The 57,671-nt window shown below is 61.7% G+C and carries 45 protein-coding genes and 3 pseudogenes (1 of these 48 only partly in view); 25 read left to right on the top strand and 23 right to left on the bottom strand.

Features of this window, described 5'->3' with window-relative positions:
- Positions 1-11,108 (bottom strand): annotated as a pseudogene (locus PSH78_RS08845) (non-ribosomal peptide synthetase); it reaches 1,880 nt to the left of the window's first position.
- Positions 11,109-11,389: 281 nt separating this feature from the next.
- Here PSH78_RS08845 and PSH78_RS08840 point away from each other — a divergent pair.
- Positions 11,390-11,938 (top strand): RNA polymerase factor sigma-70, encoded by a 549-nt coding sequence (locus PSH78_RS08840; protein WP_025212663.1) that lies wholly within the window; start codon positions 11,390-11,392, stop codon positions 11,936-11,938.
- 104 nt (positions 11,939-12,042) lie between these two features.
- On the opposite strand, the gene PSH78_RS08835 is transcribed toward PSH78_RS08840, so the two are convergent.
- Both PSH78_RS08835 and PSH78_RS08830 read right to left on the bottom strand, forming a co-directional pair.
- Entirely contained in the window at positions 12,043-13,056 is a 1,014-nt protein-coding gene (locus PSH78_RS08835) for a GNAT family N-acetyltransferase (protein WP_305499829.1), read from the bottom strand.
- Positions 13,057-13,124: 68 nt separating this feature from the next.
- Positions 13,125-13,901, bottom strand: a complete 777-nt coding sequence (locus PSH78_RS08830; RefSeq protein WP_305499827.1) for an ABC transporter substrate-binding protein — start codon at positions 13,899-13,901, stop codon at positions 13,125-13,127.
- A 320-nt stretch (positions 13,902-14,221) separates the two neighbouring features.
- Between PSH78_RS08830 and PSH78_RS08825 the strand changes: the two genes are divergently transcribed.
- Positions 14,222-14,764 carry an exonuclease domain-containing protein gene (locus PSH78_RS08825; RefSeq protein WP_305499825.1) on the top strand — a complete coding sequence of 181 codons (543 nt, stop codon included), beginning with the start codon at positions 14,222-14,224 and terminating at the stop codon, positions 14,762-14,764.
- Between the two features lie 87 nt (positions 14,765-14,851).
- Positions 14,852-15,136 carry a pyrimidine/purine nucleoside phosphorylase gene (locus tag PSH78_RS08820; RefSeq protein WP_003183665.1) on the top strand — a complete coding sequence of 95 codons (285 nt, stop codon included), beginning with the start codon at positions 14,852-14,854 and terminating at the stop codon, positions 15,134-15,136.
- Between the two features lie 101 nt (positions 15,137-15,237).
- Here the strand turns inward: PSH78_RS08820 and PSH78_RS08815 are convergent, their stop codons facing one another.
- Together PSH78_RS08815 and PSH78_RS08810 are read right to left on the bottom strand one after the other, a co-directional pair.
- The gene (locus PSH78_RS08815; protein WP_305499823.1) at positions 15,238-16,047 is read right to left on the bottom strand and encodes an MOSC domain-containing protein; all 810 of its coding nucleotides are present in this window, start codon (positions 16,045-16,047) and stop codon (positions 15,238-15,240) included.
- Between the two features lie 72 nt (positions 16,048-16,119).
- Entirely contained in the window at positions 16,120-17,043 is a 924-nt protein-coding gene (locus PSH78_RS08810) for a chemotaxis protein CheV (protein WP_214999118.1), read from the bottom strand.
- A 461-nt stretch (positions 17,044-17,504) separates the two neighbouring features.
- Between PSH78_RS08810 and PSH78_RS08805 the strand changes: the two genes are divergently transcribed.
- The 3 genes from PSH78_RS08805 to PSH78_RS08795 all read left to right on the top strand — a co-directional run bounded on the left by PSH78_RS08805 (position 17,505) and on the right by PSH78_RS08795 (position 19,758).
- Positions 17,505-17,975: a hypothetical protein gene (locus tag PSH78_RS08805; RefSeq protein WP_305499818.1), complete on the top strand. Its 471-nt coding sequence runs from the start codon at positions 17,505-17,507 to the stop codon at positions 17,973-17,975.
- A gap of 233 nt (positions 17,976-18,208) precedes the next feature.
- Complete coding sequence (locus tag PSH78_RS08800) at positions 18,209-19,102, top strand: sensor histidine kinase (RefSeq protein ID WP_305501210.1); 894 nt, start codon at positions 18,209-18,211, stop codon at positions 19,100-19,102.
- Entirely contained in the window at positions 19,099-19,758 is a 660-nt protein-coding gene (locus tag PSH78_RS08795; protein ID WP_305499816.1) for a response regulator transcription factor, read from the top strand. Before PSH78_RS08800 ends, PSH78_RS08795 begins: the two co-directional genes overlap by 4 nt.
- Here the strand turns inward: PSH78_RS08795 and yegS are convergent.
- Positions 19,742-20,659: a lipid kinase YegS gene (yegS, locus tag PSH78_RS08790; RefSeq protein WP_305499814.1), complete on the bottom strand. Its 918-nt coding sequence runs from the start codon at positions 20,657-20,659 to the stop codon at positions 19,742-19,744. The genes PSH78_RS08795 and yegS overlap by 17 nt on opposite strands.
- A 30-nt stretch (positions 20,660-20,689) precedes the next feature.
- Between yegS and PSH78_RS08785 the strand changes: the two genes are divergently transcribed.
- On the top strand, positions 20,690-20,884 hold the full coding sequence (locus PSH78_RS08785) for a hypothetical protein (protein ID WP_305499813.1): 195 nt from the start codon (positions 20,690-20,692) through the stop codon (positions 20,882-20,884).
- A gap of 111 nt (positions 20,885-20,995) precedes the next feature.
- A complete protein-coding gene (locus PSH78_RS08780; protein ID WP_305499812.1) occupies positions 20,996-21,304 on the top strand; it encodes a hypothetical protein in 309 nt (102 codons plus the stop codon).
- A gap of 51 nt (positions 21,305-21,355) precedes the next feature.
- Here the strand turns inward: PSH78_RS08780 and glp are convergent, their stop codons facing one another.
- Together glp and moaB are read right to left on the bottom strand one after the other, a co-directional pair.
- Entirely contained in the window at positions 21,356-22,543 is a 1,188-nt protein-coding gene (gene glp / locus PSH78_RS08775) for a gephyrin-like molybdotransferase Glp (protein WP_305501209.1), read from the bottom strand.
- Positions 22,544-22,565: 22 nt separating this feature from the next.
- Complete coding sequence (gene moaB, locus PSH78_RS08770; protein WP_305499810.1) at positions 22,566-23,105, bottom strand: molybdenum cofactor biosynthesis protein B; 540 nt, start codon at positions 23,103-23,105, stop codon at positions 22,566-22,568.
- A 78-nt stretch (positions 23,106-23,183) separates the two neighbouring features.
- On the opposite strand from moaB, the gene mobA reads away from it, so the two are divergent.
- Positions 23,184-23,786, top strand: a complete 603-nt coding sequence (gene mobA / locus PSH78_RS08765) for a molybdenum cofactor guanylyltransferase MobA (protein WP_305499808.1) — start codon at positions 23,184-23,186, stop codon at positions 23,784-23,786.
- A gap of 75 nt (positions 23,787-23,861) precedes the next feature.
- A complete protein-coding gene (locus tag PSH78_RS08760) occupies positions 23,862-24,083 on the top strand; it encodes a YgdI/YgdR family lipoprotein (protein WP_025212647.1) in 222 nt (73 codons plus the stop codon).
- 77 nt (positions 24,084-24,160) lie between these two features.
- Here the strand turns inward: PSH78_RS08760 and PSH78_RS08755 are convergent, their stop codons facing one another.
- The 3 genes from PSH78_RS08755 to PSH78_RS08745 all read right to left on the bottom strand — a co-directional run bounded on the left by PSH78_RS08755 (position 24,161) and on the right by PSH78_RS08745 (position 25,774).
- Positions 24,161-25,051, bottom strand: a complete 891-nt coding sequence (locus tag PSH78_RS08755; protein WP_305499805.1) for a pseudouridine synthase — start codon at positions 25,049-25,051, stop codon at positions 24,161-24,163.
- 71 nt (positions 25,052-25,122) lie between these two features.
- Entirely contained in the window at positions 25,123-25,443 is a 321-nt protein-coding gene (locus PSH78_RS08750; RefSeq protein ID WP_305499804.1) for a transcriptional regulator, read from the bottom strand.
- 91 nt (positions 25,444-25,534) lie between these two features.
- On the bottom strand, positions 25,535-25,774 hold the full coding sequence (locus tag PSH78_RS08745) for a glutaredoxin family protein (RefSeq protein WP_305499803.1): 240 nt from the start codon (positions 25,772-25,774) through the stop codon (positions 25,535-25,537).
- A 190-nt stretch (positions 25,775-25,964) separates the two neighbouring features.
- Here PSH78_RS08745 and PSH78_RS08740 point away from each other — a divergent pair, with 190 nt between their 5' ends.
- The gene (locus tag PSH78_RS08740; RefSeq protein ID WP_305499802.1) at positions 25,965-27,677 is read left to right on the top strand and encodes a monovalent cation:proton antiporter-2 (CPA2) family protein; all 1,713 of its coding nucleotides are present in this window, start codon (positions 25,965-25,967) and stop codon (positions 27,675-27,677) included.
- A gap of 8 nt (positions 27,678-27,685) precedes the next feature.
- On the opposite strand, the gene PSH78_RS08735 is transcribed toward PSH78_RS08740, so the two are convergent.
- Positions 27,686-28,894 (bottom strand): ammonium transporter, encoded by a 1,209-nt coding sequence (locus PSH78_RS08735; RefSeq protein ID WP_305499801.1) that lies wholly within the window; start codon positions 28,892-28,894, stop codon positions 27,686-27,688.
- Between the two features lie 327 nt (positions 28,895-29,221).
- On the opposite strand from PSH78_RS08735, the gene PSH78_RS08730 reads away from it, so the two are divergent.
- The 7 genes from PSH78_RS08730 (at position 29,222) to PSH78_RS08700 (ending at position 39,373) form a co-directional block, all read left to right on the top strand.
- Positions 29,222-29,536 carry a YqjD family protein gene (locus PSH78_RS08730; RefSeq protein ID WP_305499800.1) on the top strand — a complete coding sequence of 105 codons (315 nt, stop codon included), beginning with the start codon at positions 29,222-29,224 and terminating at the stop codon, positions 29,534-29,536.
- Between the two features lie 2 nt (positions 29,537-29,538).
- On the top strand, positions 29,539-29,928 hold the full coding sequence (locus tag PSH78_RS08725; protein WP_305499799.1) for a phage holin family protein: 390 nt from the start codon (positions 29,539-29,541) through the stop codon (positions 29,926-29,928).
- Positions 29,925-30,269 (top strand): hypothetical protein, encoded by a 345-nt coding sequence (locus PSH78_RS08720; RefSeq protein WP_305499798.1) that lies wholly within the window; start codon positions 29,925-29,927, stop codon positions 30,267-30,269. The genes PSH78_RS08725 and PSH78_RS08720 overlap by 4 nt, the downstream gene beginning before the upstream one ends.
- 164 nt (positions 30,270-30,433) lie before the next feature.
- On the top strand, positions 30,434-31,762 hold the full coding sequence (locus tag PSH78_RS08715; protein ID WP_305499797.1) for a deoxyguanosinetriphosphate triphosphohydrolase: 1,329 nt from the start codon (positions 30,434-30,436) through the stop codon (positions 31,760-31,762).
- 327 nt (positions 31,763-32,089) lie between these two features.
- Entirely contained in the window at positions 32,090-32,716 is a 627-nt protein-coding gene (locus tag PSH78_RS08710) for a response regulator transcription factor (protein ID WP_305499795.1), read from the top strand.
- Between the two features lie 74 nt (positions 32,717-32,790).
- Positions 32,791-36,348, top strand: coding sequence for a transporter substrate-binding domain-containing protein (locus PSH78_RS08705; RefSeq protein ID WP_370871117.1), 3,558 nt, complete (start codon positions 32,791-32,793; stop codon positions 36,346-36,348).
- A 76-nt stretch (positions 36,349-36,424) separates the two neighbouring features.
- Positions 36,425-39,373: an HD domain-containing phosphohydrolase gene (locus PSH78_RS08700; protein WP_305499792.1), complete on the top strand. Its 2,949-nt coding sequence runs from the start codon at positions 36,425-36,427 to the stop codon at positions 39,371-39,373.
- On the opposite strand, the gene PSH78_RS08695 is transcribed toward PSH78_RS08700, so the two are convergent.
- Together PSH78_RS08695 and PSH78_RS08690 are read right to left on the bottom strand one after the other, a co-directional pair.
- Positions 39,374-39,856: a GAF domain-containing protein gene (locus PSH78_RS08695; RefSeq protein ID WP_305499790.1), complete on the bottom strand. Its 483-nt coding sequence runs from the start codon at positions 39,854-39,856 to the stop codon at positions 39,374-39,376.
- Positions 39,853-40,743: an ATP-binding protein gene (locus tag PSH78_RS08690; protein ID WP_305499788.1), complete on the bottom strand. Its 891-nt coding sequence runs from the start codon at positions 40,741-40,743 to the stop codon at positions 39,853-39,855. The genes PSH78_RS08695 and PSH78_RS08690 overlap by 4 nt, the downstream gene beginning before the upstream one ends.
- A 163-nt stretch (positions 40,744-40,906) precedes the next feature.
- On the opposite strand from PSH78_RS08690, the gene PSH78_RS08685 reads away from it, so the two are divergent.
- The gene (locus PSH78_RS08685; RefSeq protein WP_305499786.1) at positions 40,907-43,228 is read left to right on the top strand and encodes a response regulator; all 2,322 of its coding nucleotides are present in this window, start codon (positions 40,907-40,909) and stop codon (positions 43,226-43,228) included.
- On the opposite strand, the gene PSH78_RS08680 is transcribed toward PSH78_RS08685, so the two are convergent.
- The 3 genes from PSH78_RS08680 to msrB form a co-directional block, all read right to left on the bottom strand.
- Positions 43,212-43,673 (bottom strand): MarR family winged helix-turn-helix transcriptional regulator, encoded by a 462-nt coding sequence (locus PSH78_RS08680; RefSeq protein WP_305499784.1) that lies wholly within the window; start codon positions 43,671-43,673, stop codon positions 43,212-43,214. The two genes, PSH78_RS08685 and PSH78_RS08680, sit on opposite strands and share 17 nt — an antisense overlap.
- The gene (locus PSH78_RS08675; protein ID WP_305499783.1) at positions 43,670-44,155 is read right to left on the bottom strand and encodes a glutathione peroxidase; all 486 of its coding nucleotides are present in this window, start codon (positions 44,153-44,155) and stop codon (positions 43,670-43,672) included. The genes PSH78_RS08680 and PSH78_RS08675 overlap by 4 nt, the downstream gene beginning before the upstream one ends.
- Positions 44,156-44,291: 136 nt before the next feature.
- Positions 44,292-44,687: a peptide-methionine (R)-S-oxide reductase MsrB gene (gene msrB, locus PSH78_RS08670; RefSeq protein ID WP_305499781.1), complete on the bottom strand. Its 396-nt coding sequence runs from the start codon at positions 44,685-44,687 to the stop codon at positions 44,292-44,294.
- Between the two features lie 220 nt (positions 44,688-44,907).
- Here msrB and PSH78_RS08665 point away from each other — a divergent pair, with 220 nt between their 5' ends.
- A complete protein-coding gene (locus PSH78_RS08665; RefSeq protein WP_018603142.1) occupies positions 44,908-46,119 on the top strand; it encodes a pyridoxal phosphate-dependent aminotransferase in 1,212 nt (403 codons plus the stop codon).
- Positions 46,120-46,417: 298 nt separating this feature from the next.
- The gene (htpX, locus tag PSH78_RS08660; protein ID WP_186705346.1) at positions 46,418-47,305 is read left to right on the top strand and encodes a protease HtpX; all 888 of its coding nucleotides are present in this window, start codon (positions 46,418-46,420) and stop codon (positions 47,303-47,305) included.
- Positions 47,306-47,498: 193 nt separating this feature from the next.
- Here the strand turns inward: htpX and PSH78_RS08655 are convergent, their stop codons facing one another.
- Positions 47,499-48,152 carry a thiopurine S-methyltransferase gene (locus PSH78_RS08655; RefSeq protein WP_305499780.1) on the bottom strand — a complete coding sequence of 218 codons (654 nt, stop codon included), beginning with the start codon at positions 48,150-48,152 and terminating at the stop codon, positions 47,499-47,501.
- 105 nt (positions 48,153-48,257) lie between these two features.
- Here PSH78_RS08655 and PSH78_RS08650 point away from each other — a divergent pair, with 105 nt between their 5' ends.
- Positions 48,258-49,025 carry a class III extradiol ring-cleavage dioxygenase gene (locus tag PSH78_RS08650; protein ID WP_305499778.1) on the top strand — a complete coding sequence of 256 codons (768 nt, stop codon included), beginning with the start codon at positions 48,258-48,260 and terminating at the stop codon, positions 49,023-49,025.
- A gap of 201 nt (positions 49,026-49,226) precedes the next feature.
- Here the strand turns inward: PSH78_RS08650 and PSH78_RS08645 are convergent, their stop codons facing one another.
- Both PSH78_RS08645 and PSH78_RS08640 read right to left on the bottom strand, forming a co-directional pair.
- The gene (locus PSH78_RS08645; protein WP_305499776.1) at positions 49,227-50,900 is read right to left on the bottom strand and encodes a DEAD/DEAH box helicase; all 1,674 of its coding nucleotides are present in this window, start codon (positions 50,898-50,900) and stop codon (positions 49,227-49,229) included.
- A gap of 492 nt (positions 50,901-51,392) precedes the next feature.
- Positions 51,393-52,148, bottom strand: a complete 756-nt coding sequence (locus PSH78_RS08640; RefSeq protein WP_305499774.1) for a spermidine synthase — start codon at positions 52,146-52,148, stop codon at positions 51,393-51,395.
- 141 nt (positions 52,149-52,289) lie between these two features.
- Between PSH78_RS08640 and PSH78_RS08635 the strand changes: the two genes are divergently transcribed.
- Positions 52,290-53,636, top strand: a complete 1,347-nt coding sequence (locus tag PSH78_RS08635; protein ID WP_305499772.1) for a class II 3-deoxy-7-phosphoheptulonate synthase — start codon at positions 52,290-52,292, stop codon at positions 53,634-53,636.
- A 134-nt stretch (positions 53,637-53,770) separates the two neighbouring features.
- Here the strand turns inward: PSH78_RS08635 and PSH78_RS08630 are convergent, their stop codons facing one another.
- A complete protein-coding gene (locus PSH78_RS08630) occupies positions 53,771-55,000 on the bottom strand; it encodes a winged helix-turn-helix domain-containing protein (RefSeq protein WP_305499770.1) in 1,230 nt (409 codons plus the stop codon).
- A 64-nt stretch (positions 55,001-55,064) separates the two neighbouring features.
- Entirely contained in the window at positions 55,065-55,286 is a 222-nt protein-coding gene (locus PSH78_RS08625) for a DUF1127 domain-containing protein (RefSeq protein ID WP_305499769.1), read from the bottom strand.
- A 97-nt stretch (positions 55,287-55,383) separates the two neighbouring features.
- Between PSH78_RS08625 and PSH78_RS08620 the strand changes: the two are divergent.
- A pseudogene (locus tag PSH78_RS08620) lies at positions 55,384-56,239 on the top strand (LysR substrate-binding domain-containing protein).
- On the opposite strand, the pseudogene PSH78_RS08615 reads toward PSH78_RS08620, so the two are convergent.
- Positions 56,229-56,979: pseudogene (locus PSH78_RS08615) on the bottom strand (sulfite exporter TauE/SafE family protein). The pseudogenes PSH78_RS08620 and PSH78_RS08615 sit on opposite strands and share 11 nt — an antisense overlap.
- 147 nt (positions 56,980-57,126) lie before the next feature.
- Here PSH78_RS08615 and PSH78_RS08610 point away from each other — a divergent pair.
- On the top strand, positions 57,127-57,588 hold the full coding sequence (locus PSH78_RS08610; RefSeq protein ID WP_305499767.1) for a MarR family winged helix-turn-helix transcriptional regulator: 462 nt from the start codon (positions 57,127-57,129) through the stop codon (positions 57,586-57,588).
- Positions 57,589-57,671: the final 83 nt, after the last annotated feature.

Here is a 57,671-nt window from a genome sequence, read left to right as displayed (position 1 = left end):
AGCCTTGGATCAGGAAGTCCTGTTCCGCGCTGCCAATCAGCGGCAGCTCGGCCACGTCACCGTGGAAACCTTCCATCAAGGCCAGCAGCAATCGCTTGAACTCGCCCAGCAGCCCCTGGACGGTGGACTCATCGAAATAGCGCTGGTCGTAAGACAGGTGCAGCCCCAGGTCATCGCCCGGATAACAGACCGCCGTCAGCGGGAAGTTGGTGTGGGTGCGGCCCGAGTCCGAGGTGGCGTTGAGACTCTGGGCACGATCCAGCACCGAGACTTCCACCGGTGCGTTCTCGAACACGAAGAGGCTGTCGAACAGCGGCTGGCCCTTGGGCAGTTCGCTGACTTCCTGGATGCTCACCAGCGGCAGGTATTCGTATTCGCGCAATTGCATGTTGCTGTCCAGCAAGCCGTTGAGCCACTGACGCACGCTGCAACGCTGGTCATCGCCCGGGATCTGCACCCGCAGAGCGACGCTGTTGATGAACAAGCCCACGGTGCGTTGCATCTGCGGCAACTCCACCGGGCGCCCGGCCACGGTGACGCCGAAGAGTACGTCCCGATCGCCGCTGACCCGGCGCAATACCAGGGCCCACGCGGCCTGGGCGAACGTGTTCACGGTCAGTTGATGGGCCTGGGCCAGTTCTCGCAGCCGTGCGCCGTCCCGAGCGTCGAGCCGGGTGTAGCAGTCACCGACGACCATGCCGCCACTGTCACCGGCGTGTTCGCGCAGGAACGGGCGATCGGCGGGGATCGGCGTGGTCCGCTCGAAGCCCTGCAGGTTCTGCTTCCACCATTGCCGCGCCTCGGCCAGCCCCTGGCGTTGCAACCAGCCGATGTAGTCGCGATAACGCGGCGGCACCGCCAGCCGGGGCTCGCGATGTTCACCGAGGGCGGTGTATATCTCGAAGAAATCATCCATCAGCAGCGAACGGCACCATGCATCGATCAGGATGTGGTGGTTGCTCATCATGAACCAGTAGCGCGCCGCGCCGACCCGGATCAATCGCAGGTGAAACGGTGCCTCGTTGAGCAGATCGAAACCGGCCTCGCGCTCGCGCTTGAGCAGCGCCTGGAGCTTGGGCTCCTGATCGTTCTCAGGCACGTGCAGCCAGTCGAGGTATTCCACCGGCGTGCGCCCGGGCTTGTGGATGATCTGCAGCATGTCTTCGCCGACGTTCCAGCAGAACGAAGCGCGCAAGGCTTCGTGGCGGGCAATCACCGCCTGCCAGGCCTGGGCGAAACGCTGCGGGTCCAGCTCGCTGTTGATGCGGTAGCGGTCCTGCATGTAGTACAGGCCCGTGCCCGGTTCGAGCAGGGTGTGCAGCAACATGCCTTCCTGCATCGGCGTCAGCGGGTAGACATCCTCGATCTGCCCGGCCGGCACCGGCAGGTTGTCCAACTGCGCCTGGGTCAGTTTTGCCAGCGGGAAATCCGACGGCGTCAGGCCGCCCGCCTCGTCCGCCAGGCAATGTTCGATCAGCCGCTGCAACTCGCCGAGATAGGCCTCGGCCAACGCGACGATGCTTTCACGGTCATGCCGCTCGGCGCTGAAGGTCCAGCGCAACAGCAGTTCGCCGCCGCTGACCTGGCCGTCGACACTCAACTCGTTCGGCAGTGGCGCATCAGGGTCGTGAATGGCGCCAAGTGGCGCATCCAGCGGTTGGAACAACGCGTCCTGGCCGAGCGTATGGTCAAGCTGACCGAGGTAATTAAAAGTGATCGGCGCTTGCGGCAAACCGGCCATCGCCTGGCGTGTGCCGGCGTCCGCCAGATAACGCAGCACGCCGTAGCCGAGGCCCTTGTGGGGCACCGCGCGCAGTTGCTCCTTGATGGCTTTGATCGACGCGCCGACATCATCGGCCGCCGGGCTCAGGCGCAGCGGATAGACACTGGTGAACCAGCCCACGGTGCGCGTCAGGTCGACGTCATCAAACAGCGCCTCGCGGCCATGGCCCTCGAGCTGGATCAGCGCCGATTGCTGATTGCCTTGGCGGCACAGCACGCGGGCAAGCGCCGTGAGCAGCAGGTCGTTGACCTGGGTGCGATAGGCGCTCGGTGCCTGCTGCAACAGTTGCCGGGTGCGCTCGGCGTCCAGGCGCACGCTGACGCTTGCGGCGTGTCGCTCCTGCCGCCCGCCGTCAGGGTTCGCGCAAGGCAGCGTAACGTCCGGCCCGCTCAGTTGGTCGCGCCACCAGTTCAATTCCTCGCGCAGGGATTCGCTGCCGGCGTAGGCCTGCAACCGCGCAGCCCAGTCACGCAACGGGCTGGTCTTGGCCGGTAACCGCAGCGTCTGCCCGCCGGCAGATTGGCGGTAAGCCGTCTGCAGATCGTCCATCAACACCCGCCATGAAACCCCGTCCACCACCAGGTGATGGACGGCGATCAGCAGGCGCTGCCGACCGTCCGGCAAGTCCGCCAGCACGGCGCGCAGCAACGGTCCGCTCGCCAGCTGGAAGCCAAGCTGCGCCTGGGCAAACAGCGCTTCGCAGGCTTGCGCGGATTCCACCGAAAGATGCTGCAGCAACGTCCCATCGAACAAGGGCTGGTGCTCGGCGCGCCAATGCCCGGTGGTATTGGCGAAGCCAAGGCGCAAGGCATCATGCTGCTGGAAAACAGCCTGCAACGCCTGCTCCAGGAGCTGTGGTTCGAGACGCGTGGTCGGCTCCAGCAGCAACGCCTGGTTCCAGTGATGACGGTTGGGTATCTCGCTGGCGAAGAACCAGTGCTGGATCGGCGTAAGCCCCGACTCACCGCTCAACAGTCCCTGCTCGACACTCACCTGCTCGCTGCGGGTGGCGATGGCGGCCAGGGCCTGCACGGTCTGGTGCTGGAACAGATCTCGCGGCGTGAAATGAATGCCCTGCTGCCGGGCACGGCTGACGACCTGGATCGACAGGATCGAATCGCCGCCCAGCTCGAAGAAGTTGTCGTTGAGGCCAACCTGTCTGACGTTCAGCACGTCGCACCAGATCGCTGCCAGCGCTTGCTCCAGGGCATTGCTCGGCGCCACGTACTGCTGGCGATTGAGCTCCGGATCGGGCATCGGCAAGGCGCGGCGATCGAGTTTACCGTTGGCGGTCAGCGGCATGCTCGCCAGCAGGATCAGGTGAGTCGGCACCATGTACTCCGGCAGTTGCGTCTTGAGGTGCTGCTTCAGCACGTCGCGCAGGGCTGCTTGCGCCGTGGCGTCCTGCTCGGCGATGTCGCTGGCAAGATAAGCGGCCAACTGCTTGCCGCCCGGCATGTCGAGGGCCAGTACCACCGCTTCGCGCACGGCATCGTGCTCCAGCAGGCGGTTTTCGATTTCCCCCAATTCGATGCGGAAACCGCGAATCTTCACTTGATGATCGATTCGTCCCAGGTACTCCACTTGGCCGTCGGCACGCTGGCACACCAGGTCGCCGGTGCGGTACAGCCGACCGCCATCGGCGGCAAACGGATCGGCGACGAAGCGCTCGGCGGTCATGCCCGGACGCTGGTGATAACCCTGGGCCAGGCCGGCGCCACCGACATACAACTCACCCGTCGCGCCTGGCGGCACCAACGCCAGGTCTGCGTCGAGAATGTAGGCCCGTCGGGCGCCGATCACGCTGCCGATCGGTACGCTGCCCGCGCCCTCCTCCAGTTGTTCCGGCGCCAGGCTCGCCAGCGGCATCACCACCGTCTCGGTCGGACCATAGGCGTTGAAAAACAGGCTCGGGCTGAACGCGGCGCGGATGCGTTGCAGGTGTTCGCCGGTCAAGGCTTCGCCACCGGTGATACACATGCGTACCGGCAACGTTTGCCCTTGGGTTGCCAGCCATTGCGCCAACTGGCTGCCATAACTCGGCGTAAAGCCGAGAATATTGATGCGGTGCTGACGGATCAGCCCGCAGATTTCCTGAGCATCCCACTGGCCCTGGGCGCGCAGCACCACGTGAGCGCCGCTGAGCAACGGCACCAGCAGGCGCTCGGTGGCCGCGTCAAAATTGATCGAATAGAAATGCAGCTCGCAGTCGTCCGGGCGCATGCCGAAACGGCGAATCACCGCCTGGCAATGCATGGCGATTTCACCGTGGGACACGACCACGCCCTTGGGCTTGCCGGTGGAGCCGGAGGTGTAGATCAGGTACGCCTGGTGCTGCGGCAGATTGATCAGCGACGGCGGCTGGTCCGGATACTGCGCCAACGCCTCGCTGTCGTCCTCCAGGCACCAGCGCTGCACGCCCGGCGGCAATGGGCCGAGGGCCTGGAACAGGGTCCGGTCGCTGAGCAGCAGACCGACACCACTGTCTTCGATCATGTAGTGCAAGCGGTCCAGCGGGTATTCCGGATCCAGCGGCACGTAGGCGCCACCGGCCTTGAGGATCGCCAGCAGGCCGATGACCATTTCCAGCGAGCGCTCCAGCGCCAGGCCCACCCGCACCTGCGGCCCGACGCCCCGCTCGCGCAGCATCCAGGCCAGACGATTGGCGCGGCGTTCGAGTTCGGCATAGCTCAGGGTCTGCCCGGCGAACGTCAGCGCGGCTGCGTCGGGACGCGCCCGGGCCTGTTCTTCGAACAGCACGTGGAGGCATTGATCGAGGCGCTGCTCACCGGGCTCGACACCCAGACTGTCGAGCATTTGCTGCTGCTCGGCGGCCTCCAGTAACGGCAGCTCGCTCAAGCGCCGAGCCGGATCGACCAGCAACGCCTCCAACAGGTTGCGCCAATGCCCGGCCATGCGGGCGATGCGCGGCTCATCGAACAGATCGGTGCTATAGGTCAGGCAGCAACCCAGGCGCTGGTCGAGGTCGGTGACTTCCAGGTTGAGGTCGAACTTGGTGGCGCGGGCGTCGTTGACCAGGTAGTCGACGCTCATGCCGGCCAACGTGCGGCTCTGTTGGAATTCCCAGCGCTGGACGTTGCACATCACCTGGAACAGCGGGTTGTATGCGGCACTACGCGGTGGTTGCAGGGCTTCGACCAGATGATCGAAGGGCAAGTCCTGGTGGGACTGGCCTTCGATCACGGTGTGGCGCACCTGCTCGAACAGTTCGCCCACCGACATTTGCCCGTCGAGCTGGCAACGCAGCACCTGGGTGTTGAGGAACGCGCCGATCAGCCCTTCGCTTTCCGGGCGGATGCGGTTGGCCACTGGCGCGCCGATGCGCAGGTCGGTCTGGCCGCTGTAGCGATAGAGCAGCACGGCCAGGGCGGCGGTCATGGTCATGAACAGGGTCAGGCCACGTTCGGCATTGAAGGCACGGACCCGCGCGGCCAACTCATCGCTGAGGTCGAAACGGAACAGTTCGCCACGATGACTTTGCACCGGCGGACGCGGGCGGTCGGCCGGCAGTTCCAGCAAGGGATGTTCGCGGCCCAGTTGGGCGGTCCAGTAGTCCAGCTGACGCTGGCGCTCGCCGGATTCCAGCCATTGGCGCTGCCAGACGCTGTAGTCGAGGTATTGCACCGGCAACGGCTCCAGCGGCGACTCGCGATCATCGACGAAGGCTTCATACAGCGCGCTCAGCTCACGGGCGAAAATGTCCATCGCCCAGCCTTCGGTGACGATATGGTGCAAGGTCAGCACAAAGTAATGCTCATGCTCGGCGGTCTTGACCAGGCAGGCCCGCAGCAGCGGCCCGGTTTCCAGGTCGAAGGGTTCGTGGGCCTCGCTGTCGGCCAGTTGCCGGACCCGTTGCTGGCGCATGTCGGCGTCGAGCATCGAGAAATCCTTCCAGCCCATGCGCAGCCCCGTCTCGCCGTGCACCTGTTGGCGAGGCACGCCATCGATGCTCGGGAACGTTGTGCGCAGGGTTTCGTGGCGCAGGATCAGGGCCTGCAACGCCGCTTCAAAGCGCCCGACATCCAGCACCCCGCGCAACCGCGCCATGCCGCCGACGTTGTAGGCCGGGCTGTCCGGCTCCATTTGCCAGAGGAACCACATCCGCTGTTGGGAATAGGACAGCGGCACCGGTTGGCTGCGGTCGACTTTCTCGATCGGCGGCTGACGGTTGGTCTGGCCGCTTACCTGAATCAACCGCACCTGCTCAGCGAAGGCGCCCAGCTCACTGGCCTCGAACAACGCACGCAGCGGTAGCTCGACATCGCAGGCCTGGCGGGTGCGGGAAATGATCTGGGTCGCCAGCAACGAATGGCCGCCCAAGGCGAAAAAGTCGTCGCGCAAGCCAACGCGCTCCAGACCCAGCACGTCGCGCCAGATGCCGGCGACCCGCTGTTCAAGGGCGCTGACCGGCTCGACGTGCTCACGCACTTGCCACTGCGGCTCGGGCAAGGCGCGACGGTCGAGCTTGCCGCTCGGGCTCAGGGGCATGACGTCCAGGCGCAGCAATTGCGCGGGCACCATGTAATCGGGCAATTCGGCGACGAGGGCCTTTTTCAGGCGAGCAGCCTGGACGGTTTCATCTTCATCGACATCGACCGCGGTGTAGTAGCCGATCAATTGCGCACCGGCCGCCGTGTCACGCACCAGCACCGCCGCTTGGGCGACGCCCTGCTGGGCGAGCAGTCGCGCTTCGATTTCCTGCGGCTCGACCCGGAAACCACGCAGCTTGACCTGCTGGTCGAGGCGGCCGAGGTATTCGATGACGCCGTCGGCGTCCCAACGCGCCCGGTCGCCGGTGCGGTACAGGCGCGCCCCGGCCGAACCCAGCGGGTCGGCGACAAACCGCTCGGCCGTCAGCCCCGGCCGTCCCAGGTAACCCCGGGCCAGGCCGAGGCCACCGATGCACAACTCACCCGGCACACCGACCGGCACTGGATTGAGCTCACTGTCAAGGATGCGGCAGAGCACATTGGCCAGCGGACGACCGATCGGCGAGCGCTCGCCGTCGGCTTCGCTGCAGTGCCAGTGCGTAACGTTGATAGCGGTTTCGGTCGGGCCGTAGCGGTTGTGCAGTTGCGCCGCTGGGAGCTGCGCCAGCACCCGGTTGCGCAACTCGGCCGGCAACGCTTCGCCGCCGGAAAAGATCTGCCGCAAGCTCGTGCAACGGGCGCTCAACGGCTCCTCGAGGAACAGGCTGAGCAGCGGCGGTACAAAATGCAGCGTGGTCACGCCAAACCGCTCGACCAACTGCGCGATGCGGTGCGGGTCGCGGTGCTCGCCGGGGCCGGCCAATACCAGTTGGCAGCCGTTGATCAGCGGCCAGAAGCATTCCCACACCGACACGTCGAAACTGATCGGCGCCTTTTGCATGAGCACGTCGCTTTCATCCAGCCCATAGGCGGCCTGCATCCATTGCAGGCGCTCGGCCAGGGCGGCATGGGTGTTGCCGACGCCCTTCGGCTGACCGGTCGAACCGGAGGTGTAGATCACGTACGCCAGATGCTCGCCATGCAAATGCAGCCCAGGCGGATTGCTCGGCCACTGCTCCAGATGCAGGGCGTCCATGGCGATGACGCTGACGCCTGCGCAGGCCGGCAAGCGGTCCAGCAAGGCGGTTTGGGTCAGCAGCAGATCGACGCCGCTGTCACCTAACATGTAGGCCAGGCGCTCGGCCGGATAATCGACATCCAGCGGCACATAGGCGCCACCGGCCTTGATGATCGCCAACACGCCGATCAGCAACTGCGGCGAGCGCTCGGCGGCAATCGCCACGCAGACGTCCGGGCCGACGCCTTTGTCCCGCAGGTAATGGGCCAGGCGATTGGCCTGGGTGTGCAGCTCGGCATAGTCCAGCGCACCACCGTCCCACTGCAACGCGGTACGTTGCGGGGTGCGGCGGGCCTGTTCGTTGAGCAGTTCCGGCAGCCACTGGCTGGCCGGCTCGCAAGGCGCCGAGCCCCATGGCAGCTGTTGCGCGGATTCAGCGCCGCTCAACAGCTGCACGTCGCCGATCGCCCTGTTGCGGGTTGCTGCAAACCGACCGAAGCAGGCTGCAAAAATGTTCGGCCAAGCGGGCGATAGTCGTCGCCTCGAACAGCTCGTCAGCGTAATCGAACGACAGCGTCAGCCGCCCGTTGCGGTCCTCTTCGCTATGCAACTGCAAGTCGAACTTGGCTTCGCGGCTGTGCCACGGCAACTCATCGGCCAACAACCCCGGCAGGCGCCGCAACGCGCCGAGGTCGCGCTGCTGATGGTTGAACATGACCTGGAACAGACCTTGTTCCCGCGCCTGTGGGTACGCTTCCAACAGTTGTTCGAAAGGCAGGTCCTGATGCGCCTGGGCGCCCAGCGTGGCTTCCCGGGCCTGGGCCAGCAGCGCGGCGAATGGCTGGCGCGAATCGATTTGCGCGCGCAGCACCTGGGTGTTGATGAAGAAGCCGATCAGGCCTTGGGTTTCCCGGCGCGGGCGGTTGGCGTTGGGCACGCCGATGCGGATATCGGACTGGCCGGTGTAGCGTTGCAGCAACGCCTGGAATGCCGCAAGCAAGAACATGAACGGCGTGGCGTCATGGGCCTGGGCCGTCTGGCGCAGGGCGTCACCGAGGTCCTTGTCCAGACGCAGACTGTGGCGCGCAGCGCTGCGCTGATGCAGGGCGCTACGCGAATGATCGGTGCTCAGCGCCAGGGTCGGATGCTCATCGCCCAGTTGCTGTTTCCAATAAGCCAGCTGGCGCTCAGCTTCACCTTGCCCGAGCCATTGGCGCTGCCAACTGCCGTAGTCGGCGTAGTGCAACGGCAACGGCGCCAACTCGGCGACCTGCCCCTGGGACGCTGCGGCGTAGAGGCGTGAGAACTCCTCGATCAGGACGTTCATCGACCAGCCATCGGCGATGATGTGGTGCATCGTCACCAACAGTTGATGGTCGTCCTGATCCAGGCGCAACAAGGTGACCCACAGCAGCGGGCCCTTTTCCAGATCGAACTGCGTGGCGGCTTCGTCTTCGCGGATCTGCCGCGCCCGCGCTTCCCGCTGGTCAGCGGGCACGTCGCAAAGATCGATCACCTGGAGATTGAACTCGCCGGCCGGATCGACTTGCTGCAAGGCCACCCCATCGCGCTCCAGGAACCGCGTGCGCAGGGATTCATGGCGCTCGATCAGTTGCTCGAAGCTCGCGCGCAAGGCGTTTTCGTCCAGCTCGCCGCGCAGGCGGATGGCGCCGGGAATGTTGTAGGCGCGGCTTGCCGGATCCAGCTGCCAGGTCAGCCACAAGCGGTTTTGCGCCAACGATTGCACCAGCGGCTCGTGGCGTGGCAACCGGCTGATGGCGCCCTGGGCCTGGCCGCCGTCCTGCTGCAGGTTACCCACCGCCGCGGCAAAAGCGCCGAGCGTTGGGGCTTCGAAAAGCAGGCGCAGGTTGAGCTCCAGGCCGAGGGTTTCGCTCAGCCGCGCAACGACTTGGGTGGCGGCGATGGAATTGCCGCCCAGCAGGAAGAAATGATCGTCGCCCTGGACCTGGTCGACCTGTAACTGTTCGCACCAGATCTGGCCAATCAGCGTTTGCAGCTTCGATGAAGCGCCCGCCGCATGGGTTTGCTCCACCTCGACCGAGGGAAACAGCGCATAACTGTCGAGGCTGCCGTCAGCCAGTCGTGCCCGGCAGGCCGAACGCTGCAGCTTGCCGCTCGAAGTCTTTGGCAACGCTCCCGGATTGAGCAGCACCACCACGCTCGGGGCTTGCTGGCAAGCATCGGCCACGGCCTGGCGAATCGCTTTGATCAAGGCCTCGGCCGGGAGGATTTTCTGCACACTGCGGCTGATTTCCGCGGCAATCCCGATCCCCTCTTCGCCGCCGTTGTCGACCGCGAATGCAGCGACCCGCCCCTTGCGCACCACCTCGACTTCGCGTTCTACGGCTTGCTCGATGTCCTGTGGATAAAGGTTATGCCCGCGCACGATGAGCAAATCCTTCAGGCGCCCCGTGATGAACAGCTCGCCTTCGCGCACAAAGCCAAGGTCGCCGGTGCGCAGCCAGGTGCGGCCGCCATGCTGCACAAATGTTTTGGCGCTGGCCTCGGGGTTGCGCCAGTAACCATGGGCGATGCTCGGCCCGGCGGCCCAGACTTCGCCGACCTGATTGGCGGCCAGCGGCTGTAGCGTGGCGGGCTCGACGATCAGTACCGCGTGGTCCGGCTGGCTCACGCCGCAACTCATCACTGCGTTGCCCTGCCCCGGCTCAGCGCGGTTTTGCGCCAATGCCGCGTCATCCATTCGCATCGCGGGGATACCTCGGCCACGCGGCGTGCCGGCGACGAACAGGGTGGCTTCGGCCAAGCCATAGGAAGCCATGAAACTGTCCGGCGTGAAGCCGCACGAGGCAAACTTTTCGGCGAAGCGCTCCAGGCTGTCGAGGCGAATCGGTTCGGAGCCGGAATAGGCCACGCGCCAATGGCTCAAGTCGAGGCGCTCCAGGGCCGACTCACTGACCCGCTCGCTGCACAGCCGGTAGGCGAAATCCGGGCCGCCACTGATGGTGCCGCCGTACTCGCTGATCGCTTCCAGCCAACGCAACGGTCGGGCGAGGAAATACGCCGGCGACATCAGCACGCAGGGCACCCCGCTGAAGATCGGTTGCAGCAAACCGCCGATCAGGCCCATGTCGTGATACAGCGGCAGCCAGCTGACAATGACGTCGTCGGGATTCACGTCTATGCCGAAGCCATGCCGGATCAGCGCTTCGTTGGCCACCAGGTTGCCGTGGCTCACCTGCACGCCCTTGGGCAACGCAGTGGAGCCGGAGGTGTATTGCAGGAAGGCGATGTCATCGTCTTGCAGGTTCGGCGCCCGCCATTGACCGGCGTGGGCCGGATCGAGGGTATCGACGCAGAGTACCGGCGGCGCCGATTCGATGGCCTGCAGCGTGTCGCGCACCTCACTGCTGGTCAGCAACAGCCGCGGCTGGGCGTCGGCGATGATCGACAGCAGACGCTCCTGATGGTGGCGGCGGGTGGACTCGGGTGGGTAGGCCGGAACGGCGATCACGCCGGCGTACAGGCAACCGAAAAACGCCGCGACGTAATCCGGGCCGCTGGGGAATAGCAGTACGGCTCGATCACCCAGTTCCGCCTCGGCCTGCAAAGCGGCGGCGATGGTCCGGGCGCGCAAGTCCAGGTCGCGATAACTCAACACGACGCCCTGCTGCGGGGTGTCGGCAAGAAAGCGCAAGGCCACCCGGTCCGGCGTCAACGCGGCGCGGCGCTGGAGGGCATGGGCCAGGGTGCTGGGGAGTTCGAACGCGTCGGTCATGTGGGGTTCCTGCCTGGATTCGGCTTGCAAGTGGTCACCCTTGGGAACGGATTACACCGGCAAATAATTAGTCGCAGGCCTGCCTCCCCCTCGCCCGAATGATCATCGAACGGCGACGCGCCGCGGCAACGGGTCGCACTTTCCAGGCTGGACTTCCGCTTATCAATAATTCTTCTTCTCAATTGACAACGATTATCATTAAGCCTAATTTGGCGCTCGACATGTAGGACGGATCCGATGCACGGGTCGTCCCGCTAACTATTTGCAGTAAGGTGAATTCCATGACGGAACAAGTATCCACAAGCAGGTGCGACTCACCGCTACTCCAGGCCTTCGTCGACAACCGGATGATCCTGGTCAAGATCGCAGCGCGTATCACCGGTTGCCGCTCCCGCGCGGAAGACGTGGTCCAGGATGCGTTTTTCCGGTTGCAATCGGCGCCCCAGATCACCTCGTCCTTCAAGGCTCAACTCAGCTACCTGTTCCAGATCGTGCGCAACCTGGCGATCGACCACTACCGCAAACAGGCGTTGGAACAGAAATATTCGGGGCCGGAAGAAGAAGGGTTGAACGTGGTGATCCAGGGTGCTTCGCCAGAAACGTCGCATATCAACTTTTCCACCCTCGAGCACATTGCCGACGCGCTGACCGAGCTGCCCAGCCGAACCCGTTACGCCTTCGAGATGTACCGCCTGCACGGCGTACCGCAGAAAGACATCGCCAAGGAACTGGGCGTCTCGCCGACACTGGTGAACTTCATGATCCGCGACGCCCTGGTGCATTGCCGCAAGGTGTCAGGGGTGCGTGGGGATACGTTCGCCCGGCGGTGAAATCCGCAATGGGTCTGCTGTCCCCATCGCGAGCAGGCTCGCTCCCACAATTCTTATCATGAATTCTGTGGGAGCGAGCTTGCTCGCGATGGGGCCTTGAAGCCCTACACCAACGAGCACCGGTCAAAAAACCGCTCGCGCCCCAGGATCATCAGCGCCGCGCGCTTGTGCGGGAAATCGAATTCCTTTTCACAGTGAAAACACTGGTTATGCAGATGCCCGATCATCCTCGCATTGTCGGCCCGAGGCTCGGCCACCACGCGCTGGGTACGCGGATCGTCGAGAAACAGGTAATGCACCAGTGCCGATAGCCAGCTTGCGACCTTGTGCGGACCTCGATGCTGCTCTTCGCCCACCAGCATGTGAATGCCGCGGTCATAGGCGTGAGCGTCATAAAACGGTGCGATTCGATCCTCCTTGGCCCAATAGGCTTCGAAGTAGGCGAATGGCTGCTCATCGAAACAACCGATCAAGGTCAAGACCCGAGGGTCATGCTCAAGCCTGGTCAAGTACTCGCGGTGCTGTTCCAGGCTGCCCTCCTCCTGCCAGAAGCTCGCCACCCTGGGGCTGTTCTGCCAGCGGTTGAATCGCGTCAGGTCTTGCTCGATTTCAAGCGTGCGCAAAGACACCCAGGCCCCCAGCCGCGCGTCGAAACGGCGATACACCTCGCCGCGCGGCTTGATCCGGCGACGTGGATGGCGCTTGCCGTCGGTGATAATCATCTGTTGCGGATAACTGCCGCTGAACGACTCTCCCAGCCAGGGCTGCGGCAGTTGCCAGAACAGCGTGCGTTCGCAGATGTATTCGTCGCTGTGCTCCCCGCCCGTCAGCAAGCCGCTGAGCAGGGCCTCACCGGGACGCTCATTGAGGTGCCAGACCAGGCGCTGACATTCGGGATCCCTGGCAAGCAGCCAATAGCAGGCCGCCCAGAGTGCCGGGCCAACCGGCCGGTCGTTGCTTTCCTGCAAATGCACGTGCAACTGGGGGCCGCGCTCCAGGCGCAGGCGGATCAGCGGCGCGCCTTCGAGCATCAGGCTCAGGTGGCGTTCGGTTTCATCGGCACCCAGGCTGCGCCCGCCGGGCAAGGGCAATATCGTCGGCTGATTGAGGTTGGACATGGGGGCTCACGTTTTCGTCGGTGGTCAACGTGTGACGTGAGCCAGGCAGATAAATTTAAGGTCCGCTTTCAATGAGCGTGGGTCGGCACCAGCTCGATCCGGTAGGGCTGGAAGATTTTCAGCAACTGGCCGTCGTCCCGCAACTTCTGCAACATCTGGGCGAACGCTTGGGGGGAAATGGGCGCCTGGGGCCGGATCAGTGCGTAATGATGGTAAATCTGGTCGATGCGTTCGGATACCAGCAACTGCGAGGCCACTTGCGGATTGCGCAACACGTAATCGCTGAGGTAGGAACGGGTCACCAAGGCAATGTCCGCGCGGGTGCGCAGTACCATTTGCAGGTTGCTGTCGTGGGAATAGGTCAACGTGGCGTTGTATTGGCCGATGAGGAACTTGGGGTCGGCGTTGAATTCGGCAAAGGCATAGTGATAACCGCTGAACAGGGCCAGGCGCTTGCCCCTGAGATCGGCGAAATAGCTCTGCTGGCGATCCGGCTGCCGTTGGGCGACGAATATCTCCGCATCCTCCAGGCCCATGTCTACCGGAGTATGGGGCACATCCTGCCAACCCCAGTCGGGATTTTCGAAAATCGCCATGTCGACCCGGCCCTGCTTGAAATCGTTGAACCGACGCGGAATCGAAGTAGGTACCAGCACGAATTCATAATCGGCCTGTGACCGGTTCAAGGCTTCCACCAATTGCGGTAACAGACCGGTGTCGGCGCCGTTTTCGGGACGAACGGTATAGGGCGGGAAATGCGCCGCGCCGATCCGGACCACTTGTGCAGCTTCAACTGACACGGTCAAGAACATGGCCAGGACGGCCAGCAAGGTACGTGAGGTCATCCCCATCGGCGAACACGTCAAGATAACCACTCCCCAAAGTCCCCATCACTCTTCACGCTAGGCGGTTTCAGCCGCTTAGCCAGCCGCGCGATCAATTTAAAACAGCGGCTCGATCATTGTTCTTCTTTCATTCGTCGCGCGGGGCAATTTAAGCTGGCCAAGGCAACCAAGCAAGCGCTCGGACAGCGAACAGCCATCTTCCATGCAGGACAACCTCCATCAGGCCGGTCTGGTCGCTCGCGCGTCATCAGGGACTAGGCGGATGCTTCGGGTTTGACTACGCTCAAACCCATCTGCACGCCGATACCGGGAACCTTGCAATGCCTTACTGGCTGGTGATTGATCTGGAAGCCACCACCGACGAAGGTGGCTGGCCGGTTACCGAAATGGAAATCATCGAAATCGGCGCCACCCTGGTGAATCGGGATGGGCGCGAGGTGGATCATTTCCAGCGCTTTGTACGGCCGCTGAGGCGCCCGTTGCTGACCTCTTTCTGTCGCACGCTGACGCATATCAGCCAGGCCAATATTGACGGCGCCGCACCGCTGACCGAGGTCTGGCCGGCATTCGAACACTGGCTGGCGCCCTATCGAGCGAACCTCGAAGGCTGGGTCAGTTGGGGGGACTACGACCGCAAGCAATTGCTGCAGGAATGGCAAGGCCAGCACTTGCACAGCGCGCTCGGCCAGGTACCGCACATGAATCTCAAGCAGCGCTTTGCCAAGGCCCGTCGGCTGGAGCGACCGCTGGGGCTCAATGCGGCGTTGCAACTGGCCGGCCTGCAGTTCTGCGGCCAACAACACCGTGCATTGGAGGACGCCCGTAATACGGCGCGATTGTTGCCGCTGGTGCTGACCGGCTGAGCGCCCTGCCAGGCGCGACAGATGACGACTGTTGTGGCCTTGTGCATACTGGCCGGCCTTTTTCAGCCCTTTCTCGAGGAATCGCCCATGTTCAAAGTCAACGAGTACTTCGACGGCACCGTCAAGTCGATCGCCTTCGGCACTGCCGAAGGTCCAGCGACCATCGGCGTCATGGCACCGGGCGAATATGAGTTCGGCACTGCGCAGCGGGAAATCATGCATGTCGTTTCCGGCGCCCTGACCGTGAAACTGCCCGACAGCACCGATTGGGAAACCTTCGCCGCCGGTAGCCAGTTCAACGTCCCGGCCAACAGCAAGTTCCAGCTCAAGGTTGCCGTCGACACGGCTTACCTCTGCGAATATCGCGGCTGAGCCCCGTGGCGAGGGAGCTTGCTCTCTGGCCACAAAAGCACCTGCGTGATCAATAAAAATGCCCGTGTCCAGCGACACGGGCATTTTTATTCAGGGATCTTCTATTCCAGCACTTCGACCGGCATGCCGACCTCAAGTCGGCCATTGCCATCGTTGACCAGATTCTGGCCGAACATCGCACCATCCGGGGTAGAACGGTACTGCTGCAACGTGGCGAAAGGCTCGCGCTGCGGATCGCGTTCGCCAGTCTGCGGATCGACCGTGGTCATGATGCAGCGTGAACACGGCTTGACCACCCGGAACTCTACCTCGCCGATACGAAGACGCTTCCAGCCGTCTTCGGCGAACGCCTCGCTGCCCTCGATCACCAGGTTGGGACGAAAGCGCAGCATTTCCAGCGAGCGGCCGACCCTGTTGGACAAATCCTCCAACGAGGCCTGGCCGATCAACAACAAGGGAAAACCGTCGGCGAAGGCCACCTTGTCGTCATCCTTGCCGTAGCCGGCTGCCGTGGTGCGAGCCAATTCCACCGGCACATGGACCAGCCGGGTGCGATTGCCGATGAATTCACTGACCCAGGCAGCCGCCGCGTCACCGGCATCCGGCACACGCAGAGTATCGCGCCAGATGATCACGCCACGCCGTTGTTCTTCGAGAGAAGGCGGCAGCGCCACCTCGATGGCACCGTAACCCGGCGCGCTGAGTGTCAGTCCGCCCGCCGCGTCCCACAACGCCGAAAGCTGGCTCATCTTTGCCACGGCCCGCTGGGTCAGGAAGCGCCCGGTGGCCTCATCCACCAGCATCCAGCGTCGATCACCGTCGAGCCCGAGCTTGTCCAGGCCGATGCCCTGCAGCGGCTGCCCCTTGCCGGACTTCAACGGATACCGATACAGCGCGCTCAGCCGCAACATGATCAACTTTCCCTGGTGACGAAAAAGCGCAACCTTATACGAGCGAGCCGGTGAAGCAAACCTCGATCAGCCTCAGCCGAGCATCAACCGCTGGCGCACCACGTCGACCAGCTTGTCCGGCTGGAATTTGGAAAGGAAGTTGTCACAGCCAACCTTCTTGACCATCGAATCGTTGAAGCTGCCCGACAGCGAGGTATGCAGCACCACGTAGAGCCCACGCAGGCGTGGATCGTTGCGGATTTCCGTGGTCAGGCGGTAGCCGTCCATCTCGGGCATTTCCGCATCGGTGAAAATCATCAGCAACTTGTCGGTCATCACTTCGCCGGTGTCGGCCCAGGCCTTGAGCATGTTCAGTGCCTTCAAGCCGTCGCTGGCGATGTGCATCTTCACGCCCAACTGGCCCAGGGTGTCACGCAACTGCGAGAGCGCGACATTGGAATCATCCACCAGCAGGACCTCTCGACCGCGGGCTCGTTCCAGCACCGGATCCTCGAGCTTGTCCCGTGAGACCTTGGCGTTGTAGGGGACGATTTCGGCGAGGACTTTCTCCACGTCGATGATTTCCACCAACTGGTCGTCGACCTTGCTGATAGCCGTCAGGTAATGCTCGCGACCGGCACTGGTCGGAGGCGGCAGGATGGCCTCCCAGTTCATGTTGACGATGCGGTCCACGCCCCCTACCAGGAACGCCTGTACCGAACGGTTGTACTCGGTGACGATGATGGTGCTGTTAGGTCCCGGCACGAGCGGACGCATGCCGATGGCCTGGGAAAGATCGATCACCGGAAGGGTCTGGCCGCGCAGATTGACCACGCCGCAGACGAACGGGTGGCGCTGGGGCATCAAGGTCAGCTTCGGCAGTTGCAGTACTTCCTGGACCTTGAATACGTTGATGGCGAACAATTGGCGCCCCGCCAGGCGAAACATGAGAATTTCCAGGCGATTCTCACCCACCAATTGGGTTCGTTGATCTACTGTGTCGAGAATGCCGGCCATCGATGACTCCTGGGCTTGTTCGGATGAATCTGTAAAGACGCTATCGGCGGTATGCGCCGGATCTTGACCCCGACATTAAATACCGCCGCGGGCATTGATGTCACATCGACATCATGCTTTACTGGCCTTCCGTTTTACATCCGTTTTTTCCGCTGCGCGACTTCCGTTGACGCAGTAAGTTCCCCTGCCTAAGGGATTCCCCTAGGCACAATCAGGTCTAACCTGATATTCCCGATATCCAATAGCCATTAATGTGACGCCATTCTCATTGCTGAACGGAGTCAGGCTTTTGTGCGCGACTGCAGAACAACGGATTTCCAGCCTCCCAACCGATTTCAGTGCAATCGTTTGCGAGGCCGAGTTTGCGATCCGCAAGGCACCTTCGTTCGTACCGGCCATGAGATCCAGCCGTTCGCCACACGCGATCTACTTTCGCCTGACATGATGTTGTGGAGATAAGCATGCCGAACGATCGCAACAATTGGAGCCAGCGCCTTCCCGAGTTCCTGATTGAAGCCGAGACCCTCTTGGCCAAGTCGGAGGAATGCCTGAGCCATCTGGAGCTGATCAACAACGACAAGGATGCCATCGACTGCATGCTCAGCACGTTGCTGAAGCTGGCAAACAAGGCCGACGCTCTCGCATTGGAGGCCGTTTCGGAGTTTTCGCTGCATATCCATGGCTTGCTCAGTCATGCGCAACACCACATGGAGCTGCACGACCAGGCACTGGTCGCGCTGAAGGATTGTTTTACCCTGATGGCCTGGCAGTTGGAGCTCGTCGACCACACCACCGGCAAACTGAGTCTGGACAACACTGAACAGACTTCCCTGATCGAAGCATTTGCCTTCCAGGTCGGCCAGAGTCCCTGCGAGGCGTTGCCGACGCCGCGTCCGATGGCGTTGGTTCCTTACGCACAAAAACAGGCATGAGCTGGTAGCAGCCGACCAACCCCCTGTGCCTGGCCCGTCGTGCTTTGCCGCCGCCAAGCCGGGCGCGACCAACCAAATCCGAAGTGGTACTATGTCTCGCGTCAGTCGCCTCGGACAGCGGCGCAAGAAGCCGCCAACCGAAGCCGTCCCCGACCTGAAACGTTTACCCGACCCGGCCCGTCAGATGCGCTGACTGGCCTGCCCGCAGCGAACATTCATTGGCTCCATCCGCTATGCACGCCAGCTTCAAGTCAATCATTACCTGGCCACCGTCCCGAGAAAACGCCCGCCGGTTCACATTGCTGCTGTGTATCTGCTCGACCCTCGGTTGCCTGCTGGCCTACTTGTTGGCCCATCCGCTGCCGCTGGGCTTGCTGGTGCTCAATGGCGCGGCGCTGGCCTGTGTCTGGATCCACTATCGACTCTCGCGCAAGTCCATCAAGTTCCAGCCGCAGGAACTGGCTGACCGACTGCTGGAGGTCCAGGAAAACGAGCGTCACCGGCTCAGCCGCGAACTGCACGACGACATTGGCCAACTGCTGACCGCGGCAAAACTGCAAAGTGAATGGCTCAAGCGCCGCCTGCCGGAAGACTTGCAGGGCCAATGCAGCGTACTGAGCGACACGCTGGACGAAACCCTGAACAAAGTGCGTGATGTCTCGGCGATCCTCAATCCCAGGCAACTGACCAGCCTCGGGCTGGAAGCCAGTCTCCGCGCTCATCTACTCAAGACATTGGCCAATACGCCGGTGAAATGGAGCCTCGATTGCCAGCAGCGCATGACCGGCATCCCGGACGAAATGACCGTGGCCGCCTTTCGGATCACTCAGGAAGCCGTCACCAACATGTTGCGCCACGCCCAGGCGAGCAATCTGCTGGTGCGCCTGCAACGTCTTCCTGAAGGGCTGACGTTGCTGATCAGCGATGACGGCCGGGGATTCGTCCCGGCCAGCCACCCCGGCCGCGAAGGACAGCGCGGCATGGCCGGCATGTCGGAGCGAGTCGAACAGTTGGGCGGCACCCTCAAGATCACCAGCGAGGCCGGCAAAGGCACGCATATCGAAGCTCGTATTCCCTGGGCACCGCGTGCCCTTGAGCGGGCCAGCAAGAATAAGGTTCTCCATTGACTTGTAATTTGCTTCTGGTAGATGACCACTCGCTGATCCGGGCCGGTGTACGCGCCCTGGTCCTGGATCTCCCTGGCTACGCCGTCGTCGGCGAAGCCAGTGACGGCGCGCAACTGCCGGAACTGGTGGAACGCCTCAACCCCGATATCGTGCTGCTGGATATTTCCATGAAGGATACCGGCGGCCTGGAAGCCTTGCAGCAACTCAGGAAGGTACGCCCCCAGAGCAAGGTGCTGATCCTGTCCATGCACACTGACCCCGCGCTGATCATGCAGGCGCTGGAGTCAGGAGCCCATGGCTACCTGCTCAAGGACACCACTGCCACCGAGCTGGCGCACGCCCTGGACGCGTTGCGCAACAACGAGCGCTACCTGAGCCCGGCCATCGCCCATACCGTGATCAACCAGGCGCTGACCCGCGTTCAGAAACATCAGCCCGATCCAGCCCAGAACCACAACCTGACGGCGCGCCAGCTGGAGATCCTGCGGCTGATCGTTCGTGGCAAGTCCACCCGGGAAATCGCCAACGGCCTGAGCCTGAGCATCAAGACCGTGGAAACGCACCGGGCCCAGATCATGAAGCGCCTGCAGATCCACGACGTGGCCGGACTGGTACTGTTTGCGGTTCGCGAGCAGATTATCAGCCTGGATGATTGAGCAGCGCCGCACCCTCCAGCAATGGCGAATCCGACGGCAGGTGCACCCGCAGCGCTTTCGGGCGCACGGTGAAACGTAGATCGTCGACCTGCAACGGCTCGCCATCCAGATTGATGTCCAGGCCCTGCGCCACCTTGATTTCCACCCAGGGCAAACGCGCTCGTACGAACATGTTGTCTATGCCCAGGCCACCGGCCAGCAGATCCTTGAGCGTACTGACAACCTCTTGAGGCGCCGGGAGGATGCTGATATCGAGCAAACCGTCGTCGGCGAACGCCTGCGGACAGAGCAAATGCCCCCCACCCGCCTGCCGACCATTGCCGATGCCCAGCGCCAGCAAGTCGCCGCGCCAGTGGAAATCGGGACCCTGCAGTTCGCCATAGGCTGCGCTCAACTCACTGAAACGCGACAGGCCGGTAAACAGATAAGCGGCGCCTCCCAGGACTTTCTTCAAGTCCTCGGAGGTATTGGCGGTCACCTGGCTACCAAAGCCGCCCGTCGCCATGTTCAGGAAAATACAGCCGCCGACCTCGCCCACATCAATCGCCCTGGGCGTGACATCCAGCAGCTCCAGGGCCTGGTCCGGCTCCAGTGGAACGCCGGCCGCCCGGGCAAAATCGTTGGCAGTGCCCAGGGGGAGCAATACCAGGCTGGCATCGCCAGGCCGCTGGACCATCGCCTCGGCGATATCGCGCAGGGTTCCGTCACCGCCGCCGGCGATCAATCGGGTGTAACCGGCATCCAGTGCTTCGTCGACGCATCGCCGGGCATCCCCAGCTTCCCAGGTCAACCGTACCGCCAGGTCCCAGCCCTGTTTGCGCTTGAGCATCACTGCCGCGCGAACCTCTTCGTTGAGCGCTTGCTTGCCGTGCAGGATCAGTAGCGCCTTGCCTTTGCTCATCGTTGTCTCCGTCATTGGAAGGTTCAGGAAATGGGACCGCTCATTCAGCCGAAAAAGCCCGGCGCTGCTCAATTTATTCAAAATAAGACCCGGCACCTCGAAGGAGGCGGCGGACTGCCGCTTCTCGGCAACCCTTCATTCAAGGACTTTTCCTACAAGATCTGGCGAATCAGCTCAATTGACCCTCTAGCCGTATTGGAACACCTTGGCATTCTGTTGCGCTGAACCGAAAAAACCCAATAGACAAGGATGAATAACCCATGGATGGATACATCAAGGCCCGCAGGGGCAGGACCGATCATTTGAAGGCTCATGGACACAGCGGAGGAACGCCTCATGCCCGGCCATGAATTCAAATTGTCCCCCCGGCAATTTGGCCCGCTCAGGAGCGAGCGGGCCGATAAGCAAAACGAAGGCAAAAGTTGCATTAATCCCGTAGGAGGAATTGATTTGGAACCGCGCGTCGTTGAACTGGAAACCCACCTCAAATACATCCGCAGGGACATGGATGAAATCCGTACCGATGTGAAAGCGGTCCGACACCGGCTCGCCTATCTGGCCGGCGCAGCCGCGGTGGTGGTCGGCCTGCTGGGCTGGGTAGCGAACAGCCGCTTCGATCAGGTGGTGACGTTGCTGTCGCGATGAAGGCCGGCATAAGGCACGGTTACTCGCTCGGCGCGGACAACGTTGCCAGGATTAATCCAGCACTTCGCTCAAGGGAATGAAGCTCACTTCATCACCCTGGGCCAGTGTTCGCCCTTCGAGGACTTCTACCAGTCCCTCGGCCCAGGCGGCGCTGCGCAGGACACCTGAGCTCTGGTTGCGGTAGATGATCGCCTGACCGTTTTCAATGCGACCTCGCAAGTACTCTCGGCGAGAGCCCGCCTTCGGCCAGGTGAAGCCTGCAGGTATCTTGAACTTGAGGGGCGCCACTGACTGAACGCCCTGGCGCCGCAACAGGTAAGGCCGAGCCAACAGTGCAAAGGTCACCAGTGTAGAAGCGGGATTTCCCGGCAGGCCTATTACCGGCAGACCACGGAAGTGCCCGAACGTCAGCGGCTTTCCAGGCTTGATAGCGAGCTTCCAGAGCGTCAATTCGCCTTCTTCGCGCAATGCAACGCCGAGAAAATCCGCCTCCCCCACCGATACGCCGCCGGTGGAAAGGATCAGGTCGACATCCGATAGCCCGGCCAGACAGCGACGCGTAGCGGGCAAATCATCGGGCAGGATACCTGCGTCGACAACATCGCAACCCAGGCGCTGCAACCAGCTGCAGAGCAGGACACGATTGCTGTTATAGATCTGGCCTGGACCCAGGTTCTGACCCGGCTCCACCAGTTCGTCGCCGGTCGACAGCACCGCAACGCGTACTTTGCGCACCACTGGCAGCGATGCGCACCCCAGGGATGCCGCGAGGCCCAACTCGATCGGACCCAGGCGGGTGCCGGCGTCGAGGACTCGCTCCCCGATGGTTGTTTCCTGCCCTTGAGGTCGAATGTTCTGTCCGCTGACCATGGGCTGGGTGAACCTTACCCGCTGGTCATCTTCGACAATCGCATTCTCCTGCATCTCGACGCAATCGGCACCCGGCGGGACCGGCGCCCCCGTGAAGATACGCGCGCAGGTACCCGCGGCGAGAGCGTCTGGAGCCTGCCCGGCGAAAACCCGCTGACTGACGACCAACGCCTCGCCGCTCCAGTCATTCAGGCGCAAGGCGTAGCCGTCCATCGCACTGTTGGGCCAGGGCGGCAGGTCAAGTGTCGAGACCAGGTCCTCGGCCAATACTCGCCCCTGCGCCTCAGCCAGCGGCACGCGCTCATGCTGAGTGATGGGCGTGGCTGCCGCCATCTCGAGCAACCGCTCCAGCGCGACCTCGACGGCCATCAGGGCGCCGGCCTTGCCCGGTTTACCCACGGGATTCACAAGGGGCAGCCTGTTTCAGATGGGCGACGAAATTACACGGCCGATGGCGCGCATCCAGTTGTTCGGCCAGGATCCCGTCCCATCCGGTGCGCACCGCATTGGTCGAACCCGGCAAGCAACAGACCAACGTACCGTTGGCCAGGCCGGCCAGCGCCCGGGACTGAACGGTAGAAGTGCCAATGTCCGCCACGGATATCTGCCGGAACAATTCACCAAAACCATCGACCTGCTTGTCCAACAGGCACGTCACGGCCTCGGGCGTGCTGTCGCGACCGGTGAAACCGGTGCCACCGGTGATCAACACCACTTGCATCACGTCCTCGGCGATCCAGGTGGCGACTTGTGCGCGGATCTTGTACAGATCATCTTTAAGCAGTACCCGGGCCGCAAGGTTATGCCCAGCCTCCGTGAGGCGGTCGACAAAAACCTGTCCCGACGTGTCGGTTTCCAGAGTACGGGTATCACTGACAGTCAGCACCGCGATATTGAGCGGTACGAAAGGTACATCAGCCTTGGCTTTCATAGGCTCGTCCAGTTGTAGGGGAAACAGCCCGGTGTTATATCACAGCGCCCCATTTTTTCGCCTGTGCGGAGACACATCATGACCTCGAACGATCCCTTGCCAGCCTGCTCGATCCTGCTCCTGGCGGGTGGCCGCGGACAACGCATGGGAGGCCAGGACAAAGGCCTGCTGGAATGGCAAGGCGAACCGTTGATTGCCCACCTTCATCGGCGGACCCGGGCCCTGAGCGACGATCTGATCATCTCTTGCAACCGCAACCCGGAGCGCTACGCATTGTATGCCGACCAGTTGGTTCATGACGATGAGGAGGGTTTTCCCGGGCCGCTGGCAGGCATCCGGGCGGGCCTCAAGGTGGCGCAGCATGCGTATGTGCTGGTACTGCCTTGTGATGTTCCGCAAATCGACTCAAGCCTGCTCGACAACATGCGCGAAACGGCGTGCCGTCATCCCGGCAGGCCAGTGATGGTGCGTCAGGGTGAACATTGGGAGCCGTTGTTATGCGTTATCCCACGGGCCTTGGCGGCAGACTTTGAAAGGGCCTGGGACGAAGGCGAACGCAGTCCCGGCCGCATCATGCGTACGCTGTACGCCGTCGCCTTGCAATGCCCGGCCAACGATGCCCGGCTGGCCAATCTCAATACGCCGGAACTGCTGGCCCGGCATACAGGCGTGTCAGATTGACACTAGCCAGGAACTTACATGCGATGTATACGTCTTACGGTCAGTAACTTGAAGAATCCATTTCGGAGAAACACCATGACTCAACGGACCCTCGCCACTTTCATGCTCGCGCTGGGCCTCGCCACTCTCGCCGGGTGTGCATCGCCAACAGTGATTACCCTGAATGACGGTCGCGAAATCCAGGCCGTCGACACGCCAAAATACGACGAAGACAGCGGCTTCTACGAATTCGAGCAACTGGACGGCAAGCAGACTCGCGTGAACAAGGACCAGGTTCGTACCGTTAAAGACCTGTGATCTTCAGCGTTACAGCCAGATAGAAAAAAGCCCGCAAGCATTGCGGGCTTTTTAATGCCTGGCGGAAAGTGGGATGGCTACCAGCGCAGGGCAATATCACTCTCGAAGACCCGCTGCTGACCCGTGATCGGATCGATGAAACCCAATCTCTTGGCCAACAGCTTGAGCGGGTTGGCATAGTCATCCTGGGGATCCCTAATCACATCGGGATAAAACGGATCGTTGCAGATGCCAGCCCCCAAGGCACTCATATGCACCCGCAGCTGGTGCTTTTTCCCGGTAACCGGATACAGGCCGTACCGCCACAGGTCGCCGTTCATCTCAAGCACTTCCATGGCCGTCTCGGTATTGGGCTCGCCTGGCCCCTCCTGCATCCGGAAAAAAGGCTCGCCGTCGATCATCCGGCTTCTGTGCACACACGGAAAAGCCACTCCGGGCAGTGCGGGGGCAATGGCTTCATAACTTTTTTCGATTCGCCGCGTCGGAAACAACGATTGATAAACCGAACGCGTCTGCGGATTGGCTGAGAACAAGACCAGCCCGGCCGTGTGCCGATCAATACGGTGCAAGGGCACCAGATGGGGGTTATCCAGGCGCCGGATCAAACGGCGCAGCAACGTCTCCTCCACGTATTCTCCCGCCGGCGTGACAGGCAGGAAATGCGGTTTGTCCGCCACCACCAGATGCTCGTCGACGTAGAGAATCGACTCCACCACCGGGATCGGTTTTTCATCGGGCACTTCGCGAAAATAGTGGATCCGCATGCCTTCGCGATAAGGCAGGTCAACACCGATCGCCCGCCCCTCCCCGTCCAACACTCGCCCCCGGGCAATCCGATCCAGCCACTGCTCGCGGCTGATCGTGCTGAAATGCTCGCAAAGACATTCCAGCACCGTCTGCCAGGAGCCAGGCGGCAAGTACAGTGTGCTGGCCTGATGGTGCGCGGCGGAAAATGATGAACCGGACATTGAAGGCTCTTGAGCGTTTACGGGGCCGGTATTATCCGCCACTCGCACAAGCCGGCACAGTGCTGATTGGCTCATGCGCTAATTGATGTCGATTTTTCCGCTGCCTCGGTGAACTCCTTCAACCAGCGCAGCACCTCGACTGCCTCCCAACGTCCCGGGTCGTACAATGCATACAACAACCCCTGGTAACCCACCACGTCCAATTGCTTGTGGTAACCGGCACGCTGGAACAACGCTTCGATCTCGGCAAAACAGGTGTTGAAATGCAGCTTGTTGAAGGGTGTCTTGCCTTCGGTTACCAGACCATCCAGGCGCAACTCCAGGACCGCCTCGCGCACAACGTCCGCGGACATCCTGTTCACGCTGTTTTTCAATTGTTCGACATTGACCAAGGGACGCACTCCGGATAGCTGTATGGGCATACAGTAACCGAAGAATGTCATTTCGCCAATGGCGGTGAATGGACCCAGGCGATGGAAGGTATCAACGCAGAAACGCGGCAACCCGATCGGAGTCATCGAAGGGCCAATCCAGCTCTGCCCCTGTATCGATCCGACGGAGCACGGGGATGCGTAAACCATAGGCTTCGAACAAGGCCTCGCTTTCGGTGATATCCACCAGTTCTACCAAGAGGCCATGCTCGACGAAAGGCATCAGCACGCCCTCGGCAACTTCACACAGGTGGCACCCCAGGGTGCCGAACAACTGGCATTCAGGCGACATGGCAGGTAGACCCGAAAAAATAGACGATCATTCTAGGCTCGCTCCACGTGGCCGTCGAGCGGCCTGCCGTGGCTCATCATGTTTCAGGTAAAACGCTGACGCAAATCATTGAGCTCAAATGTCTTTTCGGCAATGCTCGACGTATTTTCTCTCCTAAGCTGGATGTCAGCGTCTTGAAACGGAGTTCCTCTTGTTCGCCAACCTGCTGATCATCCTAGCCTCGTCCCTGGTAGTCATCGCCCTGTTCAGGCGATTGCGCCTGCCACCGGTGCTCGGCTACCTCTGCGTCGGGCTGGCGGTCGGCCCCACTGCCCTGGACTGGGTAAACGACAGCGAGGAATTGCCGGATCTGGCCGAGCTCGGCGTGGTCTTCCTGCTGTTCTCGCTGGGGCTGGAATTCTCGTTGTCGAAGATGCTCGAACTGCGCCGGGTGGTGTTCGGCCTCGGCAGTTTGCAGGTGGTATGTTCTGGGGTGCTGCTGGGTGGCGTGCTGGTGGCCTGCGGTGCCCCGGCGCTGGCGGCACTGCTCCTGGGCGCCGGGCTGGCGCTGTCGTCCACGGCCATCGTCAGCAAGGAGCTGACCAGCCTGGGAGAAATTTTCAGCAGTCACGGCCAGAACGCTATCGGTGTGCTGCTGTTCCAGGATGTCATTGCTGTATTGCTGTTGACCCTGGTGCCGGTCTTTGCCGGCAGCAGCGAGTACGCCTGGTACTGGGCGCTGCCCCTGACCCTGGGCAAGACTCTGTTGCTGTTCGGCGGCCTGCTGCTCGCCAGCCGCTGGCTGCTGCCCCGACTGTTCCATGAAGTAGCCGCGTCCCGGTCCGCCGAACTTTTCGTGCTGCTGGCGCTGGTGATCGTACTGCTCACCGCATGGCTGACGCACCTGCTCGGCCTGTCACCGGCCCTGGGGGCATTCCTGGCCGGCATGCTGCTGGGAGAAAGCCATTACCGGCACCAGATCGAGGCCGATATACGTCCGTTCCGCGACATCCTGCTGGGGCTGTTTTTCGTCAGCATCGGCATGCTGATCGACCTTCGACTGTTCATCGACGATGGCCTGCAGATACTCGGCTTGACCCTCGGCTTGATGATCATCAAGGGCTGCGTGGTCGCCGCTCTGGTCAAGTGGCGCGGCAGTGACGGTGAAACCGCGTGGCGCAGCGGCCTGGCCCTGGCTCAAGGTGGCGAGTTCTGTTTTGCCCTGATGGCATTGATGCAGCAGAACCGCCTGATGCCCGCCGACATCGGCGGCCTGCTGTTGGCCGCGACATTCTGCTCGATGCTGCTGACCCCGCTTTTGCTGCGTGCAGCGCCGGGGATTGCCGCGCGCCTGCACCGCAAACCCAACCAGGAAGCACAACTGGACCAGATCAGCGAACTCAATGCAGGCTTGTCGGGTCATGTGGTGATCTGCGGGTATGGTCGGGTGGGCCAGTCCATCGGGCGGTTCCTGCGCCGCGAAGGCCTGGCCTTTGTCGCCCTCGACGACGACCCGGTGATCATTCAGGAAGCCACGGTCGATGAGCGCTGCGTACATTACGGGGACTCACGCCGGGCAGACCTGCTGGCCGCCGTCGGACTGAGCCGCGCCCGGCTGCTGGTCATTGCGGTCGACAAGACGGACATCGCGCTGACCGTGCTCAGGGCAGCCCGACGCGTCAATTCGCAGGTACCGATCCTGGTGCGCACTCGAGACGACAGCCAACTGGCCGAACTGCAGGCCGCCGGAGCGACCGAAGTGGTCCCGGAACTACTTGAATCGAGCCTGATGCTCGCCTCTCACGCGCTGGTCATGCTCGGGCTGCCGGAGCAGCGGGTCCGGCAGCATGTGGACCAGGTTCGTCACGAACGCTATGGCCTGCTGCACGGGTTCTATCCCGGCAACCAGGACAAGGAACCGTAGCGCAGCACTCAGTCCTGACTGACGGCACCGATCTTGTGGATCGACAGATCGGCGCCGTAGTACTCCTCTTCCTGGGTCAGCCGCACGCCCAGCACGAACTTGATCGCGCCATAAACCGCGAATCCGCCGACCAGGGCAATGACGACGCCCAACGCAGTACCGACCAGTTGGCTGACCAGGCTGACGCCGCCCAGGCCACCCAAGGCTTGCTGGCCGAAAATGCCGCAGGCAATGCCACCCCAGACGCCGCACAGGCCATGAAGGGGCCAGACCCCGAGCACGTCATCGATTTTCCACTTGCCCTGCGCCGCGGTGAAACACCAGACAAACAGCCCGCCCGCGATGGCTCCGGTCGCCAGCGCACCCACCGGATGCATCAAGTCGGAACCGGCACAGACCGCCACCAACCCGGCCAACGGGCCGTTATGCAGGAAGCCGGGGTCGTTGCGCCCGATGATCAAGGCCGCCACGGTCCCGCCGACCATTGCCATCAACGAGTTGACCGCCACCAACCCGCTGACTCCAGGCAACGTCTGGGCACTCATCACGTTAAAACCGAACCAGCCGACAATAAGAATCCACGAGCCCAACGCCAGGAACGGGATGCTCGAAGGCGCGAACGCCACCAGGCGCCCGTCCCGGTAGCGACCATTGCGCGGCCCGAGCAACAGTACCGCGGCCAATGCCAGCCAGCCGCCCATGGCATGCACGACCACGGAGCCGGCGAAGTCATGGAAACTGGCGCCGAAACGGGCTTGCAGCCAGGCTTGCAGGCCGTAGTTGCCATTCCAGACCAGGCCTTCGAAAAACGGGTAGATGAACGCTACGATCAGCACCGTGGCGCACAACTGCGGTACGAACCGGGCACGCTCGGCGATTCCTCCGGAAATAATGGCCGGGATCGCGGCGGCAAAGGTCAGCAGGAAGAAAAACTTCACCAGGCTGTAGCCGTGGTCGGCGCTGAGCACCGCCGCTGGCTGCAAAAATGTCACGCCGTAGGAAATCCAGTAGCCTATGAAGAAATAGGCCAAGGTCGACACTGCGAAATCGCTGAGGATCTTCGACAACGCATTGACCTGATTCTTTTGCCGGACGGTGCCTACTTCAAGGAACGCGAAGCCGGCGTGCATGGCCAGAACCATGACCGCACCGAGCAGGATGAACAGCGTGTTGGAGCTGTGGACCAGACTGTCCACGGCGCTTTGCAGATTTTCCATGGTGTTGGCAGACCTGAAGAAAGTTGAAATGGCACCAAAGCGGTTCAATCGAGCGCCCGACGCACCAAGTTGAAACGCCTCGCGCCCCTGCGAGCCGCTTTGGTGCACGAAAACCGCTGTCACGTCGTTGCGCAGCGTGGTGCTTCGCGGGTTTTGATTATTTGGGTTAAGGTTTTGCGGGCTTTTGCCCAGCTTCAGCGCACAGGCGCATGCTGACGCACCAGTACATGGCGGATGCCAGAGCAAAAGTTGTACCAGCAGTTTCACTGAACCTTCCGGCAAGGCTCATACTCGAACGCTTCAGACGTCACTTACGGAGATGCACCAATGGCCAGAACCCAGGCAAAGACTGCTCAAGAAACCTTGAAGGAAGACTTCCAGACGCTGGTCAAGGACACCGAACGGTTGCTGGACCACACGGCGACCCTGGCGGGTGATCAGGCTGACGAATTGCGCAGCCAGATCCACGAAACCCTGTTGCGCGCCCGTGAAACCCTCAAGCTGACCGAAGACTCGGTACGCGAGCGCGGTCAGGCTGCTGTGATTGCCACCGAAGAATATGTGCAGGCCAATCCTTGGCAATCGGTCGGCATCGCTGCGGGCGTGGGCTTTTTGATCGGACTGCTGGCGACACGGCGCTAATGATGGGCATCGACGAATCCGGCTCGCCCGAATCGGGCACGAAGCCTACCGCGCGGCGCCTGGGCGCGGCATTCCTCGGCTTGCTGCACAGTCATGTCGAATTGTTCGGCATCGAATTGCAGGAGCAGAAGGCCCGCACCGTCAGCCTGTTGCTGTTTGCCGGGCTTGCGCTGGTTTTCGGTTTGTTGCTGCTGGTCGGGCTGTCTGCACTGGTGCTGATCCTGGTGTGGGATACCTATCGCCTGGCGGGAATCATCGGCCTCTGCCTGTTTTATCTGCTGGCGGCGTTGTTTTGTGGGCTTCGGCTCAAGGCAGCGATTTTCGATGAATCCTCGCCTTTCCACGCCACCCTCGAAGAACTCGCCAACGACCGGGAGCGCCTGTTGCCATGAGTCGGCCCGATATTCCCCAAGCCCGTACCCGGCAGGAGATGCGCAAGGCGCTGGTGCGCCTGCGCATGGAGATGCACCGCCAGGAAATTCGTCAGGAAACCCGGCAACTGCTGCACCCGCTGCAACGGGTGCGCGGCTTTACGCAAAGCTGGCACGAGGGCTTCGGCCTGAAGCATGCGTCACTCTGGGGCGTGGCCGCCGTGTCCTTGCTCGGCTTCCTCGGCGGCAAGCGGACCCGAAGCGGACGCTCAGGGCGCCCAGGTGGCTTCTCGCGACTGATCCGGCTGGCAACCGCGCTGCTGCCGCTGATCAAGCTGGCCAAGACTGTACGCAAACCCTGACGGCCGTCTCCGCGGACCGACCCTGAAAGGGCCTTTCCATTGGAACGGCCCGATTGACCCGTCCGTGCAACACCCGGGTACAACAGGTCGAGGCCTGCAACCCTTGCAGGACGCGTCCCGAACCGGGAAGCTAGGGCATCGACTACCAAACGGAGCAACTGGCCTTGGATTGGCACACCCTGCTGACGCGCGAACGCCTGGGAAAACCCCTGCACAGTCCGGAAGAACTGGGCCGCAGCCCTTTCCATAAAGACCACGACCGCATCATCTTTTCCGGTGCATTCCGTCGCCTCGGGCGTAAGACCCAGGTGCATCCGGTCTCTAGCAACGATCATATCCACACGCGCCTGACCCATTCGCTGGAAGTCAGTTGCGTCGGGCGCTCCCTGGGCATGCGCGTGGGAGAAACCATCCGCGGCGCCCTGCCAGACTGGTGTGAACCCAGTGACCTGGGCATGGTGGTGCAATCGGCCTGCCTGGCCCACGACATCGGCAACCCGCCGTTCGGCCACTCCGGTGAAGACGCCATCCGCTACTGGTTTCAACAGGCGGCCGGACGTGGCTGGCTGGATGCCATGAGCGAGGCCGAGCGCAATGACTTTCTCAATTTCGAGGGTAATGCCCAAGGATTCCGGGTCCTCACGCAGCTCGAATACCATCAGTTCGACGGCGGCACCCGGCTGACCTACGCGACACTTGGCACTTACCTGAAATATCCCTGGACTGCCCGCCACGCCGACTCCCTGGGCTACAAGAAGCACAAGTTCGGCTGCTATCAGAGCGAGCTGCCATTGCTCGAGCAGATTGCCCACAAGCTCGGCCTGCCGCAAATCGAGGACCAGCGCTGGGCAAGGCATCCGCTGGTGTACCTGATGGAGGCCGCCGACGATATCTGCTACGCGCTCATCGACCTGGAAGACGGCGTGGAGATGGAGCTGCTGGAATATCCGCAGGTGGAATCGCTGCTGCTGGATCTGGTCGGCGATGACCTGCCGGAGACGTATCGTCAGCTTGGCCCGCTGGATTCTCGGCGGCGCAAACTGGCGATCCTGCGCGGCAAGGCCATCGAACACCTGACAAACGCCGCCGCCCGGGCGTTCGTCGAGCAGCAGGAGGCATTGCTGGCAGGCACGCTGCAGGGAGACCTGGTGGAACACATGCATGGCCCGGCCAAACGCTGCGTTTTGAATGCCAAGGACATGGCCCGAAAGAAGATATTCCAGGACAAGCGCAAGACTCTGCACGAAATCGGTGCCTACACCACGCTGGAAATTCTGCTCAACGGGTTCTGTGGCGCCGCCCTGGAACAGCATGGCGGCCGTACACCTTCGTTCAAGAATCGGCGCATCCTCGATCTGCTGGGTAACAACGCGCCAGATCCTGACGGCCCCTTGCACAGCGCGTTCCTGCGAATGATCGATTTCATCGCCGGCATGACCGACAGCTATGCCAGCGAAATGGCACAGGAAATGACCGGTCGCACGCGTCAATGAGTTCAGCGCCGCCGTTATCGGCGGCTCACTCAACAAACAACAGACAAACAAACTTTTCTCAAACTCGGTATCTCTACGAAATGAGCGAAACAAGCTACTGACGGACTACGCGTGCCTGATTAAAAGTTAAACACCCTGTCTTGAATAGAATATAAGTCCTGCTCGTCCCACTCCATTCGCCTACCAACAACCTAAATACTTCGTAGTACCTTGCCTCTTTTCTTGTAGGAAACTTCCGAAACTGGAAATGTAGCCCCGTCTCCTCGTACGACCCTGACTTAACTGGGCTAAGGTGCGCGCTTTATTCAGTTCGCAGGGGATTTATTCATGAACTCCGTTTTCATTGTCGACGATCATCCGGTCATCCGCCTCGCCGTTCGAATGCTGCTGGAGCATGAAGGTTATAAAGTTGTAGGAGAAACCGACAACGGCGTCGACGCGATGCAAATGGTCCGTGAATGTATGCCGGACCTGGTCATTCTGGACATCAGCATTCCCAAGCTTGATGGGTTGGAAATTCTTTCACGCTTCAACGCAATGACCGCCCCGATCAAGACGCTGGTGCTGACGGCGCAATCACCGACGCTGTTTGGCATCCGCTGCATGCAGTCCGGTGCCTCCGGCTATGTGTGTAAACAGGAAGACCTCAGTGAACTGATCAGCGCAATAAAGGCCGTACTGTCCGGCTATAACTATTTCCCGAGCCAGGCTTTGACGCCCCTGCGTCATGATGATCCGCGCAGTATCGAGCTGGATCTTTTCAAAAGCGTCAACGATCGCGAATTGATGGTGCTGCAACTTTTCGCGCAGGGCCGTACCAATAAAGACATCGCCAAGGGCATGTTTCTCAGCAATAAAACCGTCAGCACCTATAAAAAACGCTTGATGCAGAAACTCAAGGTCAAGTCCCTGGTAGATCTGATCGAGATGGCCAAGCGCAACGCACTGGTTTGAGAAATAACAGCATGTACAGATGTCTACGCGAATTTCTTCTGCTGTCGTGCGCGGGACTCTATGTCGCGACTCTCATGGCCGCCCCGCAGTTGCCCGAGCGTTATACGCTGCTGAGTCGGGCGACGGCGGATCCCATGCAGATCAGACTCGACGCTCCCCATCGCGCCTGGCTGCAAGGTCGTCAGGAGCTGGTCCTGGGTACATCCGCGCCGGATTATCCGCCCTTCGACCTTTCCACCAGTGGCCGCGATTATGAAGGCATGACTGCCGATTACGCGGGTGTCGTCGCCCAGGCGACCGGTTTGCCCATGAAGGTATTGCGCTTCAGCTCCCGTGGCGAAGCGATTGCCGCGCTCGAAAGCGGGCAAATCGACTTGCTCGGCAGCGCCAACGGTTTTGAGGCCAGCAATCCGGGCATCGCCCTGTCGAAACCCTATGCAGTAGACCAGCCCGTCCTTGTTACCCGGACGAGCGACAGCCCATCCCTGACCGAAGATCTCGAAGGGCTGCGGCTGAGCATGGCCTATCACTACCTGCCCCTGGATGAAATCAAAAAGCTCTATCCCAAGGCGCAGATCACCACGTATTCGTCCTACCAGAACGCCATCAACGCCGTCGCCTTCGGCCAGGCCGACGTATTTCTCGGCGACACCGTTTCCACCCATTATCTGATCAGCAAGGGTTACCTGAGCAACGTCCGCATGGCCAGCTTCGGCAAACACGAAACCTACGGTTTCAGCTTCGCGGTGCGCCGGGACAATGCCCGGCTGCTGGAGATCATAAACACCACGCTGAGCCAGCTCCCCATAGCGGAGCAGACGGCGATATCCAAACGCTGGAGTGCCGGCAGCGACCTGTACCTCACGGATCAGCGGATACAACTGACTGACCGCGAACAACGTTGGCTGACGAAGCATCCCGTCGTTCGCGTGGCGGTGAACGAAAACTTCGCGCCGTTTACGTTCTTCGATCCGGACGGTGATTTTCGCGGTATCAGCGCTGATCTGCTGGAACTGATCAGGCTGCGTACCGGCCTGCGCCTGCAGATCCAGCGGCGCCAGACTGACGGCGAAATGCTCTCCGCGGTGGTGAACGGCGAGGCCGACATGATTGCCGCGCTCCTGCCCAGCAGCGAACGGCAACAGTCCTTGAAGTTCAGCCGTCCCTACCTCGACAGCGCCTTTGTCCTGCTGACCCGCAAGCAATCCGACACGCCCGCGACCCTCGACCAGCTCCCCGGCATGCGCCTGGCAATCGCCGCGGGCAATCCCATCATCGATTGGCTGCGCAGTGAATATCCGCATATCCGACTGGTTGAAACCGTCGACTCCCTGCGCGCCGTCGAAATGCTTGCCCAGGGCGAGGCCGACGGCAGCGTCAGCTCGCTGGTCATGGCCAATTACTTCCTGTCTTCCCACACGCTGCGCGACACATTGCAGATCAGCAGCACCGTAGGCACACGGCAGGCCCTGTTCTCGCTGGCCAGCGCAACAAACGCGCCAGAGTTGAGCTCGATCCTGGACAAGGCCTTGACCAGCATCGAACCCGCCGAGCTCGGCGTCATCAACAACCGCTGGCAGGGCCATATCTCTGCCGCGGAACTTACCTGGCGCACCTATCACCGGGTGTTCCTGCAGTTTGTTGCAGGCGCCGGCCTGTTATTGCTGCTGTCCCTGGCGTGGAATGCGTACATGCAGCGGCAGATCAGGCAACGCCAGAAGGCGGAAGTGGCGCTCAATGACCAGCTTGAATTCATGCATGCCCTGCTCAACGGCACCCCCCATCCGATCTACGTGAGGGACCGCCATGGGCTTCTGCAAAGCTGTAACGACAGTTACCTCCAGACGTTCGACACCACACGTGAAGAAGTCATCGGCAAGGACATCGCGCCGGTATCCATGAGCAATGTTTTCGAAGCGCAGGAATATCGGGCGGACTACCAGCGTGTCATGGCCGAAGGCATCGCCTTGATCACCGACCGGCCATTGCACATTGGCGCTCGGAAGCTGACGATCTATCACTGGATCCTCCCCTACCGTAACGCCGCGGGACACGTGCAAGGCATCATCGGTGGCTGGATCGACATCAGTGAACGGCGCCAGCTTGTCGAGGAACTGCATGCCGCCAAGGAACAGGCCGACGCCGCCAATCGCGCGAAAAGCACCTTCCTGGCGACCATGAGCCATGAAATCCGTACGCCTATGAACGCAGTGATCGGCATGCTGGAACTGGCCCTCAAGCATGCCGACAAGGGACAGGTCGACCGTTCGACCATAGCGGTCGCGTACGAATCGGCCTCAGGCATGCTGGAGCTGATCGGCGATATCCTGGACATTGCCCGCATCGAATCAGGCCACCTGACCCTGGCCCCCGAACGAGTGAATGTCAGCGCCTTGCTGCGCTCGGTGGTCCGGGTATTCGAAGGACTGGCCCGGCAAAAGAATCTGCTGTTGTCGCTGCAAGTAGAGCCCGCCGACGACAAACACGACGTCCTGATAGACCCGTCGAGATTCAAGCAGGTGATCTCGAACCTGATCAGCAATGCCTTGAAATTTACCGAACAGGGCGAGGTGAAGGTCCGCGCCAGGCTTTCCCGAACCGCTCACGAAAATACGCTGCGGATGCAGATAGAAGTCAGCGACAGCGGCATTGGCATCAGTCCGGTGGACATGCAGCGCCTGTTCGAACCGTTTGCCCAGGCCGACAACAGCAGCCGGATGGCCCGCAAAGGCGCGGGGCTGGGCCTGGTGATCAGCCGCCAGTTGTGCCAGATGATGGGCGGTGAGTTGTCCCTGGACAGCCAGCCGGGCGTCGGTACCCAGGTCCGGCTTACCCTGGAGCCGAGCATCCTGCCCGAGACGACGATCGGCGTCCCGGCGGAGCCTGCGGTCGAAACGGCCACGGCCCGATTGAGCGTCCTGGTCGTGGATGATCACCCGGCCAATCGTTTGCTGATGACGCAGCAACTGGAATACCTCGGTCATCGCCACTCCCTCGCCAACGATGGCGCGCAAGGACTCAAGGCTTGGCATGCGGGTGTTTTCGACCTGGTCATCGCCGACTGCAACATGCCCGTCATGAGCGGTTACGAGCTTGCCAGGGCCATCCGCCGGTACGAGGCCGAACATCAACTGCCGCGCTGCACCATCCTCGGGTTCACCGCCAATGCGCAACCCGAGGAGAAGCAGCGCTGCAAGGAGGCCGGAATGGACGATTGCCTGTTCAAGCCGATCAACCTGAGCACCCTGAGCCAATGGATGAACACGATCAAACCCGCGAGCCGCCCAGCCGTGTTCAATGTCCAGAGCCTGCACATGCTCACCGGCGGCGACCCGATCTCCGTCCGGCGGCTGCTGGCGGAACTGCTCAGCAGCAACCGTTCCGACCGCCAGGAGCTGCTCCAAGCCGCCCGTACCGGCCCTTCCCAGGCGCTCGCCGAAACGGCGCACAAGATAAAAGGTGTCGCCCGTATCGTGCAGGCAAATGGGCTGATCGAATTGTGCGAGGCTCTGGAAATGGCCTGTCATCAGGAACAGGCACCCGGACAAATCGACGCCTGCGCGAAAGCGCTCCACCGGGCGATGACCGAACTGGAACAGGCGCTGGAAACGGAGATCGCCAAGGCAGGATAATCCAGTGTTTACTATGCTGTTGGCTCAGCAGTGCGTATCAGGGGGCGACCTCCCCCGAACACTTGGAGTGACGGATATGCCCAGCGCACCGCGTCCGGAAAAACGCCGGTTTCCCCTGCACGTCCATATCAGCGTGATGTTTACCCTGCTCCTGCTGCTGACCGGCGTCGTGCTGGGTGTCTTCAACTACCGGCAAACCACCCAGATCATCCTGTCCAGCAGCGAAAAGCTGTTCAATCGAATTGAACAGGACGTACGCCTGGACCTGTACGACACCTACGAACCGATCCGTCATCTGCTGGGCCTGCTGGCCGATTACCCGGCGACGCGTGCGCCTGGGATGGCGCAACGGCTGGACCTGCTCGTGCCCTTCAGCCAGGCGCTGCGAGACAACCCGAACCTGGCGTCGCTGTACCTGGGCGACAGCAAGGGCGAGTTCTTCATGGTCCGGCCGTTGCGCACCGATGCCTTGAGAGCCGCGATGAAGGCACCGGTCGGCGCGCTGTATCAGGTCTGGACCGTGGAGCGTGCCGGCAGCGAAAGCCTGGTTCGCTCGCAATCGCTGTTCTATGACCGGGACCTGAACCTTCTCAGCCGCCTGCAACATCCTGACGAAACCTACGATCCGCGCAGCCGGGGCTGGTTCCGTAGCGCCTTGAACAGCCATGAACAGATCACCACCGAACCCTACGTGTTCTTTTCCACCCGGAACATCGGCACCACCCTTGCGCGGCGCAGCGGCGCGCAGGCCGTCATCGGCGCTGACCTGACCCTGGCCGCCCTGTCCCAGACATTGGCCAAGCACAAGGTGAGCGCCGACACCGAAATTGTCCTGATCGATCCCCAAGGCAACGCGGTGGGCTATCCGGACAGTCCCCGGTTGATCGCCGACATTCAGTCGTCCCGCCTGATCAAGGCGCGTGACCTTGCCCCGGCCATCGCCGCTGCGCTCGATGACCACACTGACACGCCACGCCTGGAAGCGGCCGGACGCCAATGGATCGTTTCCCGCAGCCACATGCAGGAGGGCGGGCCGCAGGGTCTGGAGTTGGCCTTGCTGGTGCCGGAGGACGAACTGCTCGCCGATGCCTATCGCCTGCGCTGGCAAGGCGCGCTGATCACCCTCGCCACGTTGCTGCTGTGCCTGCCCCTCGGCTGGCTGACCTCGCGAATCCTGGTCAAGCCCTTGCGCGCACTGGTCAAGGAAGCCGACGCCATTCGCAGCTTCGATTTCAACTACCCGGTGTCCCGCCGTTCTCCGGTGCTGGAGGTCGATCAACTGGGTGTTTCGATGGCCCGCATGAAAGAAACCCTGGCGAGTTTTTTCGAGATCACGGCCAGCCTGCGCGCTGAAACCCGCTTTGCCCCGCTATTGGAGCGGGTGTTGTTCGAGACGGTGAAAATCGGCCAGGCCCAGGCCGGCCTGATCTATCTGCGCGAACACGACGAGGAGCAAGTCAAGCCCTACGGGCTGGTCATCGATGGGACGCCTCGGGACCTGCAAGCCTTCGCCCTGCGAGGCTACGCACTGAATGGCGCGGACAGCCCGCCGTGGTTACAGGAACTGGCCAGCGCGGAGACCCTGGTGTCCTCGCTGGGCTTCGAGCAGGCTGCCGATTTGCGCAGCGTCCTGCTGGAACTGGATGCCCCGCGCGTGCACCTGATCGGCATCCGCCTGCGCAACCGCCATCAGGAAACCGTTGGGATCTTGTTGCTGTTGATCACAGACAGCGGCGCCGAAGCCGACCTGGAGAAACTCCAGCCGGATCGCATCGCCTTTCTCCAGGCCGTTTCCGGCACCGCGACGGTGAGCATCGAAAGCCAGCGCCTGCAAGCCAGGCAAAAGCATCTGCTGGACTCGTTCATCCAACTGCTCGCCGGGGCGATCGACGCCAAGAGCCCTTACACCGGAGGCCATTGCCAGCGGGTGCCAGCCCTGACGCTGATGCTCGCCCAGGCCGCCGCCGCCAGCCGGGCACCGGCGTTCGATGCCTACCGGCCAACGGACGATGAATGGGAAGCGCTGCACATCGCTGCCTGGCTGCATGACTGCGGCAAAGTCACCACACCCGAATATGTAGTGGACAAGGCCACCAAGCTGGAAACCCTGAACGACCGGATCCATGAAATCCGTACCCGCTTCGAGGTACTCAAGCGCGACGCCTGGATCGATTACTGGCAGGCCCTGGCAACCGGTGGCGAGTCGTCAGCCCTGGCCCGCCAGCGCGACGCGACGCTGGCCGCCCTCGATGATGACTTTGCCTTTGTCGCACGCTGCAACCTGGGCTCCGAAGCCATGGCCGAGAGTGATTTGCAGCGTTTGCAACGCATCGCCCAGCGCACGTGGACGCGCACGCTGGATGATCGCCTGGGAGTTTCCTGGGAGGAAAGCCGACGCCAGGCGCGCACACCTTCGCCGACGCTTCCGGTGACTGAATCGCTGCTGGCGGACAAACCCGAGCATTTGCTCGAGCGGCATGCAGCCGAGCTGATCCCGGCAGACAACCCATGGGGCTTCCAGCTCGATGTACCGCGCTGGAAATACAACCGCGGCGAACTCTACAACCTCAGCATCACGCGCGGCACACTGACCCGCGAAGAACGTTATGTGATCAACCACCACATGGTGCAGACGATCCTGATGCTCAGCCAGCTGCCCTTCCCCAGCCACCTGGAAAACGTTGCGGAAATCGCTGGCGGCCACCACGAGAAAATGGATGGCAGTGGTTATCCGAAGCGACTCAAGCGCGAGCAGATGAGCCTGCCGGCTCGAATGATGGCGATTGCCGATATCTTCGAAGCGCTGACCGCAGCGGATCGTCCGTATAAAAAAGCCAAGAAGCTGAGCGAAGCCCTCGGCATCATGGCCACCATGTGCCGCGACGCCCATATCGATCCCGAGCTGTTCCAGCTGTTTGTCGACGAGCGGATCTACTTGCGTTATGCCGAGGAGTTCCTGGACCCGAGCCAGATCGATGAGATCGACCCGGGCAGCCTGCTGGTCAAGGCCGGGCTGAAGGCGTGATCAGCAATCGGTCAGCCGCAGGAAGATTGCCGCCAGTTGCTCGATGCCGGCCTGGTCGTGCTCGGTGAAGCGCGCCGGTTTCGGACTGTCCAGGTCCAGCACGCCGATCAGTCGTCCCTCCTTGACCAGCGGCACCACCAGTTCGCTGTTCGAGGCGCTGTCGCAGGCAATGTGCCCGGGAAACGCGTGGACATCTTCGACACGCTGGGTCTGGCGAGTCGCCGCCGCCGTGCCGCAGACACCACGACCGAAGGGAATGCGCACACAGGCAATCTGGCCCTGGAACGGCCCCAGCACCAGTTCCTCGTTACGGTTGAGGTAGAAACCGGCCCAGTTCAGATCCTCCAACTGACTGAACAGGAACGCCGAGAACTGCGCGGCATTGGCGATGAAGTCGCGTTCATCCGCCAGCAACGATTGCAGCTGTGCCGACAACAGGCCGTAGCCTTCGAGGCCTTCACCGGTCTGGGTCAAATCGATCATGCCTTGTGCTCCAGGAGTTTGAGGCCCACCCAATAACGGGCAAATTGATAGGCGCAACGTCCGTTGCGGTTGCCACGTCCGGTTGCCCAGCGCACCGCCTGCACATCCAGTGCTTCGTCACGCTGCCAGTCGAGCCCGGCCTTGGCCGCCAGTTCGCCGATCCAATGCTCTACCACATCGAGGAAGTGCTCCTGGGTAAACGGATAGAACGACAGCCACAAGCCGAAGCGGTCGGACAAGGCGATCTTGTCTTCCACCGCCTCGCTGGGGTGCAGCTCGCCGTCGACCCGTTTCCAGTTCTCGTTGTCGCTTTCCTTTTCCGGTACCAGGTGACGGCGGTTCGAGGTGGCGTACAGCAGCACATTGTCCGGCGCCTGCTCCAGGGAACCGTCGAGCACACTCTTGAGCACGCGGTAGTCGCCTTCGCCGGACTCGAACGACAGGTCATCGCAGAACAGCACGAAACGCTGGGGCAGTTTTGCCACCTGCTCGACTACCCGGGGCAGATCGGCCAAGTGGTCACGCTCGATCTCGATCAAGCGCAGGCCCTGCCCGGCATGTTCGGCCAGCAAGGCACGTACCAGCGACGACTTGCCGGTGCCGCGCGAGCCCCAGAGCAAAGCGTGGTTGGCCGGCATGCCATCGATGAACTGGCGGGTGTTGCGGCCCAGTTGTTCAACCTGACGGTCGACACCGATCAGGTCCGACAGGCGCATGTCGAGGCTGACCGTCAATGGCAGCAGGAAACCGCTGCGCCCGTCACGTTGCCAGCGCGCGGCCAGGGTCTGGCTCCAGTCGATGTCGGGCCGCGGGGCGGGCAACAAGGGCTCGATACGGGCAAGCACCGCATCGGCGCGCTCAAGAAAAGCATTCAATCGGGCGTCCACGTCTTTTCCTCGGACAAGTTCACGGTAATGATGACGCTACAGCGACGAAACGACGAGGCCAGTGGCGGGTCTGTTTCAGACAAGGCAAACCGGCCGCACCGGTATTCGGAAATGATCAGCTATGCTTGACCGGCGAAGGGAAACGTAAGTGGTTCACCATCCCATGGACATCAGATTCACCCAACGGCTGTCGTACAAACAGGCTCGACTGACCGTCATGGTGGGTTTCGTGCTGGGCACCTTGCTAAGCCTGGTACAGATCGGCATCGATTATGCCAGCGAAGACGCGTCGATCAACCGTGAAATCCTCTCGTTGCTGGAAATCAGCCACAACCCGGCCTCGCGCATCGCCTATAACATCGATGCCGAGCTTGCCCAGGAACTGGCCCTGGGGCTGTTGCGCTCGCCGGCCATCGTCGGCGCCGAACTGATCGATAACAACAATACGGTGCTGGCCAGCGTCAAGCGACCCGAGCTGCAAAGCAGTTACCGGTTTATCAGCGACTCGCTTTTTGGCGCCCAACGGCAGTTCGAAGACCGGCTTTACCTGAATCATCTGCCGGGCGAGTCCCTCGGCGTGCTGCGACTGGATGTCGACACTTATGCGTTCGGCAGCCGTTTCCTGCGCCGTGCCGAGGTGACGCTGCTCAACGGTTTCGCCCGTAGCCTGATCCTGACCGGCCTGCTGCTGGCGCTGTTCTACGTCATGCTGACCAAACCCTTGGTGCGGGTCATCCGCGAACTCAGCAGCCGCGACCCGGGCAGCAGCGAACAGCGCCCGCTGGAATGCCCTTCCGGCCACCAACACGACGAAATCGGCGTGCTGGTATCGGTCGCCAACCAGCAGTTCGAGAATGTCTCCACTGAAATCCAGCAACGGCGCGCGGCTGAAAATCGCCTGACCGATTACCTGGCGCAACTGGAGAATATCGTTTCGGCGCGCACGGCCGAGCTCAAGGCCATCAATGCCCGGCTCAGCCAGTCCAACGAAGAGCTGGATATTGCCCGGCGCACCGCCCTCGACATGGCTGACGCGCGCTCCGCGTTCCTGGCCAACATGAGCCATGAGATCCGCACCCCCCTCAATGGCTTGCTCGGGATGATCGCCCTGTCCCTGGATGGCCCGTTGACGGCCGAACAACAGCAACAACTGTCGATAGCCCATGACTCCGGCAAGGTCTTGGTCGAACTGCTCAACGACATTCTCGACCTGTCCAAATTCGACGCTGGCCAACTGGAACTCGAACGTATCCCGTTCGACCTTGGCGCGCTGGTCGAAGACACCGCCAACCTGCTGTCGCAGAACGCGGCGCCAAGCGTCGAACTGGCGTGCCTGATCGACCCGCAGTTCCCGGCCCAGGTACTGGGCGACCCGACCCGCGTTCGCCAGATCGTCAGCAACCTGCTTTCCAACGCATTGAAGTTCACCCGTTTCGGTCGGGTCGATGTGCGCTTGAGTCACTACGAAGGCGGCGTGCGGGTCGAGGTCTGGGACACCGGCATCGGCATTCCCCAGGAGGACCAGGCGCGGATTCTCCAGCCGTTCACCCAGGCCGGCGCGGGCATTACCCGCCAGTTCGGTGGCACCGGGCTGGGCCTGGCACTGACCTACAACCTCTGCGAGGCGATGCAGGGCCGGTTGACGATCAGTTCCGAGGCGGGCTTCGGCAGCCAGTTCTGCGCCGACCTGCCGCTGCCCGCCCACAGCCCGGCCCCGCCCGTCGAGACCTTGCGGGGCAACGTGGTCGCCATCACCACCGCCAACAGCGGGCTGGCCGAATTGCTGGGCATGTTGCTGCCGGTCTGGGGACTGGACTATATACAGCGCACCGTGGACGACGGGTTGCTGGGGCTCAAGCCGGACATCCTGATCACCGATTGCCCGGAATGCCTGTTCAATTTGCGCCCGACCTTCGACGCCCCGATCCTGCTCGTCACCGCCTATGGCAGTTTCATGCCCAGCGAAGAAGCCGCCGCCCTCGCGCCTTTGCTGCAGCAGGCCCGACCGCTGGCGCGCCACGCGCTTTACCAGATCCTGCGCCGGGCCCTGCAAAGCGAGGCGACGACCATCAACGACGCGCAGATCGAAGCACTGGCGCCCTCGCGGCGCGGCCGGGTGCTGCTGGTGGAGGACAACCCGGTCAACCAACTGGTGGCCAAGGGCATGCTGGTGAAGCTGGGCTGTGAAGTGGTGGTCGCGGCCCATGGCGCCGAAGCCCTGGATCAGCTCGAACAACAAACCTTCGACCTGGTCCTGATGGACTGCAACATGCCGGTCATGGATGGTTACGAAGCCAGCCGGCAGATTCGCCGCAGCGGCCGCTGGCCGGACCTGCCGATCGTCGCGCTGACGGCCAACGCGATGCCCGAGGAGCGCGAACGCTGCCGGGCCGCTGGCATGAGCGATTACCTGTCCAAGCCGTTCCGTCGCGAGGAACTGGCGGCGTTGCTGGACCAGTGGGTGCCGACTACGTCAGCCCTTTGATCTGCTTGAGCAGGTGATCCAGGTTATCGCGCAGCTCACCCACGCGATCCAGATCGATCCCGCTGTCGCACAGCAGGCGCGCCTTGAGCGGGCCGACCTGCTCGCGCAAGGCGCGGCCCGCATCCGACAGGCTCAGATGCACCTCTCGCTCATCCTGGACCGAGCGTTGGCGGCGGACCAGGCTCAACTGCTCCAGGCGCTTGAGCAACGGCGTCAGCGTGCCGGAATCCAGCAGCAAACGTTCTCCAAGCGCCTTCACCGTGGGCTGCTCCGGGGTGTTGTCCTGCCATTCCCACAGCACCAGCATCGCCAGGTACTGCGGATAGGTCAGGCCAAGCTGATCGAGCATCGGCTTGTAGCCACGAATCACCGCCCGTGATGCGGCGTACAGCTTGAAGCACAACTGACTGTCGAGCTTCAGCGAATCGACTGACAAGTCGCTCATTTGAGCAGGGCTTCGATCTCGCCAGTGAGATCCTCGGGCTTGGTGGTCGGGGCGAAACGCTTGACCACCTGGCCGTCCTTGCCGATCAGGAACTTGGTGAAATTCCACTTGATGCCCTTGGACCCCAGCACACCGGGCGCCCGCTGCTTGAGCTGGACAAATAGCGGATGGGCATTGGCCCCGTTGACATCGATCTTCTTGAACAGCGGAAAACTCACGCCGAAGTTGAGCTCGCAAAACTCGGAGATCGTCCCTTCGTTGCCTGGTTCCTGCTTGCCGAACTGGTTGCAAGGAAAGCCCAGCACCACGAGGCCCTGGTCCTTATAGGACTGCCACAATGCCTCAAGGCCCTTGTACTGCGGAGTGAAGCCGCATTGGCTGGCGGTGTTGACCACCAGCACGGCCTTGCCGGCGAAATCGGCAAGCGTCTTCTGCTCGCCCTTGATGGTGGTGCAGGGAATGCTCAACAGATTGTCGGTCATGGGACGGCTCCAGGGTGTAGTTGGATGCCGAAGATAGCGAGCAATTAAATTGCGTGCAATTTAATTGTCGTTAATGCGGAATCAAGGCCCTGTGGCAAGGGAGCTTGCTCCCGCGCCACAGCGGGCTGCGCAACGTTTACTCGCGGGGCACGAGATCCAGGCACACCGAGTTGATGCAGTAACGCAGGCCAGTGGGCGGTGGGCCGTCGGGGAAGACATGGCCCAGGTGCGCGTCGCATTGGGCGCAGACCACCTCGGTGCGAATCATGCCATGGCTGACATCCCGCACCTCCACCACCGCGCTTCCTTCGATCGGCGCGTAGAAACTCGGCCAGCCGCAGCCGGAATCGAACTTGGTCGTCGAATCGAACAACGGCTCGTTGCAGCAGATGCAGTGGTAGATGCCATCGGTCTTGGTCGCGTTGTACTTGCCGGAGAACGGTCGCTCGGTGCCTTTGAGGCGACAGACGTTGTATTGCTCCGGATCGAGCATCTCACGCCATTCTTCCAGGGTTTTCTGCAACTTTTCCATCGTCCTACCTCGGCAATTGAAAAAGCCCGATCCGACGCTTTTCCGCAGATCGGGCGGCACGTATGATTGCGCCTCGTCAGGCGCCAGTCTGGCAGTCACGTCATGCGCATTCAAATGGATTGTGGCGCATCTACCGCGTCCGGCCCGGGCACAGACGCAGGATCCCCAGTACGGTAGTTCATACGCCGCCTGGATCGTTCATTTTCGGGAACACATCGCCATGCAGGTCAGCAAATCGAACAAGCTCGCCAACGTCTGCTACGACATTCGCGGCCCGGTGCTCAAGCACGCCAAACGCCTGGAAGAGGAAGGCCATCGCATCCTCAAGCTGAACATCGGCAACCCGGCGCCCTTTGGTTTCGAAGCCCCCGATGAAATTCTCCAGGACGTCATCCGCAACCTGCCGACCGCGCAAGGCTACAGCGACTCCAAGGGCCTGTTCAGCGCACGCAAGGCCGTGATGCAGTATTACCAGCAGAAGCAGGTCGAAGGCATCGGCATCGAGGACATCTACCTGGGCAACGGCGTGTCCGAGCTGATCGTGATGTCGATGCAGGCCTTGCTCAACAACGGCGACGAAGTGCTGGTGCCGGCGCCGGATTATCCGCTGTGGACCGCCGCCGTCAGCCTGTCCGGTGGCAACCCGGTGCATTACCTGTGCGACGAGCAGGCCAACTGGTTCCCTGACCTGGCAGACATCAAGGCCAAGATCACCCCGAATACCAAGGCCCTGGTGATCATCAACCCGAACAACCCGACCGGCGCGGTGTATTCTCGCGAAGTGCTGCTGGGCATGCTCGAACTGGCCCGCCAGCACAACCTGGTGGTGTTCTCCGACGAGATCTACGACAAGATCCTCTACGATGACGCCGTGCACGTCTGCACCGCCTCCCTGGCACCGGACCTGCTGTGCCTGACCTTCAACGGCCTCTCCAAGTCCTATCGTGTCGCTGGCTTCCGCTCCGGCTGGATCGCCATCTCCGGCCCCAAGCACCACGCCCAGAGCTACATCGAAGGCATCGACATGCTGGCCAACATGCGCCTGTGCGCCAACGTGCCGAGCCAGCATGCGATCCAGACAGCGTTGGGTGGCTACCAGAGCATCAACGACCTGGTCCTGCCCCAGGGCCGTTTGCTGGAACAGCGCAATCGCACCTGGGAACTGCTCAATGACATCCCCGGCGTCAGCTGCGTCAAGCCGATGGGTGCGCTGTATGCCTTCCCGCGAATCGACCCGAAGGTCTGCCCGATCCACAACGACGAGAAATTTGTACTCGACCTGCTGCTGTCGGAGAAATTGCTGGTCGTCCAGGGCACGGCGTTCAACTGGCCATGGCCGGACCATTTCCGCGTCGTGACCCTGCCGCGGGTTGACGACCTCGATCAGGCCATTGGCCGCATCGGCAATTTCCTCAAATCCTACCGTCAATGATCCGGACGGAGTGCGGGGCGTTCGCCTCGCGCTCTGTTTGATTCAGCAACATATCCATTTTCCTGGCTCCGCAGGTTTCTGGCGCGTGGGCTCGTTGTCCGATGGACGACGAGACGCAACGTTCACGGGGCGCAGCGGCCACATTTCTTTTCCGGCGCAACTTTCAGAAAAGTCTTTCAAACAATGAGGACCGCTGTAGGACACAGTTTGAAATAGAAGGCGAGTTGAATAGCCTGCGGCAGCACCTTATATACCCCGCATAACGCTACATCTTTAGCATGAGGAGATTGCTACCACCATGATGCGCATCCTGCTGTTCTTGGCCACTAACCTGGCGGTCGTGCTGATTGCCAGCATCACCCTGAGCCTTTTCGGCTTCAACGGGTTCATGGCGGCCAATGGGGTTGATCTCAACCTCACTCAGCTGCTGATCTTCTGTGCGGTGTTCGGTTTTGCCGGTTCCCTCTTCTCGCTGTTCATCTCCAAGTGGATGGCGAAGATGAGCACCGGCACCCAGATCATCAGCCAGCCGCGCACTCGTCACGAACAATGGCTGCTGCAGACCGTCGAGCAGCTGTCCCGTGAAGCCGGGATCAAGATGCCGGAAGTCGGGATCTTCCCGGCGTACGAAGCCAACGCCTTCGCCACCGGCTGGAACAAGAACGACGCCCTGGTCGCCGTCAGCCAGGGCCTGCTGGAACGGTTTTCGCCAGATGAAGTGAAAGCCGTGCTGGCCCACGAGATCGGCCACGTCGCCAACGGCGACATGGTGACTCTGGCGCTGATCCAGGGTGTGGTGAACACCTTCGTCATGTTCTTCGCCCGAATCATCGGCAACTTTGTCGACAAGGTGATTTTCAAGAACGAAGAAGGCCAGGGTATTGCCTACTACGTGGCGACCATCTTCGCCGAGCTGGTACTGGGCATCCTCGCCAGCGCCATCGTCATGTGGTTCTCGCGCAAACGCGAGTTCCGCGCCGATGACGCCGGTGCGCGCCTGGCCGGCACCAGCGCCATGATTGGCGCCCTGCAGCGCTTGCGTGCCGAACAAGGCCTGCCGGTGCACATGCCCGATACCTTGAATGCCTTCGGCATCAACGGCGGCATCAAGCAGGGCCTGGCTCGCATGTTCATGAGCCACCCGCCGCTGGAAGAGCGAATCGACGCGCTGCGTCGTCGCGGCTAACCGCCAACGGATACAAGCAAGCCCGCAGCGATGCGGGCTTTCTTTTGCCTGCTAAGTTATGTGCCGTATAGCCTGGCGCCATCGCGAGCAAGCTCGCTCCCACATTTGACCGGCTGTGAACAAAAGTTCGTGCCCATCCGAGTTCCTGTGGGAGCGAGCTTGCTCGCGATGGGGCCAATACAAACACAACAGATCAACGACTGGACACCAGATACACCCGCTCATCCAGCCGCTTCACGCCCGCCTGCAAGAACTTCCAACTCTCGCCCAGCACATCCTGCTCCTGCAGGACTTGCAATTGCCAAGCCTTGCCCAGCAACCGCTGCACCTCCTCATGTCCTACCGAAAACGGCGGCCCAGGCATCTCGTCCTGGTTGTAGTCCAGGGTAATCACCAACCCGACGCAGTCCGGCATTATGTTCTGCAGATGGGCCGCATAACGCTCGCGCATCGGTGCAGGCAGGGCGATCAGTGCAGCGCGGTCATACAACGTCGCGCAATCCGCGACGTCCAAAGGCGTCAACGCAAAGACATCACCGCAGCGGATTTCGATGGCACCAGAACGAAACACCTTGAAGGCGCCCTCCTCACTCACGTTTGGCTCAAGCTGATGCTCCTGGAAAAAATCAGTGACGGCCTTTTCCGATAGCTCCACTCCGAGCACGGAAAAACCTTGTTGCGCCAACCACAGCAGATCCAGCGTCTTGCCGCACAAGGGCACCAATACTCGAGTTTCTTCAGGCAATCCCAACTGGGGCCAGAAACGCTGCAAGTAAGGGTTCACTTCCGGCAGATGAAAGCCGATCTGATTGGTTGACCAGCGCTTGTGCCAAAACTCGGGATCCATGGGGATTGCTCCATAAATTCGATCAAAACGGGTTAAAACTTATATTAGATTTCGATCGTTGACCTGACCGAAGATGAACACATCTTAACGCTCAGGAGCCCGTCCATGCTGCCCAGCCTGTTTATCTCCCATGGTTCACCGATGCTTGCCCTGGAACCCGGCGAGAGCGGCCCGGCCTTGGCTCGCCTGGCCGCGCAAATGCCGAAGCCCAAGGCCATCGTGATTGTGTCCGCCCATTGGGAGAGCAATGAACTGTTGGTCAGCGCCAACCCGCGACCACGTACATGGCATGACTTCGGTGGCTTCCCGAAAGCGTTGTATCAAGTCCAATATCCGGCGCCAGGCGATCCCCACCTGGCAACGCAGGTCGCCGAACTGCTCAATGCCGCGCAATTGCCGGCACGCCTGGAGACAGGGCGGCCATCGGACCATGGCGTCTGGGTGCCGCTGTCGTTGATGTACCCCGAAGCCGACATTCCCGTGGTACAGGTTTCCCTGCCCAGCCAGCGCGGCCCGACACTGCAGACGCAGGTCGGCCGGGCGCTGGCAGGACTGCGCGAACAGGACCTCCTGCTGATCGGTTCCGGCAGTATCACGCATAACCTGGGGGATCTGGACTGGAACGCCGGCCCTGACAGCATCGAGCCCTGGGCCAAGGCATTCCGCGATTGGATAGTGGCGCAACTGGCGGCCAACGACGAGTTCGCCTTGCATGATTACCGCCGCCAGGCCCCCCATGCGGTGCGCAGCCATCCCAGCGACGAGCACCTGCTGCCGCTGTATTTTGCCCGGGGGGCGGGTGGGAAATTCAGCGTTGCCCATGAAGGGTTCACGATGGGAACGTTGGGCATGGACATTTATCGGTTTGATTGACCGGCAGACCGAGTCGCTCCAATCGCGAGCAAGCTCGCTCCCACAGGGGATTTGTGAGGCCGAAAATCCAATGTGGGAGCGAGCTTGCTCGCGATTGGCTTCAACACCGCTCCCCCGACAGGAACACCAGATGACAGCCAAAAAAAATCCCCGAACCAGTCGGGGATTTTTTCATGCTCGATCAATCAGCCTGCGGGCCGATCAATCCTCGCGGTAACGACGCAGCTTGAGCTGCTTGCCAGCCACGCGAGTGTCCTTGAGCTTGGTCAGCAACTTCTCCAGGCCTTCTTCCGGCAGTTCCACCAGGCTGAAGCTGTCACGCACCTGGATGCGACCGATCGCTTCGCGGGCCAGGCCGCCTTCGTTGAGGATCGCGCCCAGCAGGTTCTTGGCGGCAATGCCGTCACGAGCACCCAGCGCGGTACGGCAGCGGGCACGGCCTTCGCCCAGCGGGATCGGTGCGCGACGCTCGCGATCACCACGGTCCGGACGATCACCGGTACGCTCGGGACGATCACCACGCGGTGCGCTGTTCGGCACCAATGGACGCTCCTTCTCGATCGCCGCCAGGGTCAGCGCCTGACCGTTGGTAGCCTTGCGCAGCAGGGCAGCGGCCAGGGCACGCGGGGTGCAACCGATGTCGGCGGTCAGGCGATCAAGCAGATCACCGTGGGTCGATTCGGCGTCAGCTACCAGCGGCGACAGGCTGTTGGTCAGTTTCTTGATGCGGGCATCGAGAACGGCCTGGGCGTCCGGCAGGCGAACTTCCGCGACCTTCTGACCGGTCACACGCTCGATCACTTGCAGCATGCGGCGCTCACGCGGAGTCACCAACAGCAGCGCGCGACCTTCGCGACCGGCACGGCCGGTACGGCCGATACGGTGGACGTAGGATTCCGGATCGTACGGCATGTCCACGTTGAACACGTGGGTGATGCGCGGAACGTCCAGACCACGGGCGGCAACGTCGGTCGCCACAACGATGTCCAGACGGCCGTCCTTGAGGGAATCGATCACGCGCTCGCGCTGGTTCTGGGCAATGTCACCGTTCAGCGCAGCGGCTTTGTAGCCTTTGGCTTCCAGGGCGCTGGCCAGGTCCAGGGTCGCTTGCTTGGTGCGCACGAACATGATCAGGGCGTCGAAGTCTTCCACTTCCAGCAAGCTGAGAACGGCAGAAGTCTTCTGGTCAGCGTGAACCAGCAGGTGAGCCTGCTCGATCGCGGTAACAGTCTGGGTCTTGGTCTGGATCTTCACGTGTTGCGGATCGCGCAGGTGGCGCTCGGCAATGGCACGGATCGATTGCGGCAGGGTGGCCGAGAACAATACAGTCTGGCGAGTCGCTGGCAGGGCCTTGAAGATGACTTCCAGGTCATCCATGAAACCCAGCTTGAGCATTTCGTCGGCTTCGTCGAGAACCAGGTGGTTCACGGTAGCGAGGACTTTTTCGTCACGACGCAGGTGGTCGCAGAGACGGCCCGGAGTGGCGACAACGATCTGCGCGCCATTACGGATTGCTTTCAGTTGTGGGCCCATCGGGGCGCCGCCGTAAACGGCCACAACGGTAACGCCAGGCATTTGCTTGGAGTAGGTTTCGAAAGCGGTTGCTACTTGCAGCGCCAACTCACGGGTTGGCGCCAGGATCAGGGCTTGCGGCTCGCGCTTGGCAGGATCGATGCGATGCAGGATCGGTAGGGCGAACGCAGCGGTTTTACCCGTACCGGTTTGCGCCTGGCCAATCATGTCGTGGCCGGCCATGATGATCGGGATCGATTGCTGCTGAATAGCCGAAGGTTCTTCGTAGCCAGTCGCAATGACGGCAGCAAGAATGTTCGGGTTGAGATTAAAAGCGGCGAAGCCGCCGGTTTCCTGGGTCATGGGTCTGCCTCTAAGTGCATCCGCAAAGACCCATGCTCCAAAGCTGCGCATGCCGTGTTGAGACTCAAGAGTCGCCCTGGCTGCTTTGTCGGCGGGGATTTGCGAAAACGAATGAATGAAAAAGAACGTCGTGGAAGCATCCGTTGTGCGGACATGCAACCGAAGCTGACTTCGGAAAATTGCGCTACCTTGACGCGGCCCGGCTAAAGGCCGGCGCGCACTATACCGGAATTCGTTGAAAAAGGGAGATTTTTTTATCGACGAAGGGTGTGGCGGGGCTCTGTGCAGCAAGCGTTGAGGGCGTTAGCTAAAACGGTTCATCTTTGGCTGACATGAAGCCCATTGTGGTGAGGGGATTTATCCCCGCTGGGCTGCGAAGCGGCCCCGAAAATACCTGAGATTCTACACGTGAGCGAGCCTTCAGGGGGCCGCTTCGCGACCCAGCGGGGATAAATCCCCTCGCCACAGGCACTCCGTTGCCCCGAGTTCGTGTTAAGTCGCCGGGCGGATCGCCTTGATCAACGATTGCAACGAATAACCCAACCGCGGCGCGAGCCCTTCGGCACGGGCCACCAGACCTTGCATGTCCAGCGCCTGGTCCAGGTCCGCCGGCACGATCAGGATGACGTTGCCCTCCTTCACCGGCAACTCCCAGTAGTGCCGGTGATACAAGCCGCGCAAGAGCGCCGCGCCTAGCGGCTTGCCGTCGTCGGTGGCCCACTGGTTGATCACCAGCCAGCCGCCGGGATTGAGGCGCTTCTGGCAGTTTTCCAGAAACCCCCAGGCGAGGTGACCGACGCCGGGACCGACATCGGTATAGAGGTCGACGAAAATCAGGTCCGCCGGCTCCGCCGTTTCGAGTAGCTCCAAGGCGTCACCGACGCGGATGTACAGGCGCGGATCATCGTCCAGCCCGAGGTATTCGATGGCCAGGCGCGGCACGTCGGGGCGCAGTTCGATGGCCTCGACATCCTCCAGCGGCAGGAACTTGAGGCAGGCCTGGGTCAGCGTACCGGCCCCCAGCCCGAGGAACAGCGCGCTCTCCGGTTGCTCGTGGCACAACGCACCGATGAGCATGGCGCGGGTGTAGTCATATTCGAGCCAGCTCGGATCAGCCGTGAACACGCAGCTCTGCTCGATCGCATCGCCAAACTCGAGAAACCGGTAATCAGCCACTTCGAGTACGCGGATCATGCCGAACTCGTCGTGCACCTCGGCGAGCAAATGCTCGACGCGCTCCTCTGTCATTTCTTCTCCTGATGTTGCCGTGCTGGCTCAAACCCGCGCAAACGGGGCAAAGGCGCGATTGTCGGCGAAGCGAGCGGAACAGGTCACGCACTAATTTGCTGATAACATGAGCGCCCGAGCGTAAATCACCTAGAGATCATGATGAGCCAACCCTGGAGCCCTGACAGCTGGCGCGCCCTGCCGATCCAGCAACAACCTCGCTACCCCGACGCGGCGCATCTGCTGCAGGTGGAGCAGACCCTGGCCAGTTATCCGCCCTTGGTGTTTGCCGGTGAAGCCCGGGAATTGCGTCGTCAGTTTGCCGAAGTCACCCAGGGTCGGGCATTCCTGTTGCAGGGTGGCGATTGCGCCGAGAGTTTTGCCGAATTTTCCGCCGCCAAGATCCGCGACACCTTCAAGGTGCTGCTGCAAATGGCGATCGTCATGACCTTCGCCGCCGGTTGCCCGGTGGTCAAGGTCGGGCGCATGGCGGGCCAGTTCGCCAAACCGCGCTCGGCCAACGATGAGACGATCGATGGCGTGACACTGCCGGCCTACCGGGGCGACATCGTCAACGGCATCGGCTTCGACGAGAAAAGTCGCGTGCCGGATCCGGAGCGGCTGTTGCAGTCCTATCATCAGTCCACCGCGACCCTCAACCTGCTACGGGCGTTCGCCCAGGGCGGGTTCGCCGATCTGCACCAGGTGCACAAGTGGAACCTGGACTTCATCGCCAACTCGGCCCTGGCGGAAAAGTACAGCCACCTGGCCGACCGTATCGACGAAACCCTGGCGTTCATGCGCGCCTGCGGCATGGACAGCTCGCCGCAACTGCGCGAGACGAGTTTTTTCACCGCCCACGAAGCGTTGTTGCTCAACTATGAAGAAGCCTTCGTACGCCGTGACAGCCTGACCAATGATTATTACGACTGCTCGGCCCACATGCTGTGGATCGGCGACCGCACCCGCCAGTTGGACGGAGCGCATGTGGAGTTCCTGCGCGGGGTGAACAACCCGATCGGGGTCAAGGTCGGCCCGAGCATGAACCCTGACGACCTGATCCGCCTGATCGACGTGCTCAACCCGGACAACGACCCCGGTCGACTGAACCTGATCGCGCGGATGGGCGCCAACAAGGTCGCTGATCACCTGCCGCAACTGTTGCGCGCCGTGCAGCGCGAAGGCAAGCAGGTGCTGTGGAGTTCCGACCCGATGCACGGCAATACCATCAAGGCCAGCAGCGGCTACAAGACCCGCGATTTTGCGCAGATTCTTGGCGAGGTGAAGCAGTTCTTCCAGGTGCATGAAGCCGAAGGGACCTACGCCGGCGGGATTCATATCGAGATGACTGGGCAGAACGTCACCGAATGCATCGGCGGCGCCCGACCGATCACCGAGGATGGGCTGTCGGATCGTTACCACACGCATTGCGACCCACGGATGAATGCCGATCAGTCGCTGGAACTGGCGTTCTTGATTGCCGAGACGCTGAAGCAGGTTCGGCGGTAGATCAGTAAAGGCTTCTTCGCCTGCTCAATCGATTCGCGAGCAGGCTCGCTCCCATAGGTGATTGGCTGCGGACACAAAAGCCGTGGTCACCATAAATACCCTGTGGGAGCGAGCCTGCTCGCGAAGAGGCCAATTCAGTCACCATCAACCCCCGCCAATGCCACCGCCAGCCGCACCCCACCCTCCCGCTCGCAATTGAGCTGCACCCGCTCCAGTCCCAACCAGTCAGCCATGCGCCGCAGATTCATCGCCAGCGCCTGCATGCCCTCCTCGTCAAGCCCCGGCTCTTCCTCGTGCACGGCATGCACGGCCAGCCGTCCCAAGGCCCGCTCCGCACGAAGATCGACCCGCGCCGCAATCCGTTCATTGTGCAAAAACGGCAAGACGTAATAGCCATACACGCGCTTGTGCACCGGCGTGTAGATTTCCAGGCGATAGCGGAAGTCGAACAACCGCTCGGTGCGGCTGCGCTCCCAGACCAGCGAGTCGAACGGTGACAGCAAGGCACTGGCAGCGACCTTGCGGGGGATTTTCACGGTAGGCTGGCACCAGGCCGGCTGCTTCCAGTCCTGCACCTGACATCGCAACAATTCACCCGCCTCCTCCAACTCGGCCAGTCGAGCACGGGTGTCGGCCGGATCCAGGCGGAAGTAATCACGCAGGTCCTTCTCGGTGCCGACGCCCAAGGCCTGCGCCGCATGCAGGAGCAACGCGCGCTGGGCCTGGGCTTCGTCCGGCTGCGGTTGGCGCAGGACCGACTCGGGCAGCACCCGCTCAGGCAGATCATAGAGCCGCTCGAACCCCCGTCGCCCGGCTACGGTGACTTCGCCCGCGGCGAACAGCCATTCCAGCGCATGTTTCTCGGCGCTCCAGTCCCACCAGGGCCCCGCCTTCTCCTGACGCGTGGACAAGCTGCCGGCGCCAATCGCGCCCTGTTCCCGAACCGCCTGAAGGACCCGATGAATCACGTCCTGCTGCTCACGACCAAACCGCGCCAACTGCTGGTAGATGCCTTCGCCACGGGCCGCCCGCGCCATGCGCCAACGCATCAGCGGATACATCGCAACCGGCAGCAGCGAAGCTTCATGTCCCCAATATTCAAACAACGTGCGACGGCGCCCCTGGCTCCAGGCTGCCTGATCGAGCAAGTCGCGATTGTAGTGACCAAGGCGGGAGAACAGCGGGAGGTAATGCGAGCGCACCAGGGCATTGACTGAATCGATCTGCACGACGCCGAGGCGCTCGATCAGACGGTTGAGGCGCGCGGGTTGCACCGAGGCTGGCGATGGCCGCCCATCGAATCCTTGGGCGGCCAACGCCAGGCGTCGGGCCTGTTTGAGGGTAAAGGATACAGTCGCGGGCATGGAGATCTCCTTGTCTGCTCGCAACCTACCTCACCATTAAGCGGTTTGTGTAGGGAAGGATGGCTCATTTGTGCATCGGGTCATCCCAGAATGGCCGAACCACTTCCTTTTCCACATCGGCACGGCTGACGCCTATGTCCTTGAGCGCCTCATCGCTCATCGAGGCGAGCAGTTCACGCTCGTGGTGCAATTCGTACCAGCGGCTAAACTTGTGCAACAGCGCGCTGAGCGAAAAACCGTGGGATGAGAATTTATCAATCAGCAAATAACCTTTTTGACCTTTCATCGTGATGTCCTCCGTTGGGGATGGCTCTAGTCTCGCGCCAGGGATAAGATCAATCCAACGAATGTTTCTTATGCAATACATCTCGGAGATTGATCAATTGTCGAGTTACCCGAGCATCGATACGGAAGTGCTGCGGACCTTCGTCGCCATCGCCGACCAGGGCGGTTTCACTCGCGCCGGGGAGCTGGTCAACCGTACGCAATCGGCCGTCAGCATGCAGATGAAGCGCCTCGAAGAGGACGTCTTGCAGCGCCGCCTGTTCGAGCGCGACGGGCGGCAGGTCAAGCTCACCGCCGAGGGCCAGGTGTTGCTGGGTTATGCCCGGCGGATCCTCAAGCTGCACAGCGAAGTGTTCAACACGCTGCGCGAACCGCACATGGTCGGCACGGTCCGCATCGGCACCCCGGATGATTATGTGATGCGCTTTTTGCCGGGAATCCTGCAGCGCTTCGCCCAGTTCTATCCACTGATCGAAATCGAAGTGCACTGCGAATCGTCCAAGCAACTGCTGCTGCGCCAGGATCTCGACCTGTCCATCGTCACTCGCAAACCAGGCGACGAGATCGGCCAGTTGCTGCGCAAGGAACGTTTTGTCTGGGGCCGAGGCGGCCTGCTTCAACACCCATGAACAAACACCGCTGCCGCTGGCGATGTTCAACAGTGATTGTTTCTGTCGGCAATGGGCGTGTAATGCGCTGGACGCCATGGGGCGTGATTATCGCGTGGCGTACAACAGCTCAAGCCTGTCGGCGATCATGGCAGTGGTCGGCGCGGGTCTGGCGATCACCGCGCAACTGGAGAGCCTGCTGACCCCGGACATGCGCGTCCTCGGCGAGGCCGAGAACCTGCCGGAGCTGCCCGAGGCCAGCATCATGTTGATCCGCAACCTGCACAATCCGTCGCCGATCACCGAGTGCCTGGCCGAACACATCGTCGAAGGTTTCAAACTTTAAGCAGGAGCAACACCGCGCACAGCACCAGGAAAACCGCAGAACAGCCCGCGCAGCAATCGCTCCGGCATCGCGTGGGCGACCTTCACCCCCCAACTGATGCTCATCAGCCCACCGACAGCCAGGGGCAGCCCGATCCACCAGTTCACCTCATGGTGAAACGCATAGGTGGCCAGGGTCACACCCGTGCTGGGCAAGGCCAGCGCCAGGGACAACCCTTGGGCGACGACCTGGGAAGTGCCAAACACGCTGGTGAGTATTGGCGTGGCGACAACTGCTCCGCCCACGCCAAACAGCCCGCCCATGGTGCCCGACGCAGCCCCCAGCACGGCGAGCCAAGGCCAGCCGTGGCGCATTTGCGCCGAAGCCGGCGCCGTCGCGGCGAACATGCGGATCAGGTTGTAGGCCGCCAAGACCACCAGGAACACCACAAAACCAACCCGCATGCTTTGCGCGTCAATGCCCACGGCCCAGATGGAGCCAAGCCACGCGAAGCAGAAGCCCATGGATGCCAGCGGCAGGACATGGCGCATTTCGATACGATTACGCTGGTGATAACGCCACAGCGCCAGCATCACGTTGGGGACGACCATCACCAAGGCAGTACCTTGGGCGAGATGCTGATCCAGGCCGAACCATACACCCAGCACTGGAATCGCGATCAGCCCGCCACCAATGCCGAACAATCCCCCCAAAGTGCCCAGCGCGGCGCCCAGCAGCAAATACAGCACGACCTCGATCACAGACGACTCTCCCCTTAATCAGGGCGCCTATCCTACCCAGTTGGCGGTCACCAGGAAACGTAACGGCTGATCAATACGTCAGAATTATCTGGTGCATTAAAGGCTTGTCCGCTAGATTCGTAACGATCATTGATGAAAGGTTTTGCCATGACTACCCGACACGACACCCCCGATCCTTGCGAAGCCCTGCTGCTGGAAAACCAGGTCTGCTTCGCCCTGCACTCCACGTCGCTGTTGATGACCAAGGTCTACAAGCCCCTGCTTCAGGCATTGGGCCTGACCTATCCGCAGTACCTGGCGATGATGGTGTTGTGGGAGCAAGACGGGCTGACCGTCGGCGAAATCAGTAACCGCCTGCTCACCGACCCTGGTTCACTGACCCCGCTGCTCAAGCGCCTGGAGGCTGAAGGCCTGTTGAGTCGCACCCGCAGCCGCGAAGATGAACGCGTGGTCATTGTCGAGCTGACCGAACAAGGCCGCGCCCTGCAGAAAAAGGCCCTCGACATCCCCCAATGCATCCTCGCCGCCAGCGGCCAGACGTTGGAGCAACTGAAAAAACTGCAACATGACCTGCAGGAACTGCGCGGGCATTTGCAGGACAGCCTTTGATTTTCTGACGCAGCCAATCCCTGTGGGCGCGAGCCTGCTCGCGAAGGCTCCGGCACCTCCAGCATCGCCGCCAACTGAACCAC

It is taken from the genome of Pseudomonas sp. FP198 (assembly GCF_030687895.1).
Classification (GTDB): Bacteria; Pseudomonadota; Gammaproteobacteria; order Pseudomonadales; family Pseudomonadaceae; genus Aquipseudomonas.
Note: the sequence above shows the minus strand (reverse complement) of the source record. Positions and strands in the feature narration are given on the sequence as shown.

What these genes read in the sequence shown, in the direction of transcription:
- PSH78_RS08725 (WP_305499799.1), top strand. Translation starts at nt 29,539, where the DNA reads ATGGGCATCGACGAATCCGGCTCGCCCGAATCGGGCACGAAGCCTACC.
- PSH78_RS08705 (WP_370871117.1), top strand. Translation starts at nt 32,791, where the DNA reads ATGGCCGCCCCGCAGTTGCCCGAGCGTTATACGCTGCTGAGTCGGGCG.
- PSH78_RS08685 (WP_305499786.1), top strand. Translation starts at nt 40,907, where the DNA reads ATGGACATCAGATTCACCCAACGGCTGTCGTACAAACAGGCTCGACTG.
- PSH78_RS08655 (WP_305499780.1), bottom strand. Translation starts at nt 48,152, where the DNA reads ATGGATCCCGAGTTTTGGCACAAGCGCTGGTCAACCAATCAGATCGGC.
- PSH78_RS08810 (WP_214999118.1), bottom strand. Translation starts at nt 17,043, where the DNA reads ATGGCCGGCATTCTCGACACAGTAGATCAACGAACCCAATTGGTGGGT.
- PSH78_RS08785 (WP_305499813.1), top strand. Translation starts at nt 20,690, where the DNA reads ATGGGACCGCTCATTCAGCCGAAAAAGCCCGGCGCTGCTCAATTTATT.
- PSH78_RS08780 (WP_305499812.1), top strand. Translation starts at nt 20,996, where the DNA reads ATGCCCGGCCATGAATTCAAATTGTCCCCCCGGCAATTTGGCCCGCTC.
- PSH78_RS08830 (WP_305499827.1), bottom strand. Translation starts at nt 13,901, where the DNA reads ATGACCTCACGTACCTTGCTGGCCGTCCTGGCCATGTTCTTGACCGTG.
- PSH78_RS08650 (WP_305499778.1), top strand. Translation starts at nt 48,258, where the DNA reads ATGCTGCCCAGCCTGTTTATCTCCCATGGTTCACCGATGCTTGCCCTG.
- PSH78_RS08820 (WP_003183665.1), top strand. Translation starts at nt 14,852, where the DNA reads ATGTTCAAAGTCAACGAGTACTTCGACGGCACCGTCAAGTCGATCGCC.
- htpX (WP_186705346.1), top strand. Translation starts at nt 46,418, where the DNA reads ATGATGCGCATCCTGCTGTTCTTGGCCACTAACCTGGCGGTCGTGCTG.
- PSH78_RS08825 (WP_305499825.1), top strand. Translation starts at nt 14,222, where the DNA reads ATGCCTTACTGGCTGGTGATTGATCTGGAAGCCACCACCGACGAAGGT.
- yegS (WP_305499814.1), bottom strand. Translation starts at nt 20,659, where the DNA reads ATGAGCAAAGGCAAGGCGCTACTGATCCTGCACGGCAAGCAAGCGCTC.
- PSH78_RS08805 (WP_305499818.1), top strand. Translation starts at nt 17,505, where the DNA reads ATGCCGAACGATCGCAACAATTGGAGCCAGCGCCTTCCCGAGTTCCTG.
- PSH78_RS08730 (WP_305499800.1), top strand. Translation starts at nt 29,222, where the DNA reads ATGGCCAGAACCCAGGCAAAGACTGCTCAAGAAACCTTGAAGGAAGAC.
- PSH78_RS08815 (WP_305499823.1), bottom strand. Translation starts at nt 16,047, where the DNA reads ATGTTGCGGCTGAGCGCGCTGTATCGGTATCCGTTGAAGTCCGGCAAG.
- PSH78_RS08645 (WP_305499776.1), bottom strand. Translation starts at nt 50,900, where the DNA reads ATGACCCAGGAAACCGGCGGCTTCGCCGCTTTTAATCTCAACCCGAAC.
- PSH78_RS08735 (WP_305499801.1), bottom strand. Translation starts at nt 28,894, where the DNA reads ATGGAAAATCTGCAAAGCGCCGTGGACAGTCTGGTCCACAGCTCCAAC.
- PSH78_RS08680 (WP_305499784.1), bottom strand. Translation starts at nt 43,673, where the DNA reads ATGAGCGACTTGTCAGTCGATTCGCTGAAGCTCGACAGTCAGTTGTGC.
- PSH78_RS08710 (WP_305499795.1), top strand. Translation starts at nt 32,090, where the DNA reads ATGAACTCCGTTTTCATTGTCGACGATCATCCGGTCATCCGCCTCGCC.
- glp (WP_305501209.1), bottom strand. Translation starts at nt 22,543, where the DNA reads ATGGCCGTCGAGGTCGCGCTGGAGCGGTTGCTCGAGATGGCGGCAGCC.
- PSH78_RS08640 (WP_305499774.1), bottom strand. Translation starts at nt 52,148, where the DNA reads ATGACAGAGGAGCGCGTCGAGCATTTGCTCGCCGAGGTGCACGACGAG.
- PSH78_RS08610 (WP_305499767.1), top strand. Translation starts at nt 57,127, where the DNA reads ATGACTACCCGACACGACACCCCCGATCCTTGCGAAGCCCTGCTGCTG.
- PSH78_RS08675 (WP_305499783.1), bottom strand. Translation starts at nt 44,155, where the DNA reads ATGACCGACAATCTGTTGAGCATTCCCTGCACCACCATCAAGGGCGAG.
- PSH78_RS08625 (WP_305499769.1), bottom strand. Translation starts at nt 55,286, where the DNA reads ATGAAAGGTCAAAAAGGTTATTTGCTGATTGATAAATTCTCATCCCAC.
- PSH78_RS08695 (WP_305499790.1), bottom strand. Translation starts at nt 39,856, where the DNA reads ATGATCGATTTGACCCAGACCGGTGAAGGCCTCGAAGGCTACGGCCTG.
- PSH78_RS08630 (WP_305499770.1), bottom strand. Translation starts at nt 55,000, where the DNA reads ATGCCCGCGACTGTATCCTTTACCCTCAAACAGGCCCGACGCCTGGCG.
- PSH78_RS08835 (WP_305499829.1), bottom strand. Translation starts at nt 13,056, where the DNA reads ATGTCCAACCTCAATCAGCCGACGATATTGCCCTTGCCCGGCGGGCGC.
- moaB (WP_305499810.1), bottom strand. Translation starts at nt 23,105, where the DNA reads ATGAAAGCCAAGGCTGATGTACCTTTCGTACCGCTCAATATCGCGGTG.
- PSH78_RS08700 (WP_305499792.1), top strand. Translation starts at nt 36,425, where the DNA reads ATGCCCAGCGCACCGCGTCCGGAAAAACGCCGGTTTCCCCTGCACGTC.
- PSH78_RS08665 (WP_018603142.1), top strand. Translation starts at nt 44,908, where the DNA reads ATGCAGGTCAGCAAATCGAACAAGCTCGCCAACGTCTGCTACGACATT.
- PSH78_RS08800 (WP_305501210.1), top strand. Translation starts at nt 18,209, where the DNA reads ATGCACGCCAGCTTCAAGTCAATCATTACCTGGCCACCGTCCCGAGAA.
- PSH78_RS08635 (WP_305499772.1), top strand. Translation starts at nt 52,290, where the DNA reads ATGAGCCAACCCTGGAGCCCTGACAGCTGGCGCGCCCTGCCGATCCAG.
- PSH78_RS08760 (WP_025212647.1), top strand. Translation starts at nt 23,862, where the DNA reads ATGACTCAACGGACCCTCGCCACTTTCATGCTCGCGCTGGGCCTCGCC.
- PSH78_RS08840 (WP_025212663.1), top strand. Translation starts at nt 11,390, where the DNA reads ATGACGGAACAAGTATCCACAAGCAGGTGCGACTCACCGCTACTCCAG.
- PSH78_RS08745 (WP_305499803.1), bottom strand. Translation starts at nt 25,774, where the DNA reads ATGTCGCCTGAATGCCAGTTGTTCGGCACCCTGGGGTGCCACCTGTGT.
- msrB (WP_305499781.1), bottom strand. Translation starts at nt 44,687, where the DNA reads ATGGAAAAGTTGCAGAAAACCCTGGAAGAATGGCGTGAGATGCTCGAT.
- PSH78_RS08755 (WP_305499805.1), bottom strand. Translation starts at nt 25,051, where the DNA reads ATGTCCGGTTCATCATTTTCCGCCGCGCACCATCAGGCCAGCACACTG.
- PSH78_RS08720 (WP_305499798.1), top strand. Translation starts at nt 29,925, where the DNA reads ATGAGTCGGCCCGATATTCCCCAAGCCCGTACCCGGCAGGAGATGCGC.
- mobA (WP_305499808.1), top strand. Translation starts at nt 23,184, where the DNA reads ATGACCTCGAACGATCCCTTGCCAGCCTGCTCGATCCTGCTCCTGGCG.